Source organism: Planctomycetia bacterium, from assembly GCA_034440135.1.
GTDB lineage: Bacteria > Planctomycetota > Planctomycetia > Pirellulales > JALHLM01 > JALHLM01.
In genome coordinates, this window is the sequence record JAWXBP010000008.1 from 1 (window position 1) to 43658 (window position 43658).

General features: G+C 61.9%; 25 protein-coding genes. 16 read left to right on the forward strand and 9 right to left on the reverse strand.

From position 1 onward, the window contains the following. Nucleotides 1-89: 89 nt before the first annotated feature. Nucleotides 90-1175: a Gfo/Idh/MocA family oxidoreductase gene (locus tag SGJ19_00295; protein ID MDZ4778673.1), complete on the reverse strand. Its 1086-nt coding sequence runs from the start codon at nucleotides 1173-1175 to the stop codon at nucleotides 90-92. A gap of 225 nt (nucleotides 1176-1400) precedes the next feature. Between SGJ19_00295 and bshB1 the strand changes: the two genes are divergently transcribed. The 5 genes from bshB1 to SGJ19_00320 all read left to right on the forward strand — a co-directional run bounded on the left by bshB1 (nucleotide 1401) and on the right by SGJ19_00320 (nucleotide 8483). Next, nucleotides 1401-2090, forward strand: coding sequence for a bacillithiol biosynthesis deacetylase BshB1 (bshB1, locus tag SGJ19_00300; GenBank protein MDZ4778674.1), 690 nt, complete (start codon nucleotides 1401-1403; stop codon nucleotides 2088-2090). A gap of 120 nt (nucleotides 2091-2210) precedes the next feature. After that, entirely contained in the window at nucleotides 2211-5954 is a 3744-nt protein-coding gene (locus SGJ19_00305; GenBank protein MDZ4778675.1) for a c-type cytochrome, read from the forward strand. A gap of 82 nt (nucleotides 5955-6036) precedes the next feature. Then, the gene (gene ruvB / locus SGJ19_00310) at nucleotides 6037-7080 is read left to right on the forward strand and encodes a Holliday junction branch migration DNA helicase RuvB (protein ID MDZ4778676.1); all 1044 of its coding nucleotides are present in this window, start codon (nucleotides 6037-6039) and stop codon (nucleotides 7078-7080) included. Between the two features lie 271 nt (nucleotides 7081-7351). After that, nucleotides 7352-7732, forward strand: a complete 381-nt coding sequence (locus SGJ19_00315; GenBank protein ID MDZ4778677.1) for a DUF2752 domain-containing protein — start codon at nucleotides 7352-7354, stop codon at nucleotides 7730-7732. A gap of 88 nt (nucleotides 7733-7820) precedes the next feature. Beyond that, a complete protein-coding gene (locus SGJ19_00320) occupies nucleotides 7821-8483 on the forward strand; it encodes a hypothetical protein (GenBank protein MDZ4778678.1) in 663 nt (220 codons plus the stop codon). A 66-nt stretch (nucleotides 8484-8549) separates the two neighbouring features. Here SGJ19_00320 and pheT read toward each other — a convergent pair whose 3' ends face one another. The 6 genes from pheT to SGJ19_00350 all read right to left on the reverse strand — a co-directional run bounded on the left by pheT (nucleotide 8550) and on the right by SGJ19_00350 (nucleotide 15780). Next, entirely contained in the window at nucleotides 8550-10574 is a 2025-nt protein-coding gene (gene pheT / locus SGJ19_00325; GenBank protein MDZ4778679.1) for a phenylalanine--tRNA ligase subunit beta, read from the reverse strand. 110 nt (nucleotides 10575-10684) lie between these two features. Next, nucleotides 10685-11704, reverse strand: a complete 1020-nt coding sequence (gene pheS, locus SGJ19_00330) for a phenylalanine--tRNA ligase subunit alpha (protein ID MDZ4778680.1) — start codon at nucleotides 11702-11704, stop codon at nucleotides 10685-10687. Between the two features lie 204 nt (nucleotides 11705-11908). Continuing rightward, nucleotides 11909-12274 carry a 50S ribosomal protein L20 gene (gene rplT / locus SGJ19_00335; GenBank protein ID MDZ4778681.1) on the reverse strand — a complete coding sequence of 122 codons (366 nt, stop codon included), beginning with the start codon at nucleotides 12272-12274 and terminating at the stop codon, nucleotides 11909-11911. 137 nt (nucleotides 12275-12411) lie between these two features. Next, complete coding sequence (gene rpmI, locus SGJ19_00340) at nucleotides 12412-12615, reverse strand: 50S ribosomal protein L35 (protein ID MDZ4778682.1); 204 nt, start codon at nucleotides 12613-12615, stop codon at nucleotides 12412-12414. Between the two features lie 223 nt (nucleotides 12616-12838). Then, on the reverse strand, nucleotides 12839-14512 hold the full coding sequence (gene ilvD, locus SGJ19_00345; GenBank protein ID MDZ4778683.1) for a dihydroxy-acid dehydratase: 1674 nt from the start codon (nucleotides 14510-14512) through the stop codon (nucleotides 12839-12841). Between the two features lie 278 nt (nucleotides 14513-14790). Next, nucleotides 14791-15780 (reverse strand): TIGR01212 family radical SAM protein, encoded by a 990-nt coding sequence (locus tag SGJ19_00350; protein ID MDZ4778684.1) that lies wholly within the window; start codon nucleotides 15778-15780, stop codon nucleotides 14791-14793. Nucleotides 15781-15872: 92 nt separating this feature from the next. On the opposite strand from SGJ19_00350, the gene SGJ19_00355 reads away from it, so the two are divergent. The 6 genes from SGJ19_00355 to SGJ19_00380 all read left to right on the forward strand — a co-directional run bounded on the left by SGJ19_00355 (nucleotide 15873) and on the right by SGJ19_00380 (nucleotide 20857). Next, nucleotides 15873-16340, forward strand: a complete 468-nt coding sequence (locus tag SGJ19_00355; protein MDZ4778685.1) for an FHA domain-containing protein — start codon at nucleotides 15873-15875, stop codon at nucleotides 16338-16340. Nucleotides 16341-16427: 87 nt separating this feature from the next. Continuing rightward, complete coding sequence (locus SGJ19_00360) at nucleotides 16428-16706, forward strand: hypothetical protein (protein ID MDZ4778686.1); 279 nt, start codon at nucleotides 16428-16430, stop codon at nucleotides 16704-16706. Then, nucleotides 16703-17170 (forward strand): hypothetical protein, encoded by a 468-nt coding sequence (locus tag SGJ19_00365; protein ID MDZ4778687.1) that lies wholly within the window; start codon nucleotides 16703-16705, stop codon nucleotides 17168-17170. Before SGJ19_00360 ends, SGJ19_00365 begins: the two co-directional genes overlap by 4 nt. A 171-nt stretch (nucleotides 17171-17341) precedes the next feature. After that, nucleotides 17342-18472, forward strand: coding sequence for a ribosome small subunit-dependent GTPase A (gene rsgA, locus SGJ19_00370; GenBank protein MDZ4778688.1), 1131 nt, complete (start codon nucleotides 17342-17344; stop codon nucleotides 18470-18472). Nucleotides 18473-18602: 130 nt separating this feature from the next. Then, the gene (hflX, locus tag SGJ19_00375) at nucleotides 18603-19922 is read left to right on the forward strand and encodes a GTPase HflX (GenBank protein ID MDZ4778689.1); all 1320 of its coding nucleotides are present in this window, start codon (nucleotides 18603-18605) and stop codon (nucleotides 19920-19922) included. 146 nt (nucleotides 19923-20068) lie between these two features. After that, nucleotides 20069-20857: an SDR family NAD(P)-dependent oxidoreductase gene (locus tag SGJ19_00380; protein MDZ4778690.1), complete on the forward strand. Its 789-nt coding sequence runs from the start codon at nucleotides 20069-20071 to the stop codon at nucleotides 20855-20857. Nucleotides 20858-20979: 122 nt separating this feature from the next. Here SGJ19_00380 and SGJ19_00385 read toward each other — a convergent pair whose 3' ends face one another. Next, nucleotides 20980-22467, reverse strand: coding sequence for a hypothetical protein (locus SGJ19_00385; GenBank protein MDZ4778691.1), 1488 nt, complete (start codon nucleotides 22465-22467; stop codon nucleotides 20980-20982). A 116-nt stretch (nucleotides 22468-22583) separates the two neighbouring features. Next, nucleotides 22584-34868 (reverse strand): DUF1583 domain-containing protein, encoded by a 12285-nt coding sequence (locus tag SGJ19_00390; GenBank protein ID MDZ4778692.1) that lies wholly within the window; start codon nucleotides 34866-34868, stop codon nucleotides 22584-22586. Nucleotides 34869-35094: 226 nt separating this feature from the next. Between SGJ19_00390 and SGJ19_00395 the strand changes: the two genes are divergently transcribed. From SGJ19_00395 to SGJ19_00415, 5 genes are all read left to right on the forward strand, one after another. Then, a complete protein-coding gene (locus SGJ19_00395) occupies nucleotides 35095-36105 on the forward strand; it encodes a MoxR family ATPase (GenBank protein MDZ4778693.1) in 1011 nt (336 codons plus the stop codon). Nucleotides 36106-36200: 95 nt separating this feature from the next. After that, nucleotides 36201-37076: a DUF58 domain-containing protein gene (locus SGJ19_00400; GenBank protein ID MDZ4778694.1), complete on the forward strand. Its 876-nt coding sequence runs from the start codon at nucleotides 36201-36203 to the stop codon at nucleotides 37074-37076. 43 nt (nucleotides 37077-37119) lie between these two features. After that, nucleotides 37120-39111, forward strand: coding sequence for a BatA and WFA domain-containing protein (locus SGJ19_00405; protein ID MDZ4778695.1), 1992 nt, complete (start codon nucleotides 37120-37122; stop codon nucleotides 39109-39111). A gap of 18 nt (nucleotides 39112-39129) precedes the next feature. Beyond that, nucleotides 39130-41769 (forward strand): VWA domain-containing protein, encoded by a 2640-nt coding sequence (locus SGJ19_00410; GenBank protein ID MDZ4778696.1) that lies wholly within the window; start codon nucleotides 39130-39132, stop codon nucleotides 41767-41769. 143 nt (nucleotides 41770-41912) lie between these two features. Further along, on the forward strand, nucleotides 41913-43559 hold the full coding sequence (locus SGJ19_00415; protein ID MDZ4778697.1) for a sodium/solute symporter: 1647 nt from the start codon (nucleotides 41913-41915) through the stop codon (nucleotides 43557-43559). Nucleotides 43560-43658 lie beyond the last annotated feature (99 nt).

Genomic DNA, 43658 nt, shown 5'->3' on the forward strand with positions numbered 1-43658 from the left:
CTCCTACTCCTACTCCTACTCCTACTCCTACTCCTACTCCTACTCCTACTCCTACTCCTACTCCTACTCCTACTCCTACTCCTACTCCTTTATTTCTCTCCCTTCCTCCGCTTCAACACCGGGTCCCCCTGCAACGGCAGCTTCACTGCCTTGCCGGTTTCCGCCGATTTGTAGATCGCCAGGATAATCTCCACCGCTTTGCGTCCTTCGCGCCCGTCCACGGCCAAGGGACGATCTTTCTTAAGGGCGTCGACGAAATCCTGAAACTGCCGCGTATGGCCGTGATGGCCGATGGCCTTGGGATCGGCCGCGCCGCCACCGGTGCTTTTCGAGCGTTGCATGGCCGCCTGAATGGCTTCGTCACGCTTCTGCTTCTTGGCGAAGTCCCAGCGGACGATATCTTCCTCTTCCATCGCAGCGGAACCCGCGTTGCCGTGGATTTCCAGGCGTTTGAGATAGCCGGGATAGACCGATGTCGTGGCCTCGATCACGCCCAACGCGCCGTTGGTAAAGCGCAAGGCCGCCACGGCGGTGTCTTCGACGGCAATCCGATCGTGTGCCAAGAGCGCGGTCTGCGCCTGGACCTCGGCCACGGGACCCATCAGCCATTGCAGTAGATCGATGTTATGGATGGCCTGATTCATCAACGCGCCGCCGCCGTCGAGCTCCCAGGTGCCGCGCCAGGCGCCGCTGTCGTAGTAGGCCTGCGAGCGATACCACTTCACATAGGCATCGCCCAACGTCAGGCGACCAAAACGTTCGGCGTCGACCGCCGCTTTGAGCGTGCGGCTGCTGTCGTGAAAACGCGAGGGGAAGATGGTCGCCAGCCGTACGCCCTGTCGATCGCAGGCGTCGATGATGCGATCGCAGCGCCGCAGCGTGATCTCCAGCGGCTTTTCCACGATCACATGCTTGCCTGCTTTGGCGGCCTGAACGGCCGGCTCCAAGTGCGCGCCGCTGGGGGTGCAAATTGTGACAACGTCGAGTTGCGGATTCGCCAGCATCGCGTCGAGCGACGCGAATGCTTCGCAACCCTGCTCCGCGGCGAAGGCTTTGGCCGCCTCGGGGCGACGCCCATAGCAGCCCACTAGTTTCGCGCCACGCACGTCGGCAATCGCCCGGGCGTGAAACTTGGCGATCATCCCGACGCCGACGATTCCAAATCCAAAACTCATCCGACTGCTCCCCACGTGTTGACGAACGTCATGGCGAGCGAGGATTATAACGGGAGCTGACGTGGCGTTGCGCTCCGGACCCAGGGAAGGCCTCCTGAGATCGAGGGAGATGGAGAGGTTTTTGAGGGCCTTCCCTGGGCTTAGACGTAGCGCTCGATGTGACCCGACGACGACGGTTCGCTTCTAATTCATAGCTTCTCGTTTCCCGACTCCTGGTTGCTGCCCATGCTCGACATCCTCGTGATTGCCCCGCATCCGGACGACGCTGAGCTTGGTTGCGGCGGCGCGATTTTGCGCTGGAAGGCCGAAGGAAAACGGGTCGGCGTGCTGGATCTCACGAGCGGCGAGCCCACGCCGCATGGCAGTCTGGAGATCCGCGCTCGGGAAACTGCCGCGGCGACCGAAATCCTGGGATTGGACTGGCGCGGCAACCTCGGATTGCCCAACCGGAGTCTGGAACACACGCTGGAGGCCAGAGCCAAACTGGCCGGTCTGATCCGGCAACAGCGGCCGAAGTGGTTGCTGGCGCCCTATTGGGTCGACGCGCATCCGGATCACCTCGCGGCGACGGAGCTCATCGAGGCCGCACGGTTCTGGTCGAAGCTGACGAAGTCCGATTTGCCCGGCGAGCCATGCCACCCGGAGCGGGTCATTCACTACTCCTGCGTACATCTCAAAGTGCTGCTGAAGCCTGATTTCGTGTTGGATATCAGCCCTTTTTGGGACGCCAAACGCCGCGCCATCGAGTGTTTTCATAGCCAGTTCATCGAGGGGCGTCCGAGCGAACCGCCGACGTTTGTCGACCGCTTGCGAGATCAGGCGGCATACTGGGGCTGGTCGATTGGCAAGCAATACGGAGAGCCGTTCATGTGCCGCGAGCCGATCGGGCTGACGAGCATGCGGGACCTCGTCTAACGGCTAAGGCGCCTCGGCCGGGCTTGGGTCGCGGTTGTCCGGTTTTGCCTGGGAATGATATGTTGACCGGATTCCCGCGGTTGCGGAGTGCGGGATTCTCCTCCTGGGCGGCACAGCGATATGAATAATTGGCGTGGAACGCTTCGTTTGGCCGCGGCTTGGTGCGCGGTGCAATGGATGCTGGGTGCGGGCCAAAGTGCTGCCCAAACGGGCGAGGCCCAATGGATTTGGGGCTCGCCGAATCCTTCGCAGGTCAAGGTTTGCTATTTCCGTCAGGAGTTTACGCTGCCCAAGCCGGAAGCGGGCACGATCGAAATCACCGCCGACGGGAGTTACGAGCTGTATCTTAACGGCGTGCGTGTCGGTGACGGGAGCGGCTGGGAAACGCTGGAGCGCTTCGACCTGCTGTCGCGGCTGGTGAAGGGGCGCAACGTGCTGGCGATCAAGGCCAGCAACGACGACGGCGGTCCGGCGGGGCTGGTAGCGCGCGTGACCGTCCGCAACGAAGGGAACACGGACGTTTCCCATTCGACCGACCCCAGCTGGCGTGTGAGCACGAAAGAGACCGCCGGTTGGGAGCGTTCGCGCTTCGACGATCGGGCCTGGCAACCCGCAGTGAGTTTGGGCGAACTTGGCGGCGCGCAGCCGTGGGGTGACAAATTGCGCACCCAGGATGGCAAGGCGAGCGGGCGCTTCACTTTGTCGCCAGAGTTTCGCGTGGAGCGCGTCGCGCCGCCGGCGGAAACGGGCTCGCTGATCGCGATGACATTCAATGAATACGGAGAAATCCTGGCGTCGCGCGAGCGCGGGCCGATCTTGTTGATTCGCGACGCAAACAACGACGGCGCATTCGACATCGCCGAAGTATTCAGCGACCAGGTGAACGATTGCCAGGGCCTGTTGGCGCTGAATGGGAAGCTGTATGCCGTCGGTGATGGACCGAATGGGATTGGCTTCTATTTGTTGCAAGACACGAACGGCGATCGCAAAGCAGATCAACTCAAACTGCTGTTTCGCTTTCAGAAGCCGCGCAGCGAGCATGGTCCGCACGCACCCGTGCTGGGGCCGGACGGCCGCATCTACTTGATGGTTGGTAACCTGAATGCGGCCGAGGTGCGTTACAAGGCGACGAGTCCCTACCGATACTTCTACGAAGGAGACCTCGCGCCGAAGCGTTTCGACGTCGCGACGGGCAATTCCGCCGGCATCACGGCGCCAGGCGGCGTGATCTTGCGAACCGACACGGAAGGTCAGAACGTCGAGGTTTATTGCGGCGGGTTTCGCAACGCCTACGACATGGCGTTCAATCAATCGGGCGACCTGTTCACGGTCGATTCCGACACGGAGCTGGACATCGGCCTGCCCTGGTATCGGCCCACGCGAATGTGTCTCTGCGTGTCCGCGGCGGAGTTCGGTTGGCGGGCAGGTTGGGGCAACTGGCCGGCTTACTTTTTTGATTCACTGCCGTCCGTGATCGACCTTGGGCGCGGCTCGCCGTCGGGCGTGGAGGTTTACGATCACGTCCGTTTTCCACTTCGTTACCATGGCGCGGTGTTTGCTTGTGATTGGTCGCGTGGAAGGATTCTGGCTCTGCATGTGGAACGCGATGGGGCGCATTATCGAGCCGAGGAAGAGACGTTTCTCGAGGGCCGCCCGTTGAATGTCACCGACATCGCCGTCGGTCCGGACGGCTGGCTGTATTTTTCGACCGGCGGGCGCGGCACCGAAGGAGGCGTCTATCGCGTCGTCGCATTGCGGCCGTCGCTCGTACCGTTGGTGGAGCCGGGCATCATGCAAGCGATCCGGCAGCCGCAACTGCAGAGCGCCTGGGCCAGAAACGCCATTGCCGGGCTCAAGGAGCGGATGGGCGCGCAGTGGGATTCTCAACTCGCGGCGGTCGTCGCCAGCGCGACGCATTCTCCCGTGGATCGCGCGCGCGCGCTGGATTTGATGCACCTGGTCGGTCCTGCGCACACAACGGCCGGACTGTTGAAGTTGTCCGCGGATGGAGTTCCTGAAGTGCGGGAAAAGTCCGCGATGTTCCTCGGCATCTACGGCGATGCGGCGGGAGATGCGCGCTTGACTGAAATGCTGCGCGACTCCGAGGCCATGGTGCGCCGCAAGGCCTGCGAAGCGTTGATGGAACGCAATGTGGCGGTCGATGCGGCGAAGGTGATTCCGCTCTTGGCGGACGCGGATCGTTACGTACGGTGGGCGGCTGGAAGACTCATGGAACGGCAACCGCCGCAAACGTGGCAAGCAGCGGCGCTCGAAGCGAAGCAGCCACGGGCCTTTCTGGAAGGCGCGCTCGCCGTCCTTCGCACCAGTCGCAGCGCGTCTTCGATGACGCTCGTCTTGCTGGGCGCCGCTGATTGGATGAAAAAAGACCTGAGCGAGGTGGATCGCCTCGATCTCCTGCGGCTCGTGGAGGTGGCGCTGCATCGCAGCGGATTGCGCCGGGATCAAGCGCCGGAGATCGCGGCGCTGTTGAACGGAGGGTATCCGGCCAAAGATCCGATCGCCAATCGCGAGTTGATCCGGCTGTTGGGCTACTTGCAGGAGCCGACGTTGGCGCCGCGGGCGTTGCAACAGATTCAATCTTCAGCGCCGCTGGAAGACCGGCTGCAAACGGCGCTGTTTGCCGTGTTCGTGGCGGATAAGTGGCAACCGGCCGAGCGGCAGGCGCTGCTGGAGTTCTTGGAGTTCGCGCGCTTTCAGTCCGGCGGGCAGGATTTGGAGAGTTATATCGACACCGTCACGCGCGAGTTCGTAACGCGACTGGCGCCGGCGGCGCGGTTGGAGATTCTTGAATATGCGGACAAGGCCCCTAGTGCCGCGACGGATGCATTGCGGACACTGGGCGTGCCGGACAGGTCGATGGTCGAGAAGCTGATGCAATTGGACGGCAAGCTCGCGCCGCGCACCCGCGAAATCGCCGTAATGCGCTTCCGCACCGGCATCGCGGCGCTGTTGTCGGCCAGCAAGCAGCCGGAAGCTTTGAAGTATCTGCGCGAATTGTTCGAACGCGAACCGGATCGAAGGCAAATTCTGGCGATGGGCCTCGCGGTGGAGCCGGAGGGGGAGAACTGGCCGCTGCTGGTCCGCGGGATGGCGGTTGCGGAAGGCGAACCGGCGCGCTTCATTCTGGGGCAGCTCGCGCAAGTGCCCCGCAAGCCCGAGGCGCCGGAACCGATTCGGCAGGCGATCCTTTGCGGGCTGCGGCTGGGCGATCAAGGCGGCAAGTTGGCCGTGGCGCTCCTGGCGCATTGGACCGGCGCGAATGCGAGCGCAGCCGACGAACCGTGGAACACGGCGCTTGCCAAGTGGCAGGATTGGTTTCGCCAGAAGTATCCGAACGAATTGGATCCTGCACCTCCGGTCGTCGGCGACGGCTCGAGTTGGACCCACGAAGATCTCATCGGGCTGCTAATTGGCGCGGATGTGAAACCCGGCGACGCCGAGCGCGGGGCCGTGGTATTCGAGAAGGCGACGTGCATCAAATGCCACCGTTACGGCGCCCGCGGCGAAAGCCTTGGGCCGGACCTCACGACGATCAGCCAACGGTTCCACAAGAAGGAAATTGTTGAATCGGTGCTGTTCCCCTCGCAGGTGATCTCCGACCAGTACGCGGCGAAAACCGTGCAGACCAAGGACGGCCTGACTTACACCGGCATCGTCGCCGAGCAAGGCGGCACGACCATCGTGGTGCTGGACAACCAAGCCAAGAAAAACGTGATCGCCAAGGAAGACATCGCCGAAATGGCTCCGGCCAAGCAATCCGCGATGCCGGACGGGTTGTTCAACACGCTGACCCGGGAGGAGATTGTCGACCTGTTCGCGTACATGGCGAGCCCGCCGCAGTAGCGAGCGCTGATGTGGGTCGTCGAAATGGCCGATGCTGGGTATATTGACGCGGTTGACGCTTGTTCACATCGGATGATCGGCCATGGCGCGGGAGACAATCCTTGGAGGGAGTGCGGCCGCCAGCAGCACGGCCGTTGTCGCCGTGGACGAATTCGATCGTTCGCTGCGCCCCACGCGGATGCGCGACATGGTCGGGCAGCGCGAGGTTTACGCGCGGCTGGAGATCGCGCTGGATGCCGCGCAGAAGCGGAGTGAGCCGCTCGGCCATATTCTCTTCGACGGGCCGCCCGGGCTGGGCAAAACGACCTTTGCCTCGGTGTTGCCGACGGAGATGGGGGTGCCGCTGCAAATGGCGAGCGGCGCCGCCTTGGCCGCTCCCAAAGACTTGCTGCCTTATCTGACGAACCTGGAGGAAGGCTCCGTCCTATTCATCGACGAGATTCACCGGCTGCCGAAGGCGGTCGAGGAATTCATGTATCCGGCGATGGAAGATTTTCGGATCGATATCGTGCTGGGCGAGGGGATGAACGCCCGGACGATCAATATGCCGCTCAAGCGGTTCACTTTGATCGGCGCCACGACGCGGAGTGGCATGCTCTCCGCGCCATTGCGGGACCGGTTTGTGATTCGGGAACATCTCGACTTTTACACCGTCGACGAATTGGCCGAAATCATTCGCCGCAACGCCGTGCGACTGCAATCGGAAATCGCGCCGGAAGCGACGCGCGAGATCGCCGAACGGAGCCGGGGTACGCCCCGAGTCGCCAACAATCGTCTCCGCTGGGTCCGCGACTATGCCACGAGCAAGGCCGACGGCAAGGTGAATCTCCACCTCGCTCAGGCGGCCCTCGATATGGGCGGCGTTGATCCGCGGGGCCTCGATCGGCAGGACCGTCGCTATTTGGAGACGATCATCCGCGTCTTTCATGGCGGTCCGGCCGGCATGGAAGCGATCGCTCACACGATGAACGTGGCGCCGGATACGCTGGTCGACGAAGTGGAGCCGTACTTGCTGCGTTCGGAGTTGGTGATCCGCACTCCGCGCGGACGGCGCGTCACGCCGGCGGCGTACGAGCATTTGGGGCTAACGGTTCCTGACGCGGACGGCCAGAGTCGGCTATTCTGATCACTGTATGAGGTCATCGTTTTCGGGTGCCACTGGCGGCTTGTCCGCCAGTGAATCATCGCAGCTAGCACTGGCGGACCAGCCGCCAGTGGCACCCCATAGTTCGATTTCAAACGGCTCCGGGTTGTTTGCTTGGCAGCATGCACCGTCCCCAAACCGGCCTTGCCGCGTTTTCCACCCCTTTGTATTCTCCGCCCGCGATGTGTAGGTGGCCGTGGAACCCTTGGCGCGTGAACCCGCTCGATTACCGGCGCGTTGGCGCGTGACGTTGATGCTACTGGCCCTGGCGATGCTGATTCCCTTAGTGGTGGCGAGCCGGTTGACGCCGAACGCCGCCGGGTTGGGGACGCATCAACAGTTGGGACTGCCGCCTTGCACCATCGTGTGGTACTTCGGCATGCGCTGTCCGTCGTGCGGCATGACGACGTCGTGGAGCCTGGCCACGCAAGGCAGGTTCATCGCGGCGTGTCAGGCAAACGCGGGCGGATTGCTGCTGGCGATCACGGCGGCGGTGGCCGGTCCCTGGGCCTTGGTCTCGGGACTACGCGGCCGCTGGCTGTGGGGAGCGCCGGGTGATCGGCTGCTGGCCACAGTATCGGTGATCATCGTGGGCGTCACGCTGATCGACTGGTATGCGAGAGTTTGGCGGTAACGAAGGCGGAAGTATGCATGACGCAGTTTGAACAGGGATGTTCATTGCGCGTCATGCTTCGCTGATACTTTTTTCGTGGGGCCGATCGATGGAACGACGGACTACTTCGCGCGCGGCATGGAGCTGGGCGCTGCTCGTGGCGATGCTGTTGCCGACCTTTGCCGCCGCTGGCTGCGCGAACTGGATCGCGGGCGCCATGTGGCTGATGAAAGGGACCAACCGCATGGCCGAGTGTACCGCGCTCAAAGGGCAACGCGTGGTCGTGGTCTGCCGCCCGCCGGCCGAGATGGAATTCAGCGACGGCGCCGTCGGCAGCAAGGAATTGGCAATCGCGATCGGCGAATTGCTCGACACCAACGTCAAGAAAATTGAAGTCGTGGACTACCGCGACGTCGATGAATGGACCGACGAGCACACTTGGCAGGAATACACCGAGGTCGGCGAGGCCCTCGAGGCCGACATGATCGTCGGCGTCGATCTGGAGACCTTCCACATCTACGCTGGCCAGACGCTTTATCAGGGCACGGCCGCCATCTCGATCACGGTCTACGACATGAACGAACGCGGCAAGGCGATTTACGAGAAGATGCTGCAGGTGAAGTATCCGCCGAACGCCCCCATCGCCCGCGACAGCAAGCCGCCGCAACAATTCCGCCGCGAATTCGTCGGCGTCCTGGCGCGCCAAGTCGGCAAGCTGTTCTACGATTACGATAACTTCGAAGACTACGCGATTGACAGCAAGGCGCTGTAGCCGAGACGCTACGGGCCGGTGACTCTGGCGAGCACCGTCGACCGGACAATTCCGCTTCGCGCGGTGCTATTTTTCCACGCCGCGGAGCTCCGCGCCAAGCTGCTTGGCACAGGCGGCGACGATTTGCTCACAGACTTGATCGGCCGCCTGGCTGGTGAGCGTGGCGTCGGGGTCTCGCAGAGTGATGGTGAGCAGCAAGCTCTTCTTGTCGGCGCCGAGGCGTTCGGCGTGTCGGTACGTATCGCGGTAGGCGATTGTTTCCAACAACGGTCCCGCCGCAGCACTGGCCGTGGCCGCCACGTCCGACCATTGGGTCGATTCGTCGACGACGAGATTCAAGTCGCGCTCGATCGCCGGATGTTGCGGCTGCTTGACATAAGTGGGGATCAAGTTCGCCAGCTTCGTCAGCAGCGAGAGTTGCAATTCCGCAGCCGTCGCGCCGCCCCGCAGGTCGAACTTCTTCTGCCCCGCGGAGCTGACTTCGCCGACGTAACCAAGCGTTTCGCCCGCGATCGAGAGCCGCGCGTAGCGCCCCTTGGCGAACAACTCGTGCTCGGCCGGCGCAACTTCGACCGTTAACGTGGGATGCAACTCGCGAACGAGCGCCTCGATGACGCCTTTTAGCTCGTGATAGCCGCCGCCGGAGGTAATGCCGATCAGTCGTTCCTCGCTCGGCAGTTGACCGGGGCGCGGCAAATAGACTTTGGCGATCTCGAACAACTCAATCACCGGATTCGAGAGGCTCTCGTTGGTGCGCCGCGCGACGAGCAAGCTAGGAATCAGGCTGCGCCGCAATTGATTCGCGCCGCGCAGGATCGGCATTTGCGAAATGAGCGGCGCGGCGTCGGTCCAAGGGCTATACGCGGCGGAGATGCCGGGTTCGACGGCGCTCAGCGTGTAAGCCTCATCAAAGCCGGCCGCAGTGAGCACGTGGCGCACGCGCGACAGCACGCGGTCCTCGTCGCTCCGCGCCGACCGGGCCATCGGCACGCTGACGTCTTCGGGAATCTTGTCGTAGCCATGAATCCGCGCGACTTCTTCGACGAGATCGATCTCGCGCGTCAGATCGCGCCGCCACGACGGTGGGACGACGGCAATCTTGGAGGCGTCCGCACTTTGCGCAGCGCAACCGAGCGAGCTCAAGATGGCTCGTACCTGTTCAGCCGGAACGTCGATTCCCAAAATGCGCGGCAATTGGTTGAGTCGCAACACGACCGGCTCGCGCGGTGGCCGTGCAGGTCCGACATCGATGACGCCCGCGGCTAGTTCTCCACCGGCCAGGTCGAGGATCAACTCGCACGCCCGGCGGCTAGCCCAGTCGATGCCCTCCGGATCGACGCCGCGCTCGAATCGGTATGACGAATCGCTGCGCAGATTGAGCGCTCGGGCGGTATTGCGAATGGAACCGGGCAAGAACTCGGCGGCCTCGATCAGCAGGTCGGTGGTCGATGCGGAGACTTCGGAATCCGCGCCGCCCATCACGCCGCCCAATGCCACGGCAGTCTCGGCGTCGGCGATGACGCACATTTCGCCGGTGAGATCGTACGCCTGGTGATTGATCGCTTGAAACTTCTCACCGGCTTTCGCGCGGCGGACGATAATCTGCCGGCCTCTGAGCCGCGACAGATCGAAGGCATGCAGCGGCTGCCCGCATTCGAACAGGACGTAATTCGTGATATCGACGACGTTGTTGATCGCCGCCACGCCGAGCGTCGCCAGGCGTTTGACGAGCCAGGCGGGACTCGGACCAATCTTGACGCCGCGTACGACCCGCGCGGTGTAGCGCGGGCAGAGATCGGGGCAATCGATCCGGACTTGCGCTAATTCCGCGACGGGCGTGCGTCCCTCGCGCGGTTTGGACTCCTTGATTCTCCAAGGCAGCCCGAAGATCACGCCGACTTCCCGGGCGATCCCGACATGCCCCAAACAATCGGGCCGATTGCTCGTCACTTCCAAGTCGATCGCCACGTCGTCGCCGACCTTAGTCGTCGACTCGTGATTCAAGCCCGCCATCATCAACCGGCGCGCCAATTCCTCGGCCGGCATCTCCAGCGCAACGTAATCAGCGAGCCAGTTCCAGGAGATCAGCATGGGGCGGGGTTAGTTTGAAGTTTTCAGTTTTCAGTTTTCAGTTTTCAGTATTGGAAAGCAAACCATCCTCACCTACTCCACCTACTAACTACTCCACCTACTTCGTTCCGTCAGAACTGCCGCAGGAAGCGGACGTCGTTTTTGTAGAACTCGCGGATGTCGGTGACTTGATGGCGTCGGGCGCAGACGCGTTCTACGCCGAGCCCGAAGGCGAAGCCGGTGTATTCTTCGGGATCGTAGCCAACCGCCTGCAGTACGTGCGGGTCGACCATGCCGGCGCCACCCATTTCGATCCAACGATCGTGCCAGCTCATGTCGACTTCCACGCTCGGCTCGGTGAACGGGAAGAATGACGGGCGGAAACGGATATGCACGTCGCCGCCGAAGTAAGCCGCTGCGAACAATCGGAGCGTGCTCTTGAGATCGGCCATCGTCACTTTGCGATCGACCAGCAGCCCTTCGATCTGATGGAACATCGGGTAGTGCGTGTCATCGGCCGTGTCGGGCCGATAGACGCGCCCCAGCGAGATGATCCGTACCGGCGGCTGCGTGGCCTCCATGACACGAATCTGCACCGTGCTCGTCTGGCTGCGCAACAACAACGGCCCGCCGGCGCCGCGCTCGGCCGTGGCGAGATAGAAGTTCTCCAGCGGATCGCGCGCGGGGTGCGAGGCCGGAATGTTCAACGCTTCGAAGTTATGCCGCTCGTCCTCGATCTCCGGCCCGTCGGCGACGTTGAACCCGAGCCGGCCAAGGATTTCTTTCAATTCCTCGATCGTCTGCGTGAGCGGATGCAGGCGACCGAGACGCAACGGACGGCCCGGCAGCGTCAGGTCGATTGGCGCCAGGCCCGGCTCTGTGCTCCCCTGCGCAGAGTTGCGCTCTTGAGCGCTCGTGAAGGCCGCTTCGATGGCCTGCTTAGCGTCGTTGAAATGTTTGCCGGCCGCTGGCTTGTCGGCTTTATCGACCGCGCCGAGTCCCTTTTGGGCGTCCTTGATGCGACCGCTCTTTGCGCCGAGGAACTCGATTCGCGCGGCTTCGAGCGTCACAGCGCCGTCGGCCTCGGAAAAAGCACGCGAGGCGTCCGCGACAAGCGTTTCAAGTTCGGCGAGGAAGTTGGCCAGGGCCACGGCGAACACCAGTGCCAGATGGGGTAGTCCATCAACACTAGCCCGTTGCGCAAGCGAGGGAGAGTTGACGACGCTTACCGGAAGTGATCGAACTCTCGGTTGCTCCGACGCGGCGCAACGGAGAGTTTCATCTCCAGCGGCAAGCAACGTCCGCTCTCCCTCGCTTGCGCAACGGGCTAGTGTTGGGATGTTCCAACGACGGACTTAGGCCGCGTTTTGCAGCAGCGCGCCTTTGACCATTTCGACGACCTTGTCGAACGCCGGGGCGTCGTGGATGGCCATTTCGGACAAGGACTTACGATCCAGACCGATGTTGGCGCGGTGCAGTCCGGCGATGAACTCGCTGTAGCGGAGACCGCGCATCTTCACGGCCGCGTTGATGCGGACGATCCAGAGCCGGCGGAACTCGCGCTTGCGGTTGCGGCGATCGCGATAGGCGTACGCGCCAGCCCGGAGCAAGGTTTCCTTCGCGGTACGCAGCAGCTTCCGACGGCCGCCGACGAATCCCTTCACCTTCTTGAACAGCCGCTTCTTGGCTTGGTTGCGAGCGGCGCCCTTTTTGGTACGCATGGTCTTTCCTTAACGTCTTCCTGCGCCCCCTTAGGGGCGAATGTCGAATTTCTAAATCGGAATGACGAATCAAATCTGAAATCTGAATTTCGAAGGCCGGAGCGTTCGTCATTCGGATTTCGAACTTCGTCATTCCCTTAGTAGCTGTTTCCCTTGAGCATTTCCAGCACGCGGTCGGCGTCCATTTTGTCGAGGACGGAGGTGCCGCGGAGGTTGCGCTTGCGCTTGGCGCTCATCGCCGTCGCCAAGTGGCTCGTGCCGCATTGACGATGCTTGATCTTGCCGGTGCCGGTTGCCCGGAACCGCTTCTTGGCGCCCTTATGTGTTTTCTGTTTTGGCATTGTCGCTGCGTCCGTGGCAAGCCAGTTGGGTTTTGAAGAATCCATGATTATAGGGCCGCTCGCCGCCAGCGGAAGGGGGAAAGGCGGTTCTCGAACCAAGGAAAAATGGTCGATCGCGCCAAGCCCAGGGAAGGCCCTCGAAGTCCTATCTATCTGCGATAGACTGGGGTGGCCTTCCCTGGGCTTAACGAGCGAAATCGCGTAATTGTGCTAGTGCGGCCTCCTACTCGTCGGTCACGCACCCTTCGCTCGCGCTCTTTACGAACCGGATGTACTTGGCCAGTACGCCCCGGGTTGCTTTGAGGGGCGGGGCCTTCCAGGCCTTGCGCCGGTCGTTCATTTCTTGCTCGCTGATCGCGACTTCAATCGCGTTTCGCGAGGCGTCCAGCGTGATCTTATCGCCGTTCCGAACCAGGGCGATTGGTCCCCCTTCCTGGGCTTCCGGCGTGACGTGGCCGACGATAAAGCCGTGCGAACCGCCGGAAAAGCGGCCGTCCGTCATTAGCGCCACGTCTTTACCGAGGCCGGCCCCCATGATTGCCGAAGTGGGGGTCAACATTTCCGGCATGCCGGGGCCCCCCTTCGGCCCTTCGTAGCGGATGATCACCACGTCCCCTTTGACGATTTCCTTACGTTCCAGGGCGTGAAGCATGTCTTCTTCGGAGTCGTAAACCTTCGCCGTCCCGGAGAACGCCAGCCCTTCCTTGCCGGTGATTTTGGCCACGGCGCCTTCCGGGGCCAGGTTGCCGCGGAGAATCTGGATGTGTCCGGTCGACTTGATCGGTTTTTCCAGCGTGTGAATTACCTCTTGCCCAGATTTCAGGCCCGGCAGTTCTGCCAGGTTTTCCGCCACGGTGCGGCCGGTCACCGTCAGGCAACTGCCGTCGAGCAGGCCTTTTTCGAGCAGGTACTTCATCACCGCCGGGGTGCCACCGACGTTGTGCAGGTCTTCCTGGACAAAGCGTCCACTGGGCTTCAAATCGGCAATAAACGGCACCTTGTCGCTGACTTTCTGGAAATCGTCGATGGAAAGCGGTACGTTGACCGCCTTGGCCATGGCGATCAGGTGCAGCACGGCGTTGGTCGAACCGCCGAGCGCCATCACGATCACCATGGAGTTTTTGAACGCCGCCCGGGTCATGATGTCGCGCGGCTTGATATCGCGCTCCAGGAGCAGCCGCATCGCCTTGCCGGCGCGGACGCATTCGTCCGCCTTGGCCGGGTCCACGGCCGGAATCGACGAGCTGTACGGCAGCGTCATGCCCATCGCTTCGATCGCGGAGGCCATCGTGTTGGCCGTATACATGCCGCCGCAGGCGCCGGCGCCGGGGCAGCTCTTGGCGACGATTTCTTTCCTAACCTTGTCGTCGATCTGATTCGAGAGGAACTGCCCGTAACACTGAAACGCCGAGACGATATCGAGGGCCTCGGCACCCAGGTGACCCGGCTTGATCGTGCCGCCGTAGACCATCAGGCCGGGGCGATTCAGCCGCCCCAAGGCCATCAAGCAGCCGGGCATGTTCTTGTCGCAGCCGGGCAGCACGACGCAGCCGTCGTACCACTGAGCCGAGCAGACCGTTTCGATGGAATCGGCGATCAAGTCGCGCGAGGGGAGCGAATAGCTCATCCCATCGGTGCCCATCGAGATGCCGTCCGAGACGCCGATGGTGTTGAACCGCATCCCGACGAGATCGGCCGCCACGACCCCCTCTTTGACCTTCATCGCCAGGTCGTTGAGGTGCATGTTGCAGGTGTTGCCCTCGTACCAGACGCTGGCGATGCCGATCTGGGCCTTCTGCATGTCGGCTTCGGTCAGGCCGGTGCCGTACAGCATGGCCTGGGAGGCGCCCTGGCTCTTCGGCTGGGTGATGCGGGCGCTGTACTTATTGAGGGACATGACAACTCCGAGTGCGGCGGGTGGCGGGCGAGGAAGCGACTATCTTAGCGCGAGGCGGGACAGCATTCCAGCGGTAGGCATGGCAGCGCGATTTCGTCGCAGCAGCCGCCCCGTAGGTCAGTCGCCGCCGCCAAAGGAAACTGCTTCGATCAAGCGAGCGCACAATCGAAGTCCGGAGCGACTGCGTAAGGCGTGCCTGACGGAATACGCAGCGCTTTCCTGTCAGGCACAATTCCGGAATACTCTTGGATGTTGACAATGCCTTGGTGTTGGCCGTGTCATTCGCCTTCGACTGCGGTGGCTGACCTACGGGAGAGCCTTCCTTGCCAGGTATCCCGGCGCGCGAATTCCGCGTCGAGCGCCGTTCTCAACCCCGGCTTATCCAGGCACCACGCTGGCCCGATGAGGTAATCGGGCGGGGCGTCGCCGCTGACGCGTTCGACGATGCATTCCGGCGGGATCCGTTCCAGAAAGTCGACCACCGTGCGGACGTAGTCGTCGCGCTCCATGAGTTGGACCTCGCCGCGGGCGACCTGGTCGGCGAGCGGCGTGTTGCGGACGGCGTAGAGGTTGTGGATTTTCACCGAGTCGAGTCGTAACCGAGCAATTTCCCGGGCTGTGGCCAGCATATCGGCGTGAGATTCGCCCGGCAGGCCGAGCATGACGTGGGCGCAGATCTCAAAGCTGCGGCCGCGGCTGCGTTCGATGGCATCGACGCTGGCCGCGTGGTCATGGGCGCGGTTCATCCAGACCAGCGACCGGTCATGCATCGTTTGCAGGCCGTACTCGACCGACAGATACGTCCGCCCGGCGACTTCCGCGAGCAGGTTCAGCACGTCCTCCGGGACACAGTCCGGCCGGGTGCCGACGGCGATGCCCACGACCTGCGGATGCGCCAGGGCCTGGTCGAACATCGTGCGAAGCTTTTCCAGCGGCCCGTACGTGTTAGTGGCCGGCTGGAAATAGGCCAGGAAGCGGTCCACCTTATAGCGAGTTTTGAGCCGGCGGATGCCGTCGTCGATCTGGCCGCCGATGTTCAGCCGCGGCACCCGGCGGCTGGGGCTGAAGCTGCGGTTGTCGCAGAACGTGCAGCCGCCCGTGGCCTTGGAGCCGTCCACATTTGGGCAGGTGAACCCGGCGTCGACGCTGACCTTTTGGATTCGCTCGCCAAAACGCTTCCGGAGGTAGAAGTTGTAGGCGAAATACCGGAGCCCGGCGGACCGCCATTCCGGGATCGCGGCGGGCAGGGTCGGCTGATTGATTGACACTAATCCATGCCCTGCCTAGACTTTAGTTGAATTCATCGCGCATTGTAGCCCGTCGTTATCCCTCCCCTCAAGAGTCCTCATAGGTTGCCGGAATGTACGGAGAGCTGGTCCCCATCGGCGGCGGCGACACCATTCCCTTGCTGAAATCAAAGCTATTGGTCGGACGGAGGGAGAGTTGCGACATCGTGTTGCGTTTTCCGAACGTGTCGGCCCATCACTGCGAGCTGTCGGTGAACGGCGGCTACTGGTACGTGAAGGATCTGCAGAGCCGGAACGGCGTGAAGATCAACGGCGTCCCGGTCACCGAGGAAAAGCGGATCGATCCGGGCGACAGCGTGGCCATCGCTAAGCACAAGTACGAACTGCACTACGTTCCCGCCGACATCGGCGCCGTCGGCCCCCCGCCGCTCGACGACGACGCGGCCCGGATCTTCGGCCAATCGCTCCTGGAACGCGCGGGGCTGAACAAGCCCGCTAATCCGGAGCGCGACCGCGTCCAGCGCTACGACGTCACGAACAACGAAGCCGGACAAATCAAAGACCCGAACCGACCAGTTTAGGAAAAGTCGAAATTAGATACGAGGAACGCAGCGCCTGGGCGCGAACAACTTCAATCGACGTGCCTAACACTGGAAAGGAGCCCTGTCATGGCAAGGATTCGATGCAACAAGATTGAAGCAGGACTGAGGTCGTCGGAGGTCGTCGCCCGGTTCAAGGACTACCGTGGCCGCGAGCATTTCATCCGCGTGGAGGAAGACTTCCTCACCAAGGAAGACGAAACGTATTTTTTGCCAATCGGCGTGGTGCAGGTTGATATTCCACATCAAGCTGCGCTCATTGAACTGCCGCATGAGGCGGAAACCGGTGCAAATCGCATTTGGGTCAAACAAGAGCAACTTGATGAACCCATCGAGGCGCTTGCATGATTCTTTCTGACCGGGAAATCCTGGCCGCGATTGCACGAAACGCACTCAGCATCACGCCAAAGCCTTCCGCAGAAGCTTGGTCGTCAACTGCGGTTGACTTGCGTCTCGCAAAGCAACTTGTGATCTGGAAGCGACCCGGCGGTCATGGAGTCGAGGCAGTCGTTTGTCCTTCGAGCCCAGACTATGATTTCGAAGTTGTGCGCAACACATACAGTGAGCGAATTGAAATCACAGCGGACGGATTCACCTTCAAGTCACAGAGTTTTTTGCTAGGTTGGACGCTCGAAAAGATTAGACTTCCACACCAATCACGATTGGCCGCACGCGTTGAAGGTAAGAGCAGCCTGGCTCGGCTTGGAGTTGGCGTGCATATCACGGCCCCACGATACATTCCGGTTTTGGATTCAAGCAGGGCGATCCTGAATATCCAGGCAGCCCATTGCAACTTGAAATGTGGAATGTAGGCCCGTTGGATGTAAAGCTCACGGTGGAAATGCCCATCTGTCAGCTGATATTCGAATTGGTAGATGGTACGCCAGACAAGGGATACGCCGGGAGATTCACTGTGCAAGGGCCGACGTAAGCGTCGAACTTCCGATTGAGCTGCGAGGCCCCAACAGTCGCTCATTGATTGCATGGCCAAAAAACAAAAGCTGCGGGCTAATTTTCGCAAGAATCGCGTGCCTCGGGCTCGCTCCGGGGACTGGACACGCGATTTCGCCGCGGGCAGCGGTCAGCAAGACGACGCGATTCAAACGGAGCGCGTCAGCGGCAAAGGGGAGCTGACCCGTAAGCGGACGGTGATCGGCGTCGAGACGGAGCGCTGCGACGGCTCCAGTTTCGACGTGCATCTGAACGTCGACGAAAGCGCTTGCCTCGCGGGCCGCGTGCTCAAGGTCTTCGGCCTCACCTGCAAGGTGCTGGCCGACGACGGCGCGTTCTATCAGTGTGCGGTGCGCCGCATCCTCAAAACGCTTAGCACCGATCAACGTCACGTCGTGGCAGCCGGCGACCGTGTCTGGTTTCGCCCCTCGCCGGGCAACGAAGGGATCATCGAGCGCGTGGATCCCCGACACGGCACGTTGAGTCGCGATAGCCGTGGCCGGCGGCACATCATCGTTACCAACGTCGATCAACTTCTGATCCTGGCCAGCGCCGACCAGCCGCCGCTCAAGCCGAATCTGATCGACCGGTTTCTGATTACCGCCGAAAAGTGCGGGATTCGGCCCCTGATTTGCATCAATAAGATCGACCTCGTCGACCCTGCCAAATTGATGCCGCTCGTGGGGCTGTACTCGCAGCTAGGCTACGAAGTACTGCTGACGAGCGCCGTCACGGGACAGGGCGTCGAGCGATTGCGACAAAACCTGGTGGGCCGCGAAAGCGCGTTGGCCGGGCAAAGCGGCGTCGGCAAATCTTCGCTCCTGAACACGGTGGATCCGACGCTCAACCTTCGCGTGAGAGAGGTGAGCGTCGAGACCACGAAGGGAAAGCACACCACCACGACGGCCACGCTAATTCCTCTCGCCGACGGCGGCTTTGTGGTCGATACGCCCGGCATTCGGCAGATGCAACTTTGGGACGTGATTCCGGCTGAGGTAGCGGGCTATTTCCGGGACTTGCGGCCGTTCGTCAGCGGCTGCCGGTACCCGGATTGCACGCACCTCCACGAGGAGGACTGCGCCGTGAAGGACGCGGTGGCCGACGGTTGGCTCGATGAGCGCCGATATGAGAGCTATTGCCGGCTGTTTGAAGGCGAAGAATGAGAATGTCGAAGGTCGTATGATTTCACTGAACCCGAACCCGTTTTGTAGCGTCATCAAGTAAGCGCGACCCACAACCTGTTCTTACTGGGACATTTCTCTGCACGTGAAAGATAACAATCGCAGCGACGGGATTGCTCGGGAAGCGGCCGTTTTGGTTTCGGTGCTGCCGCCGGGCGTGGCCTACCACGAGGATCCGTTGGACGAATTGGCCGGATTGGCCGAAACGGCTGGCGCGCGCGTTGTCGGCCGACTTACGCAACGTCGGGAAACGCCCGATAAGACGACGTACCTCGGCGCCGGCAAGGTCGAGGAATTGCGCGTGTTGGCCGAAGCGAACGACGCCGACGTGATCTGCTTCGACAACGATCTGTCGCCCGCCCAGACCCGCAATCTGGAGAAGGCCACGAATGTCAAAGTGCTGGACCGCAGCGAGTTGATCCTCGACATCTTCGCCAGCCGCGCGCAGACCTATCAGGCCAGGCTGGCCGTGGAGCTCGCGCAAATGGAATACTCGCTGCCACGTTTGAAGCGGATGTGGACCCACTTGTCGCGCATGAAGATGGGCATCGGCATGCGCGGCCCGGGTGAGAAACAGATCGAGTCCGATCGCCGGTTGGTCGAAAAGCGAATTCACGATTTCCGCACGGAGTTGAAAGACATCGCGAAACGCAAAGTTCGCGAAGTCGCCGCACGCAATGAGCGCATGACGGTTTCGCTCGTCGGCTATACGAACGCCGGCAAAAGCACGCTGCTGAACGCGCTGACCGGCGCCGACGTGTTGACGGAGAACCGGCTGTTCGCCACGCTCGATACGCGCACCCGGCGCTGGCAGTTGCCAGGCTGGGGACCGGTGTTGCTGAGCGACACGGTCGGTTTCATCCGTGATTTGCCTCACCATTTGATCGAAAGCTTCAAGGCCACGTTGGAAGAAGCCCGGCAAGCGGACCTGCTGTTGCATGTGGCGGACGCCTCGAATCCGAGCGTGCGCGAGCAGGTCTCGTCCGTGTTCAAGGTGCTGGAAGAGCTCAAGATCGAGGCCAAGGACACGTTGTTAGTCCTTAACAAGGCCGATGCGGCGCCGAACCGCGCCGTGCTGGATTCCTTGACGCAGATGTACCCGAACGCGATCCCGATCAGCGCGCGTTCGGGCCACGGACTCGATCGCCTGGCTTCCGCGGTGAGCGATGCGCTGAGCCGCGGGTTTTGCGATATCGACGTCGAAACCGAAGTCGGCAACGGCCGCGTGTTGGCGTTCCTCGCCGCGCAAGGAGAAATCCTGTCGCAGCACTACAACGACACGGCAGTGCTGGTCCACTGCCGGCTGCCCCGCGCCGCCGCCGGCCGCCTGATGCGCGACCCCGCGGTCCGCGTGCGCTTCCATGGCAACGCCTTCGCCGGGCAAGACAACGGCAGCGGTGCTGCACTTGGCCCCGTGGAAGACGTGGCGTAGTGAATCACGGCTGGCATTGGTCGCGGCGCTGCGCAAGAATAAGCCCAGGGAAGGCCACCTGAGATTATCGACGATAGAAGAGACTTCGAGGGCCTTCCCTGGGCTTGGCGCGGCGCAACTTCATCTATCTTCGCTGACTGCTTTCCATGTCACGACGCCAGATTTCCGGCCTGCGTGGCATCATCACCGGGGCATCGAGCGGCATCGGCGGCGCGTTGGCAGTGCAATTGGCGTCCGCCGGCGCGAAGCTGGTACTCATCGCCCGACGTGAGCAGCGGCTTCAAGAGGTTGTTGAGAAAGTGCCGTCCGCGTTTCGCGGCAACGTGTGCCTGGTCGTCGGCGATATCACGCAAGCCGAGACGCGCGAACGGGCGATCGCCACGGCGCTCGACCGCTTCGGCGGGCTCGACTTGCTCGTCAACAACGCTGGCATCGGGGCGCAAGGCAAGTTCGTCGACGCCGATCCGGAACGCGCGCGTCGGATCTTCGAAGTGAATCTTTTTGCGCTCGTGGAAATGACCCGCGCGGCACTGCCGCATTTACGCACCGGCCACGACGCCCTGATCGTTAACATCGGTTCCATCCTGGGGCATCGCGGCATTCCGTACATGACGGAATACTGTGCCAGCAAGTTCGCCGTGCGCGGGTTCAGCGAAGCACTTCGCGCGGAAGTGGCAAAGCTCGGTGTCGAAGTGCTCCTCGTCAGCCCCGGCACGACGGAAAGCGAGTTCTTCGACAAGCTCGTTGAAGCGGGTGAAAAGCCGCCTTGGCCCGAGCAACCGCCCGTGCCGGCCGCGGTGGTCGCCCGGCGCATCGTTCGCGCGATGCAGCGTCGCGAGCATGAGATCATCCCGAACGCCCGCGGCAAGCTGATGGTCTGGTTCAACCGGTTTTCGCCACGACTGGTAGATGCCTGGATGGCGCGCTATGGATAAGGCGCTGCTTGTTGTAAATCCCAGGGAAGGCCCTCGAAGTCGATCCAAGAAGTACGACTGCGGGGGCCTTCCCTGGGCTTGGCAAAGTGGCGCCGAATCACGTATCAGCAACTAGCGATTTGTTATTTCGCTTCGCCCGTGGCCTCGTTGACCGAATCCGTTTCGCCGGCCTGGGGACGAATCATTTCGAAATATCGTCGAATCGTTTGTCGATGGCCGAGCGGGATCGGCTCGGAGTCGAGCACCGACTCGCTAAGTTGTTCGTACTGCTTGGCCTTCTCACGGTACTCGCGAATCGCTTCCTGCTGCTGCTCGGGCGAAGTCATCGTTTCGACGTCCACGTCGCCTTCACCGGATTCCTGGCCCGTGAGGTTCATCTGCGGGCTGGTCTTAAGTTGAGCCGTCTTGTCACCGAGTTCGTTTCCGCTGGCGCCGAGGCCCCAGTTCTTGCCGCCCTTCTTGTTGCTCATCGCGGCGTTCTTGCATTCGGATTCACATTCGCCTTTGCATTCCGAGAGGCATTGGCACTGCTTCTGAAGCAGGTCGGAGAGTTTCTTCCGCCGACCTTGCTTCTTGCATTCGCCGGCGAGTCCCTGCGCGCCGTCTTTGAACTTGGACTTATCCCCTTGGCTCAGGCCCTGGCTCATCTGACCAATCGCTTCCTTGAGCCGCTTCTGCTGGCCCTCGCTGGAATTCTGTTGGGCTTGCTCAAGTTTTTCGGTAACGGCACGCTCCGTTTGACGATCGAGCTTGGGCAATTCGAGCTTCGCGAGCTCTTCCGCGGCTTTGTCCATTTCCCCTTGAGACATGGCTTCGCCCGCGGATTGGAACGGCTCCGCCAGCGAGAGGGCCTCGCCCAGCGATTGCAGTTCGGCGGCGACGTTCGGATCGTTCAGTTGCGTCTGCTGTTGTTGGAGCGCCGCTTCCATTTCGGAAAGTTTCGCCAGCGCTTCTTTCGGATCGAGTCCCGGCTGTTTCAGTTCCTCGATCTTGGCCGCCAACTCCTTCAAGAGCTTTTCAATTTCCGGATCGGCCTGCTCTTTGTTGAATTCTTTGAGATCCTCCAGGCTGTTCTCAACGCGGGCCGCCTGCAACGCTACGGTTTTATTGGCGATTGGCGCGGCGACGACTTGAACGTCCGGTACGACAAAAAACGCGATCACGAGGGCAGCCACCGAGAAGCTGAGGCCCCAATACCACGGGCGGGGCGCCAGGATCGGCGCGACGGCGGCCGGATCGATTTTGGCGACATGATCTTCGGCGTCGGCCAACTGCAACGCGTGAACCGGCGACGTCGCGCCGGACTTTGACATCAAATTCAGCGCCGTGGCGACACGGTCCTTCAAACTACAGGAGCGATCAATCGCGACGGCTGCTGCGCGCAACGGACGCGGCCGGGCAACCGCGAACAGCGCGCCGGCCGCTGGGCCAGCAGCGAGGAGCGTGCCAACCATGCTCCATTGGAGCGGGAAAGTCGAAATCGCCGCGGCCAGTCCATAAACGACGCCCGCGGCGCCGCCGGCGAGAAGTCCCCACGAGAGGCAGAGCCAGAGCCACTGCCGCTGTTGACGGGCACGGACCGCAGCCACACGTTCACGAATGCCTGGCATCGCTAACGCTCCTGTTTTCGCGGTTTCGAAATGCTGCGCGCTTTCCAGCTATTTCGGCGATTGTAACGGCGTCCGATCGACGTCCATAGATGCGTTTCCGGGATTCTTGTCGTTTTCTACGGTTTCGGCGTCTCGATAGCCGTTGCTGCACGCGTAGCTGGGCGAACCAGGGTCACTTTGCCGGCCACGACGTCGACCGCCCCCACCGCGTCGGACGAGACGTTCTCCAGCTTAAACTCCGCGACCGGGGCGGCGCCGACGACAAACGTTTCCAAGATGCGGAAGTCCTCAGAATCCTGCATCGCGAACAGACAGTGCAACAGGGTTCCCTGTCGGACTAAGCGCAGCCGACCGGACTCGTAGTGTCCGTTCGAGTTGCGGCTGTCTTGCGTCATGGCGCCGTTGACTTGTTTGTGCGCGAAAGTGGTGCGCAATTGCTCCTGGCCGGCGCCATCCAAGTAGACCCCGACTTCCGCCCACTGGTCCGGGACGTCGAAGACGACCTTGAATGACATCCCGTTTCCCCAGCCCTCGCCGACCTTGCCCAGCACGAGTTGGGAAAAATCGAACGTGATGTCGAAGTCACCGGACGTCGGTTGTTTGAAGATCAGGCCCGGCCAACCCTCGTAGTTCGCGGCGCCATGCAGCTCGAGCCGGGCGCCCTCGGGCGTGGTCGTGATGCGCTCGGCCGGCCCCATCGGAAAGACACCCACCGCGGCCAACTCGCCCAGCGGCTTCGTGAGATTCAGTTCGAGCGTTTCGCCTTTCAACTCGGCGAGGGGCAACGCGCCGGACGGCCCGTAAGCGAGTTCCTGGTCCGCCAACGCCGGCGATTGTTTCGGCCAGTCGCCGCGATAGATCAGCTTGCGGACGCGAGACTTATCCTGATCCGCATAACGGAACAGGCCGAAGAACCGCTCGTTCGGCGTTTCCTTTAATTCGTACTTCGCCACCTCCGCGCCGTTCACGCTGAGCGTGGCGAGGTCCCCTTCGACCTGCAGGCGGAACTGGTTCCAGTCGTTTTCTTTGAGGGCCACCGAAGCGGCGGACGCTTCCAGCGGCGACTCGTTCACCGGCGAGAGCCCGGTCGTTTCCCACTCCGCGTCCGTCAGGTGGTGCAGCTTCACGCCGTCCGGACGGACCAGGAAGGCCACGCGCCCGATGGCCGGGTGGACGATGCATTCGCCGGGAGTGAAATAGGACTCGAACTCAATCACGCCGTCCTCCAGCAGCGGCCGCTGGTACATCAACAGACTTTCGCGCGGTAGGACGCCGCGCGCTTCGTTCAGGACGCCGACGATTTCATCGCCGCTCTTGCGCCACGCTGCCTCATCGGTTTCCGCGCTGAGGGAAAACGCCTCGTGGAACATGTCCGCTCGCCACCCTTGCCAGCGTTCGATCGCGATCAAATCAATGGCCTCGGGGATTTCCGGCTCGCCGACAATGCGCAAGTTATGCACGGTAGTTCGCAGGCCGGGCGAGAACGCTCGCAACACGACCCACGGATCGGCCGGCGCGGCCAGCGTTTCTTCGTGGATAAGCACGTCGTTGATGTACGTGCTGATCTTGTGTTTGTCGACGGCAATGCGGCACTGCGCCAGCCAACCGGATTGCGGAATATTCAGTTCCTTGTCCACGTCGTTGAAGCCGTGCAGCACGCTGATCACGCGTTTAGCCTTGAGGTCGTACCGTGCATCGGCGGCGAGCATGCCGTAGGCCAAGATCGCCTCGCGCCAGCTATGGAGCGGGCGTTCCACCTGGATTTCGAACTTCCCGCGCAGCGGCGACTGGAAATAGAGTTGCGAGTAGTTCTCGCCGGCCACATGTTGCGCCGCGCCGCGCATCAGCCGCCAGCTCGAGGCGCGGAATCCCTTGCCGCGCAAGTCCGGCTTCCAGTACGGCACTTCGCGCCATTGCCGCGCGGCAGTACCGGTAGCGTCTTGCTCCGGTTCCGTGCCGGCAAGCATTCGTTCCGTGTCGCCGGCGAGGCCGTCGAGCTGGCGGTGCCAGTCTTCACTACCCGAGGAGGCGCCGCCTTCCCGTTCTCGCGATTGCAGCTTGATGGCGAGATCGTAGGCCGCGAGTCGGAACGCCGGCGCTTGCATCGCCCGCCAAATGACGACGTAGTCGGCCATCCGCTCGCCGAGCGAGCTCTCCTTGGGAATCGCCTCGATCATTGCGTCGAGCTGTGCCAGCTTCGCGGGTAACCCCTGGAGATCGCCGGACTCGAGCGCCACCAGGGCCGCCATGGCGAGCTTTTCATGCTCGGCCTTTCGGCCCCGCGCCGTGACGTCGTCGACCGATTGCCGCAGTTCCGGAAGTTTGCCTAGGCGCTCGGCGAGACGGGTCAACTCGATCGCCGGGCAAATGATCGCATCGTCGATCGACGGGCGCGCCGCGATGGGTCGGCGCTCAAAGTACAGGCGGAAATTGTCGCGAGCCGGCGTGGGTAGCACCCAATCCCGCAGTCGCACATATGCTTCCGCATCCGCAAGCGACTTCGTCTCCGCCAGCAATTCGGCCGGGCGATGCAATTGTGCGAACTCTCCGATGATGTCCTGCAGCAAGCGTTCGTCGGCCACGTTTTCCGTCGGCCGCGCCGCGAGCAAGTTCTCCGCGATTTCCGGCGTTAGCGTTTCGGGCCAGGGACCGGTCAGCGTGACGTCGCGCACTTGCGACGATTGATTGCGGCGGCGGAAGAGGCCGAACGTGCGGACAATTGAAGGCTCCAACGGACGTTCGTAGACGACCGTGCCGTTGAGCGAGACGATCACCGTATCCCCTCGGATCGTGGTTTCGACCTGGTTCCAGTCGTTTGCTTTGAGCGGCAACTTCGTAGGTCCGCGGCGATACTCCGGTTCGACCGCCTCCTGCGCTTGTTGCAAGTCGAAAAGTGCCGCGTCCCAAGTGGGATCAGAGACCCAATGCGCGTCGACGCCGTCGGGGTGAAGCATCATTGCCAAGTGCCCGATCGTCGGAAACGCGGACGACTGCCCCGGGACGTAATGAAACTCGTAGCGAATGGTTTCGCCGTCCTGCAACGGACGGTGGTAGTAAATCCAACTCTGCGCATCGTCCGGCAAGTCTTGGGCCTCGCCGTGCAGAACACCATCCTTGGCCAGCCAATCGAATTCCGTGGGAATCTCATCCTGGTAATAAACGTCTGGGTCGCGATCGATTAGCGCCGCTTGTGCGATCTGGCGCTTGGGCGGCTGCTGTTCGTAATAGTTCGAGGCGTTCCAGCCATCCATCCGGTCTCCGGAGATCAGTTTCACTTCGCGCGGAATGACCGGGCTGCCTGTGATCTTGAGATTCTTGAACGCGGTCACGCGCGGACGATCGGTGTACAGCAGCAGCCAGGGACTGGTCGTCCCGGCAGCCTCTTCGTAGTTGACGTGATTGTTCACCACGTACTGCATCACGCCGTCCTGCACGCGGATCTCGACATGGTTGAAACCGTCCAGATTGCGTGCGAGCGGTCCCTCGAAGTGGATCGTGTCGTGATTGCCGACGGACCAGACGGACGAATTCGAACCCGCCTGCAGCGCTTCGACGATGATGCCGCCGTAACCGGCATCCGATTCCTTCCAGCCGGATTTGTAACAATCCACCGAGAACGTAAAGTCGCCGGCGAGCGGATAGCGGAACGCCAGGATGTCTTTGCCGGAACCGCACAAATGCGTGAGCTGCCCTTCGTGCGCGACCCACCAGGGTTGAATCAGCGTCTGCGGATGGTTCAGGGTGGAAGCCGGACGCCAATGTTCGAGCGTCTGATCGCCTGGTTGGATCGTCGTGCCGGTATCCTGCGCGGTCCGCTCGGCGAAGTCGTATTCGATATGCTCCAACAGGTGATGCAGATAGCGCTCACGGATGGCCTTGGTGAGCTCCATGCGACGCGGGCCGTAGACGGGAGCAAACTGGGGGGACTGCATACACGCCCGGTACAGCAGATAATCCGCCCAGAGTTGCTCCGCCGGTTTGTCGTCCTGCTTCGCGACTTCGCGAATCGTCTCCTGGATCGCCGGCTCGGCGACCGCAATCTCGCCAAGTCGGATCAGCGTCATCAGCCAGAGCGTGTTCGCGTTGGCCAGTTTTTGTTCGCGGGCCTGCGCGGCCTGATCACGCACCTCGGTCAGCTTCCCTACTTCGTGTGCCGCGTTAAGCAACTCGTCGAAATTGGAGATCAGTTCCCCGCCATGGTATTTCGCCTGTTGCGCAGCGGGCGAAAGAAACACCTTCGGCACATCGACCGGGCGTACCCATTCCGCGGTGAGGCGAACGGTCTGGCGCCCTGCCTGGGGCAGCGTCCACTTGCGCCACGCCTCGTAGCGTTCCTCCGGCGCGAGCTTGTTCAGATCGCGGCACACCACGGCCAGCGGCAAGGTCACGTTGGGGCGGGAGTGTTCTGGATGGTTGTAGTCCATCACCCGCCCGATGTAATCGAGCGCGATCTCGGTCAACCCGCTCTCGGCGGCCGCCTGCGCGATGCTGGCGTAGTCGTTCCACTGGATGTATTGGCCGTAGTCGCCGTCGTATTGCGAGTATTGCGTCTGCCTGCCGAGCAGGTATTGCTCGTAGAAGGCTTTCACTTCCTCAGGCTTGCTGGCGAAATGCTTGTTCACACGGACTGCCAAGTCACCCAGTGGGGACAAACCGTCGCCATTCCCGGCGTCTTGGGTTTGGCCCTGCACGGCTCGCTTCAAGATCGCGAAGGCCGCGTCCTTTAAGGCCTCGCGCTCCGAGGCGGGAATCGCCGCATGGCAGGCTAATTGCAGTTGTTGCGGCAGCGGGCCCTGGCTGAGCGCTTGGTCCAATTCCAGCAGCTGCAGATGCGCGTCGTCCAGTTTGTCACGGGCCAAAGCAATTTGAATCTGCAAGACGAGCGCCGGCACGAGCATTGCGGCGTTCGCCTTCCGCGCCTCGACGCGGCCGTGCAGATCGTCGAGTCGATCCGCCCGTTTAGCCCATTGCACCAGCGTTGCGGCAAGGCTCTTCGACTCGGCGTCCTGCAGTTTGGACGAATCGGCGAACAACAGGATCTCGGTCGCGCGCGCCGCTGGCAGCACGATCGGGTGCAGCAATTCGTAGACTTCCAGCGGCGGATAGGCGTCGCCGGTCCATTTGTCGAGCACGCGCTTCAGCATCTCCGCGACTTCCACTGCGTCGCCGCTCGCTTCCTCCGCCGCCATGCCATAGGGGGAACTCCGGATGATGCGACGGCGGGCGCCAACTTGAGCGACGGGGTCTGCTGCGGGATCCGGCACCGGCAGACCGCCGAGCATCGCAGCGCGGACCGCCTTGCGGGAAAGCTCCGGCAGGCCGTTTTCCGCGGAAACCATGGCAATCTCCATCGCCACTTGGAATTGCGAATTGGTCAGCGGTGGAACGGCATCCGCGGCGACTGCTTCCTCGACTCCCGTGGGCGGCGCGTCCTGATAGAGCAACGACACGAGCGCCACGGCGCCCATGCCGGCCGAGTTCCAGCGAGACATCGGGCGTTTCGGCGCGCGCGCCGCCGGCCGGACGCGCTGTGGCAGCGCATGGGGGGCCGACTCTTCTGTCTGCGCTTTGCGCTGGGGGCGTACCGTGACCAGTTCTAATAACTCGGACCATTTCTGCTCGGCCTGTGCGCGGTTCCCTTGGGCGAGCGAACGCTGCCCCCAGTCGTAGAGAATCGCCACCAGGTATTTTCTATCCACCTGGCGCCGCGCGGCATCCAGCGAGCGCGCGGCGAGGCGCTCGCCGATTTCCGCATACTCTGGCGTGGTCAGGCACTCCCGGGCGACTAGCCACAATGGCACGGACAACAGCGCTTCGCGCCGCTGCCGGGAATTCGGCCGGCGTCCTTCGGGCACTTCCACGAGCGGCTGCCCGGCCACCAGCACATCCAGTTCCCGCAGTGCTTCGCCTGCCGCGCCGCTCTTCGTTCCTTGCTCGAACGCCGCGAGCGTGATGCCGATTGAAACGTCCGTGGGATGCTGGGCACGCAGTTCGCGCAGGCGATCGCCAATGCTCGTCTTCAGTTTTTCCTGCTGCGCGATCGATTGCAGCAACGTCGTGAGCGGGCTGGCCATGGATTGATCGCGCAATCCTGCCACATCTGGGACCGACACCATGAGATCGAGCGCCCCACGGTCGGAGGCCATTTTCTCGTTGACGGTTAGCAATTGCGCCATCGCCTCGCTGGCGTTCGATTCATCGAGCGATGCGAAGGCCTTGCTGAGGCCGTTCTTGACTTGCGACTGAAAGTAGTTTTCGCCTCGACCGTTCCACTGCGCGGCGGCAGTCAAAGCGGCAGGATCGTCGCTCACGCCCTGGTAAATCTTCACCGCCTCGACCGGGAAGCCCAATTCCAGCATCTTGTCGCCGGCCCACACGGAGTTCTCCACGCGCTGATAAGAAGAATACTGCGCGTCGTAGCGACTGAAGTTCTGCCCCGCCAACTGCTTGACCATCAGGGCGCGGGCGTCGTCCTGGCGGCCCAAATCGACGTAGAGCTTCAACAGCCGCGCCACGGGAGAATACTGAATTTGCTGCATGGACTGTTGTTCCGTCGCCGCTCGCTCCAGCAATCGCAGGGCCAACGGGCGCGTGTCCTGAAAGGCGTCCAACTCCTGCCCGAGCAACCAGCAGGCGGCGGGTGGCATGTCCTTCACGAGTTCCTCGTCGCTCAGGAGTTTCTCCAACTTCGCTTTGGCCGTTTCCGCCTGGCCCTCCTTGATATCCATCAAGGCCAGCAGAGCCTGGCCGCCGTACCAGTTAGGAGACTCGCCGAGCGCAGCCTCAATCGACTTGCGCATGTCCTGGACATGATCGGTGCCTTGGATGCCTTCCAGCAACTGCTGGAACGCGCCATTCGCCTGGCCGTTGCCGCTGTAGGAAGTGATCTCGCCAATGCCGAACCAGGGGGCCGAGGCCACTTCTTCTTTCGTCGGCAAGATGCCGCGTTTGCCCAGCTGGTAGATGCGCGGATGCTTCCACAACTGCGGATTGTGGATCTGCGTGATCAGCTGGCCGCGATAGCTTGGCAGATCCTGATAGACGCGCTCCAGCAGATTGGCCGCGAGATCCGCGTTCTTTTCGTCCTGCATCAATTCCGAGGCGAGGTTGATGATGTAGTACGGTTGCCGGAACGACTTGAGGTTCATCGTTTCGAACGCCTTGACCAACTCCAGCGTGCGTTGGCAACGATCGAACGTGCGGCGAATGTTGTAGAGTTCGTCCGCGATCCATTCAGGGCGTTCCTTGAGGATTTCCAGGTATTGGTCGCAGGCCTCGGTCGCCTTGCCGGCGCGATCCAATTGTTGCGCCAGTTGATAGCGCAGCGCGACCGCCTTGGGACGGGCCGCGACGGCCTTTTCCAGCAGCTCCTGCATCTTGTCGCGGTTGTTCGACGCCTGATAAAGCTCGATCAACTGATCGTAGAGCCGCGGCGACTCGGGCGACTTGGCCAGCTGCGTTTCCAGCCGATCAATCAACGCCGGCAACGCGCCTGTTTGCGACAGCACAGAGAGCGCCTGAGTCCGCGTTCCGCTATCGGAAGTGCGGTAGCGCATGGGGTTCATCCCCGTCGTTTGCGAAGACAAGGGCGGCGACGTGCGGCGCAGGATCGTATGGGCGATCTGCTGCGCGAGCTCGGTTTTGCCCTGCCCCTGATAGAGCGACATCAGCGAGGCCAGGGATGAAGTCTGATTGCCGGCGCGGCGATGCACGCGGCCGAGAATCGCCTCGGCCATATCATGCAGCCCCAGGCGCCGCATTTGTTCCACGAGCGCCAGTTGCGCGTCGTTATCGAGCCGCAATCCGAAGAGCCGTTCGGCGGATTTCCGCGCTCGTTCCACGTCGCCCACGCGTTCAGCGAGTTGCAACGCCATTTGCTCGCGCCGCTGCACCAGTTGTTGATCGCGCGGCGTGATCGAATCGACGATCGTCAGCGCGTCGTCGAAGTCGCCGCGCAGCGAGTACAGGGACGCCAACTCCAGGCGCATCAGCGGATCGTTGGAAAGCTGATCGCTGGCCGCGCGGAGTTGCTCGAGGGCGTCGTCCTGCTCCTCCATCCACCACAGCATGTAGCCGAGCATCAGTTGCTCGTACAGCTTGGCTTGCGGATCCGCCTGGGCGACACGCTGCCGCAATCGATCCGACAAATCGCTGAGCACATCGTTGCGTTGGAAGACCTCATACGCCTCGCGGAGGATCATCAGCGCGGATTGTTCGACGTAAAGGTTGGTGGGCGGATACGGAACCTCCGCGTAAAAGCTTTCTTTGCCGTACTTGAGTTGCCATTGATTGGAGGAATTCTGCGAGACGGTCGGCGTGCGCGAATTGGACTTCCGTTGCGCGATCCGCTGTTGCCCTTCCGCCACGGCCAGATCGAGCGCGCCGTCCAGGATGCCCAAGATTTTCGCGTGTTCTTCCTCGGGCCCCAGTTGCCCCATCCATTGCACGATCAGATTCGTCGCGCGACCGAGAACCTGCGGACCGGCACTAGCGCCACCCCGTCCGCCGCGCGCCGGGGCGACCGTGGAGCCCTGAGCGATCTCCGCTCGCGCCGCTGCGATCCATTTTTGATACACGTCCGGCAGCCGCTCGTATTGCTCCTGGGACTGGAGCAATTGCATGGTCCCGGCCAACGCGCCGCCGTTCGCGCTCTTGGCAACGCGTTCTTCCATCATCGCATTGGCTTGATCCTCGCGGCCAGCCAACTTCAGTTCCTCCATGACGATGCCGAGGTAACCGCTCGCCATGGAGTTGCCCGAAACCATCACGTAAGACCCGCCGATGTTGACGTACATCTGTCCGTTCGAGCCATACGCAATCTGGCCTCCCATCAGCGCGTTCGAAATCTCGTCCGATTCGTCATTTTTGACCAGGTGCTGATAGCAAGTCAGCATCAGCGTCAGATCTTCTTCGCTGAGCGGCGGCTTCTTTGGCGCCTCTTGTCCCGACTGGCGAACCTGCCGTGAATTGGGATCAACGGCGCGCAATCGCAGCGAGCTCAGGAAGAATCGCTCCGCTTCATCGCCGCCGGCCTTGGCGAGGCGCACGGAGGTCTTGTACACGGAGTCGTAGTTGTTGCGCAATTGCTCGACGTACAACCAATCGTAAATCGTTTCTTGGCTCGCATCCGCCGCGGCGGCGCGGGTCGTTAGCTCATCAATCACCGATGGTTTGGCGTCCGTCGAGGCGCTCGACTCCTCGGTCGTGGCGGCCGCCAGCGCGTCCTCCTGGTACTTCAGCAGCCAGCCGTAGGCCGCCATCCGCGCCACGCCGTATGCCTCTGGCGTCCAAGTGCGCGGCTGCGACGCACCCGAGTAGTAGCCGCGATCCGGGTCCAATCCCACCGCCGACCGGACTTGCGATGAATTGCCCAACATCTCCAACGGCGATTGCCGCTTGGGCGCCGTCGTGCGAATGCCGCGGATATTCTCCGAGCGGGCTTTGGCCTGCGCTTGTTTCAATCGTTCTTCCGCGGCGGCCCCGAGCGCGTCATGCGCGACTTTGAGCGACAACAGTCGCTCGAACCGCGCCAGCGCCTCGTCACTCTTTTCCAGCGAGTGCCAGGCCAGGCCTTCGCGGTAGAGCAATTCCCAGTCGTCGCGTTGTTCGCTCAACAGCGGCTCGGTGATCGCCAGCACGCTTTCGTAGGCGCCTTGCGCCAACAAGGAGTCGAGGCTCTTCAGCAGTCGCTCCTTGTTTTCCTCACGGCGCGTGAGCTTGACGAAGATTTCGGTGGCCTCGTCCCGATCCCCGCGCGCCTGCAGTAGGTTCGCCAGGCGAAATTCCGTCTCATGGCCGGGCGCGATCGCCACCAGTTGCCGTTGATATTCGACCGCCGCGTCCGGATCGGCGCTCTCCTCGCAGAGCTTGGACAGTTGCTGCAAGAGATTCGTATCGCGCGTGTCTTCGCTGAGCAGACTCTCCAGTTCCTGCCGCGCCGTGCCGTAATCGCCCGAGGTGTGATGCGCCTGGGCCAGGCAAATCGTGATTTCGCGCCGCTGCTCGTCCTCGCGGCGGTCGCGTTCGAAGCGCTCGATTAGTTTTTCGAACTGATTGCTGAGCAAGTACAACTCGGTCAGCTTCGTGGTCAGTGAGACCTTGTCCTCAATTTCCTCGGACTTTTCGAAGGCTCGCCAGTACACTTCGATCGCTTCGTCCGCGCGGAATTGTTCCGAGAGCGCCGCGCCGAGCGCCATAATCAGGTGCGGCTCCGTGGGATTGATCCGGACCGCCTTGCGGAGCGTGTCCAGCCCTTCCTCCGCGTTGCCCAGTTGAAAGCAAAGCTGTGCGTAGAACTCGTAGTTCTCCGTATTGCCAGGGGCGGAGACAATCAAATCCTTGCCCGCTTGGAGCGCCTCGTCCTTGCGGCCAAGCTGCGCCTCGAGGCGCGCCACGTTCATCAGGTAGTCGCCCCGCGAACGCCGGTCGACGTCCGCGAGTTGCCGATTCTTTTCCGCCGCTCGGGCGAAATCGCCGGATTGTTCGGCGATCCGTGCCGCGGCGCCGAGCGCCGGAATCGACTTCGCGTCCTTGGCCAGCGCTTGTTCGACCGCTTCCGCGGCGTCTGTCCAGCGTCGATCGGCTTCGTAATAGCGCGTCAGCAGATGCCAGGCGGCGGCCGTCGCTGCCGAATCCGCGGTCACTTGGGCCGCGAGCTTCGCGGTCTCGTCATCCAGCCGATCGCCCGCTTGATAGACTTCAATCCGCTGTTGAATCACGGCGTCCTGTTCATCCGTGTTCGCGGCGAGTGATTCCGCAGCGCCGATATACGTGAGCGCCTCATCAAATCTCCCGGCGCGGGCATGCAACTCGGCGCCTTTGAGCTGCAAGCTGAAATCCTTGGCGTCCAACTGGCAGGCGTCGGCAATCTGCTCGACCGCCTGGTCGAGGTAACCGAAGCTGTTGTAAATCTCCGCCAGTCGCGCCACGTTGACGGCGGTCCGCCGAGATCCGGCGACGATCTCCTGCCACGTCGCCAGGGCCTCGTCGGAGCGCTTGAGAATGTGGTAGTACTCGCCCAAATATTCGCGATATTGCGGGTCCTCTGGCGCGAGTTCCACCGCCTGTTGGTAGAGGGCGATCGCCTCGTCGTTGATGTTCGCCTGGCGGAACAGGTCGGCGACTTGGGCGACTGTCGGCGCGTCCTTGGGATGGGCCTCGAGGATCATCCGCCAGATGCGCGTCGCTTCCGTCGTGCGGGCGTCCGGCGGCTGCTCCTTGTCGCGAACGACTAACTTGCCCCATTCGCGCAGGAAGTCGACGTTGCCGGGAGCCGATTCCACGAGCAGCGCGTACTGCTTCACGGCGTCGGCGTAGCGCTGATCGTCGACAAGTTGGTCGATAAACGTTTTGCGCAGTTCGGTCCGCGTGGGGGCGAGCTTGATCGCCTTTTCCATCCAAGTGGACGCCTCCGGCACGCGCGCGGAGGAGGCCAGGAAGTTGGCCAGTCGGGCCATGCTATCCACGTCTTCCACATGCGCTGCGATCCAGCGCTCGTAGTACTTCACCAGGCCGTCCTGATCGCCGGCGCGGAGGAACACGTCTTCGATCCGTCGCCGCACGTCGCGGTGGAGCCAGCTTTCCGGATTCAAGTCCGCCAGGAGCGCTTCGAGACTCGCCACGCCCTCGTCTTTTTGGCCTTCACGGATTTTCAAGTCCGCCGCCTGAATGCGGAACATCGTGCGGCGATAATCGTCTTCTACCATGCCGGCGAGTTTTTCGAAGCGCGGCAGCGCTTGCTTATATTCCCCTTCCTCGACGAGCGTCACGGCGATCTGCTCCTGCACGCGGGGATCGTCTGGAAAGAGCGCTTCGAGCCGTTCCCAGACCTGCATCGCCTCGGCCGAACGCTGCGCGCGTTGGTGCACGCGGCCAAGTTGCTGAAAGATCTCCAAGAGGTCGTTGCGAGGGGGCTTGCGGGTGATCGCCCGTTCGAATGCCTGGACCGCGTTCTCCGGTTCACCGACCTGCAGCAACGATTGTCCCAAGTAATACGAGGCCAGGGCGTCCTCGGCGCGCAATGCTTCGGCGCTGCGGAACGCATCCGCGGCGTTGGCGTCTTCGCCGCGTTGGGATTCGAAGAGTCCGAGCAGCATCCAGCCCGCGGAGTCGTTCGGCGCGGCCTGGACCCGCTCGCGGAGCTTAGCAAGAAATGCATCCAGCGTGCCGAACTCGACATGATGACCATAGACGCGATCTAGCGCGGTACCGCGGCGCGGCGTTTTCTCGAGTACCGTCAGAAAACGCTGGGCCACGGCGATTTGCTGCGCCTCCTCCTCAGAGGGTTCGGCAGCAGCCGGTTCCTGGGAAATCGCCATGCGAACCGAAATGGACGGAGCCGCCAGGGCGAAAGCCAGGCCGAACAACGCCGCAAGAAAACCACGCCATTCGATATGCGCCATAACCAGGGTCCTCCACGGAGGGATAGACGTAATCCGGCCCCATTTGGTTTGCAGGAGCGGATCGGCAAATCGATTTTAGTTCCGGGCTCGTTCTGGAAATACTAACCAAATTACGATAGCAAAAGCTAGACACCGCGTATTCTTTGCCCCACAATCCGCCTTGAACGACCCACACGCGACTGAATCGCGTAGGAGTAGCGAACCAACGTACTCGAGCGAGGCGCCGATGAGTGTCAGCGAGGAACTGAAGCAGCAACTCGATCAGTTTCGCCACGATTTCGCCCGACTGCGCGCGGAGATTGGCAAAGTGATCGTCGGCCAGCGTGAAATCCTGGACGACACTTTGGTCGCGCTCATCGCCGGCGGACACGTACTCTTGGAAGGCGTGCCGGGGCTGGGGAAAACCCTGACCGTCCGCACGCTGGCCGATGCGCTCGATTTGCAGTTTCATCGCATCCAGTTCACGCCCGACCTGATGCCGGCGGACTTGATCGGCACCAATATCGTGCTGGAAACGCCCGAAGGGCGCAAGGTGTTTGAGTTCCAGCAGGGTCCGCTATTCACGAATGTGCTCTTGGCGGATGAAATTAATCGGGCGACGCCGAAAACGCAGTCCGCCTTGCTGGAATCGATGCAAGAGCACTCGGTCACCGTCGCGGGGATCACGCACAAGCTGAGTGAACCGTTCTTTGTGATGGCCACGCAAAATCCATTGGAGATGGAAGGAACCTATCCGCTTCCAGAAGCGCAGTTAGACCGGTTTTTCTGCAAACTGCTCGTGAAGTACCCCAGCGCCGCGGACCTGGAATCGATTCTCGATCGCACCACGGAGTCGGAAAACCCCCGCGCCGAGGCGGTCCTCGCCGGCGCACGCATTTTGGAGATGGCCAAGCTCTCTAGGCAAATCCCGATTGCCGACGAAGTGCGCCGCTACGGCATCGCGCTGGTGCTGGCCACGCATCCCGAACACGCCCTCGCCACCGGCGCCACGCGGCAATACGTCCGGTATGGCGCCAGCCCGCGTGGCTTGCAGTCGATGATCCTGGGCGCCAAGATCCGCGCCATTTTGGACAACCGCTATCACGTCGCCCGCGAAGACCTCCGCACGATGGCCTACCCCGTGCTGCGTCATCGGTTGATCCTCAACTTCGAAGGCCAGGCCGAAGGAGTAGGCACGGACGATGTCATCCGTCAGATCATCGAAAAACTGTCCGAAGACGCGCTCGCGGCGGCGTGACGTTCGCAAAGCACTCCTTACCATTGTTACTCCGCGCCTCCGCGGTTTGAAGAACAACACACTATCGAGTTGATTTAACGCCGATCCGCATCGATATGTTATTTCCGAACGATTTTCTCACGCGACTCGAATACCTTTCGATTATTTCGAAGCGGGTGTTTCGTGGTTCGTTGTTGGCGCAGCGGCGCACGATGCAGATGGGATCGGGGATCGAGTTTTCGGACCATCGGGAGTACGCCGCGGGGGACGACTTTCGCTACCTGGATTGGAACGTCTACGCACGGCACGGCGACTTGCTCCTCAAGCGATTTCAGGAAGAGCAGGATCTCCACGTATACATCCTGCTCGATTGCTCCCGCAGCATGGGTTATGGCGATCCGCCGAAGTTCACCCTCGCGCGACATTTGACGGCGGCGCTCGCGTACATCGCCTTAGCGGATCTGGATCGCGTGGCGGTGCTGGCGTTCGCGGACGGCATTCTCAAGGAGTTTCCGCTGACCCGGGGCAAAGCGCGAATACTGCCACTGATGAAATTCCTGGAAGGGCTCGAAGTCGCCGGCGAAGATACGAACCTCGTCCGAGCCGCGCAGGGCCTGCTGCAGCGAGGGCGTCGTACTGGGCTGGTCGTCGTGATCAGCGATCTCTTTGATGAGCATGGCTTTCAGAACGGGCTGGACCAGATGCGGTTCCGTCGCTTCGACGGTCACGTGCTGCAGCTTTACGACCCTCGCGAGGCCGATCCCATGATCCTGGGGGACGTGGAGCTGGTGGACGTGGAGACCAACTCGCTGCGAAAAGTGACCGTCACTGAGAAAAACGTCCGCGTCTACAAGCAGCTCTTTGCGGAACATCAGTCTGCGGTGCGAGACTATTGTCGCGGGTACGGACTCGGTTGCACGCAGACGCTGTCGACAGTGCGTTTCGATGACTTGATCTTGAAGATGATGCGCGAGGCAGGGCAGTTGGGTTGAACGGATTGGAACACTGAAACACTGAGGCCGTGCGTCGTTCGCCATGTCATTCGCCAATCCTATCGCCTGGTTTCTCGCGCTGGCCGCCGGGCCGATCATCGTCTTTTACATTCTGAAACTGCGTCTGCGCCGGCTGCCGGTCTCGACGAACCTATTTTGGAAGCAGATTTACGACGAGAAGCCGCCACGCTCGATCTGGCAATACTTGCGTCATCTGCTTTCGCTACTCGCGCAACTGTTGCTCGTGGCGTTCCTGGCGGCTGCCGTCGCGGATCCCTTCTTCGCCTGGCAGCTGCTGGAAGCGCGCCGGATCGTCGTCGTGGTGGATAACTCCGCCAGCATGCGCGCAAGTGACATCGCACCCACCCGACTCCAAGCGGCCATCGACTCCGCCAAGGCGCTCGTGGAAGGTCTGCGCTTCCAGGACGAGATGGCGATCGTGTTGGCTGGACCGCGCCCCGAAGTGGTTGTTGGCATGAGCGGTCACGTGCCAACGCTCAAACGAGCGCTCGAGGAAATCGCACCTTCGGATAACCCGACCGACGTAGAGTCGGCGATTGAACTGGGCCGGCAGCTGATCGGCGAGCATCCCCACGGCGAAGTCGTGGTCGTCACGGATGGCTGTTGGGACGCGATGGTCAAACCGGAGGGCGGCCAGGAAGTGAAGCTGGAAACCAAACTCGCTCCGGTGACTTACCGCGTGTTCGCTACCGAGGCCGCCAACGTCGGCATCACGCAGTTTCAGGTGCGACGGAGCCTGATCGATCCGCTCGGCTACGAAGTGCTCATCGCCATGCGCAACGCGGGTCCGTCGGAAGTAAAGTGCCGCGTGGAAATGGAGTTGGCTGGCCTGCCAGTCGATATTCTCCCGTTGACGCTCAAGCCGGAAGAACACTGGAGCCGCTCGCTGGAAAAATCGTCGCTGGAAGGTGGACGGCTCGTAGCGAAGCTGACGCAGGTCGCGGCGACAGCCAGCACGAGCGGCGACAAGCCCACGGAGTCGAAGGCCGCGCTCAATTTGTTGCCGACGGACGACACCGCCTGGGCGGTGCTCCCGGAACGCGAAATTCAAAAGGTGCTGTTGATCACGGAGGGGAATCTGTTCCTGCAGAAGGTGTTCGAGGCAAACCCACTGGTGCGCGTCGAAACGCGGAAAGATTTTCCAGATCAATGGCCCGCGGATACGCTCGTGGTGCTGCATCGCCAGGTGCTGCCGCTGCTGCCCGCTGGAAATCTGCTCGTCGTCGACCCAGCCGGGAGTTGCGACGCCTGGGACCTGGGCGAGACGATCGAGAATCCCATCGTCACGGAGCTCGATTCCGCTTCTCGGCTCATGACCTACGTGCGCCTCGATAACGTGCTGATGCCGGAGTCGAAGCAGCTCAAGTACAAGTCGCCGCCGAAGGTGCTCGCCGGCGCGATTTCCAAGGACGCGATCTACGCGGAAGTGACGCGCGCCAACGGCAAATGCCTGGTGCTGACCGTCAATCTCGATCGTGGCGATCTCGCCTTCCGCACGGCGTTTCCAATCTTGGTGGCCAATGCATTAGGGTGGTACGCCGGCGAAACCGGCGAGCTGCGCGAATCCCTCGCCACGGGATCGACCGCGGAGGTCCAGCTTGACATCGCATCCCAAGGCGAGCGCTCCGCGCCGTTACTTCGCTCCCCGAGCGGCCGCGAACAGACGCTGTTTCCGCCCGCTGACGACGAGACAAAAAAGAACACCGAGGAATCGAGAAATGAAGCGCCGCAGGCCGCGTCCAGCATCAGCGTGGGGCCATTAGACGAATGCGGCGTGTGGAATGTAGTAAAGTCGGCTTCCGAAGCGGAAACGCCGCTCATGTCGCTGGCAGTCAATCTGGCGAGCGCGCGCGAAAGTGATCTTCGTCCGCCGCGGGAAATGGCCGAACAGACCACAGCGGAGTCCGTTGTCTCGAATTGGCTCGCGCGGCCGCTTTGGTTTTACTTGTTGTTCGCCGCCTGTGCGCTGTTTCTGGCCGAGTGGTTCTTGTATCAACGTCGTGTGATCACGTAACTTGGATCTGTCGGCTTAATGATGCCTTTCGAATTCACCCGCCCTTGGCTGTTGACACTGCTCCTCGTGGCGGCGCCGGTGCTGATCGCGTTTTTTGTCCGCAGCCTGAGCGATTTCCCGCGCCGGCAGCGCATCGTGTCGCTGGTGACACGCTCGCTGATTGTGTTGCTCGTCATCTTGGCCCTGGCCGGGTTCACCTTGCTCCGCCCCACGGACGAGCAATTCGTGATGATCCTCGCGGACCAAAGCCTGAGCGTCGGCGATGACGGCGCGAAAAGGGTCAACGAATACCTCGATGCTGCGTTGCGGAACACCGGGGCGAATCGCGTGGCCTATTTGCCATTCGGCGTCGCTCCTGGAATCGTGCAGAACGAACGCATCATTTACGGCGAATCGCCGTCGTTGATGGGCGAGCAAGACAAATCCCCCGGCGCGGCCAAGGCGCCCTCCACCGAAAAGAGTCCGCTACGCGACGGCACGAATCTGGCCGCCGCGATGGAGGCCGCCGCCGGATATCTGCCGCCGGGTTACGTCCCGCGAATCGTGGTCTTCACTGACGGCAATGAAACGCACGGCGACGCGCTCGCCACGGCCTCGCGGAGCCGCATGCCGATTTCCACGGTGCCCTTGCCGACGCGTTCCGAGCCGGAAGTGCAGGTGTCCGAAGTGAAGGTGCCGGCGGAAGTGCGCGAGGGCGAGCCGTTCTATGTCGAAGTGACGGTCCACTCCAATCACGACGACGAGGGGCTCATCGAGGTCTTTCGCGGCGACCACAAAGCGATTAGCGAGCAAAAAAAACTCACCGCCGGCGAGAATGTCTTTCGCTTTCAGCAATCGATCGAACGCGACCGCCTGGCCGCGTTCAGCGCGCGAGTCTCGGGCCTCAAAACAGATACGCTGCTCGATAACAACATGGATTCCGGCCTCGTCTTCGCCGCGGGCAAACCTCGCGTGCTGATTATCGAGAGCGACCCGACCCTGATCCGCGATCTGGCCTACGCGCTCGAGGACGAAGGCATTCAAGCGGACATTCGTCCGCCGCAGGGGATGCCGGAGACGCTCTCGGATCTGCAGAACTACGAATTACTGATGCTCTCCAACGTGCCTGCCACGGCGCTCACGCAGCAACAGATGGAGATCACGCGGACCTACGTGCAGGAACTCGGCGGCGGCTTCATCATGCTCGGCGGCGAGCAATCGTTTGGCCTCGGCGGCTACTACAAGAGCACGCTCGAAGAGATTCTGCCGGTGCGAAGCGACTTCGAAAAAGAAAAGGAAAAGCCCTCGCTTGGCATGGTGCTGGTGATCGACAAATCTGGTTCCATGGACGGGGACAAGATCGAAATGGCCAAGTCCGCCGCGCGCAGCGCCGCCGAGCTGCTCGGCAATCGGGACCAGGTGGCGGTGCTCGCCTTCGACGGCGATACCTACGTCATCAGCGAGATGCAATCGGCCAGCAACAAGGGGAAAATCAGCGACGAAATCGGCCGCATCGAGTCCGGCGGCGGCACCACGATGTATCCGGCGATGGAGATGGCGAACGAGATCCTGATGTCCACGCCCGCCAAGCTCAAGCACGTGATCATTTTGACCGACGGCGTTTCCTCGCCCGGCGATTTCGAGGGACTCGCTCAGCAGATGACCTCAGCGAAGATCACGGTCTCGACGGTCGCCGTCGGTGAGGACTCGGATACCACGCTGTTGGACAGCATCGCGCGCATCGGAAAGGGGCGTCACTACGCCACGACCGATCCGGCGCAGGTGCCGCAGATTTTCGCCAAAGAGACGGTCACGGCCAGCAAATCCGCCATCGACGAGCAGCCGTTCGTGCCGCAAGTGATTCGCGCCACGCACGCCCTGCGCGAAGTGGACATGGAATCCGCCCCGTTTCTGTTGGGCTACGTGATGACCCGGCCCAAGCCGACGTGCGAAGTGATTCTCGCGACGGAAAAAGGCGATCCGCTCTTAGCCTGGTGGCGCTATGGCCTCGGCATGACGGCGGCCTTCACTTCCGACGCCAAGAGCCGTTGGGCCGCCGAGTGGATGACCTGGCCCGGCTTTGGAAAATTCTGGACGCAAGTGATTCGTCAGACGATGCGAAAGAGCGACGCTCGGGGCATCGTGGTCGATACCAAGCGCCAGGGCGGCGCAGCAGACCTGACCGTCGACGCCGTCAGCGACCTGGGACAGTTCCTCAACGGCGCTGAAGTCGAACTTACGGTCATCGACCCGCAACTCAAGCGGGAGAAATCAATCCTCCGTCAGGCCGCGCCGGGACGTTACGTGTCCAGCTTTCCCACGCCACGGCAGGGTGCGCATCATCTGGAGATTGCGCTTAAGCAAAATGGCCAAGTCGTCTACCGGCAGTCCCGCGGGTTGATGGTCGGCTATAGCGATGAGCTGCGCATCAAGCCGACCAACGAGCAACTACTCAAATCGGTCGCCCGCGTGTCGGGCGGCGCTTACGCCCCGCCGCCCGAGTCGCTCTTTGCTGCGACGGATCAAACGGTCACGCGTCCCACGCAACTTTGGCCCTTTCTGGCGTCCTCGGCGCTTGCGCTCTTCATCCTCGACGTAGCGCTGCGCCGGATTGACTTCAGCCTGCACTGGCCGTTCCGGTCGCTGGGGGGCGCCGCGCCGCATTTGCGCGGCGTTTGATCTATGAGTGGACGGGCAGGCGATTCAGTGCGCGCCGCGTTTGCGGACCAGGCAATGGCGGATCCAACGCGCGCGCTGACTTCCGCGGAGCCTCGCGGCACACTACACTCAGGCCGCGAACTCTCAAACGGCTGGAGCGCCCCATGCCTGGAAGCGTACCGATACTGCTCGCCCAATCGTCCAGCATCCCGTTGCAATGGCTGGACGTGCTGATCTTGGCGGCCAGCGTGATCGGCATTACGGCGTTCGGCATGTGGATCGGCCGCAAGGAGAAGAGCACCGGCGACTACTATCTGGCCGGCAAGACCGTCGCCTGGTGGGCCGTGGCGGGTTCGATCTTCGGGACGAACATCAGTTCGCACCATATGGTCGGCATGATGGGCGCCGGGTTGAAAGAGGGTTTCGCGCAAGCCAACTTCGAGTTCGGGGCGATCTTCGGCTTGCTGGCGTTATGTTATTTCTTTCTGCCGTTTTACCGGCGGATGGGGCTCTATACGCTCTCGGAATATCTTGGCCGCCGCTTCGACGATCGCAGCCGGCTCGTGTATTCGGTCACCAACATGGCGTTCCTGCTGATCCAAATGGTCGGCACCATGATCTTGGGCGCGCTGACCATTGCCACGCTGACCGCGGATTCGCCGTATGCGATCAGCTATGAACTTGCCGTTTGCCTGCTGGCCGCCGTGGCCGCCGCTTACACGTTCTTCGGCGGCTTGAAGGCCGATATCTTCAACGACGTCGTTCAAAGCGTGCTTCTGTTGATCGGCAGTGGGATGCTCGCCGTCTTGGCGATTTGGCATCCCAACGTCGGCGGGCTCTCCGGCTTGCTCGAAAAGCAACCTGAGAAGTTTCACGTCTTCTTCGAAGCCAGCCATCCCGAGTTGCCGTGGAGCGGCGTACTTAGCGGACTGATGGTGCTGCATCTTTATTACTGGGGCACTAACCAGTTCATCGTCCAACGTACGCTCGGCGCCCGCAGCGATTGGGACGCGCGGATGGGCACCGTCGCGGCCGGCTTTTTCAAACTGTTGATTCCATTTTTGTGCATCGTGCCCGGCATGGCGGCCGGCTACATTCTGACGATTGATCCGGCCACCGAAAGCGATATGGCGTTTGCCGGGCTGACGCGCGAGTTGTTGCCGTCCGGTTATGGTCTGGTGGGCCTGGTGATGGCGGCGCTCGTGGCCGGCATTCTTTCGACGATCGACTCCATGATGAACTCGACGGCCACGCTATTCACCTTTGACATCTACAAGAAATACGTGCGGCCCGAAGCTTCTGAAATGCGGCTGATTTGGGTCGGCCGCGCTTCGATGATGCTGATGGTGGCGCTCGCGATTGGTCTCTCGCTCTATTTCGGAAAGACGCGCGGCGGCATCTTCAACCGCATGGCCGATTTCAACGCCTACCTGGTGCCAGGCGTGATCGTCGCCTATGTCGCCGGGATCTTACAGCCCCGGGTGACGCGTACCGCTTCGTTCATCTGCATACTCGCGGGTCCGTTTCTGTCGATCCTGTTCGAACAGTCGGCGCGCATCGGCTTTAATCACTCGCTGCAGGCTTTTCATCGGGCCGGCCTGGCCACCTTGGCCTGCTACGGGTTGTTGTTGGTCGTAAGCTTCTCGACGCAACACGAGCGCGACGCCGACCGAGAGCAGTACACCTGGTGGCGTTTCCGGCGCGAGCGCCCAAGCGAACCAGTTCACGTTCGGCCCTGGTGGCAACGTGACAAACTATGGGCCTGCGCGCTGGTGGCCTGCACGCTGGCCATGGTTTGGTTCTTCGCGTAGAAAAAAAAAGGTTCTTCACCCAATTCCGGGGAAAGCCTGGCGGATTTTGAGAAAGAAGTAGTTGTCGTCTCGGTAGCCGTAGGCCATACGTTTGAGGAC

Bases quoted from the DNA above. Each gene is read 5' to 3' on its own strand.
- SGJ19_00305 (MDZ4778675.1), top strand. From the start codon at position 2,211: ATGAATAATTGGCGTGGAACGCTTCGTTTGGCCGCGGCTTGGTGCGCG.
- rpmI (MDZ4778682.1), bottom strand. From the start codon at position 12,615: ATGCCAAAACAGAAAACACATAAGGGCGCCAAGAAGCGGTTCCGGGCA.
- ruvB (MDZ4778676.1), top strand. From the start codon at position 6,037: ATGGCGCGGGAGACAATCCTTGGAGGGAGTGCGGCCGCCAGCAGCACG.
- SGJ19_00390 (MDZ4778692.1), bottom strand. From the start codon at position 34,868: ATGGCGCATATCGAATGGCGTGGTTTTCTTGCGGCGTTGTTCGGCCTG.
- SGJ19_00355 (MDZ4778685.1), top strand. From the start codon at position 15,873: ATGTACGGAGAGCTGGTCCCCATCGGCGGCGGCGACACCATTCCCTTG.
- SGJ19_00405 (MDZ4778695.1), top strand. From the start codon at position 37,120: ATGTCATTCGCCAATCCTATCGCCTGGTTTCTCGCGCTGGCCGCCGGG.
- pheT (MDZ4778679.1), bottom strand. From the start codon at position 10,574: ATGCTGATCTCCTGGAACTGGCTCGCTGATTACGTTGCGCTGGAGATG.
- SGJ19_00415 (MDZ4778697.1), top strand. From the start codon at position 41,913: ATGCCTGGAAGCGTACCGATACTGCTCGCCCAATCGTCCAGCATCCCG.
- SGJ19_00360 (MDZ4778686.1), top strand. From the start codon at position 16,428: ATGGCAAGGATTCGATGCAACAAGATTGAAGCAGGACTGAGGTCGTCG.
- SGJ19_00315 (MDZ4778677.1), top strand. From the start codon at position 7,352: ATGCTACTGGCCCTGGCGATGCTGATTCCCTTAGTGGTGGCGAGCCGG.
- SGJ19_00400 (MDZ4778694.1), top strand. From the start codon at position 36,201: ATGTTATTTCCGAACGATTTTCTCACGCGACTCGAATACCTTTCGATT.
- SGJ19_00410 (MDZ4778696.1), top strand. From the start codon at position 39,130: ATGATGCCTTTCGAATTCACCCGCCCTTGGCTGTTGACACTGCTCCTC.
- SGJ19_00395 (MDZ4778693.1), top strand. From the start codon at position 35,095: ATGAGTGTCAGCGAGGAACTGAAGCAGCAACTCGATCAGTTTCGCCAC.
- ilvD (MDZ4778683.1), bottom strand. From the start codon at position 14,512: ATGTCCCTCAATAAGTACAGCGCCCGCATCACCCAGCCGAAGAGCCAG.
- SGJ19_00380 (MDZ4778690.1), top strand. From the start codon at position 20,069: ATGTCACGACGCCAGATTTCCGGCCTGCGTGGCATCATCACCGGGGCA.
- rsgA (MDZ4778688.1), top strand. From the start codon at position 17,342: ATGGCCAAAAAACAAAAGCTGCGGGCTAATTTTCGCAAGAATCGCGTG.
- SGJ19_00365 (MDZ4778687.1), top strand. From the start codon at position 16,703: ATGATTCTTTCTGACCGGGAAATCCTGGCCGCGATTGCACGAAACGCA.
- rplT (MDZ4778681.1), bottom strand. From the start codon at position 12,274: ATGCGTACCAAAAAGGGCGCCGCTCGCAACCAAGCCAAGAAGCGGCTG.
- SGJ19_00320 (MDZ4778678.1), top strand. From the start codon at position 7,821: ATGGAACGACGGACTACTTCGCGCGCGGCATGGAGCTGGGCGCTGCTC.
- bshB1 (MDZ4778674.1), top strand. From the start codon at position 1,401: ATGCTCGACATCCTCGTGATTGCCCCGCATCCGGACGACGCTGAGCTT.
- SGJ19_00295 (MDZ4778673.1), bottom strand. From the start codon at position 1,175: ATGAGTTTTGGATTTGGAATCGTCGGCGTCGGGATGATCGCCAAGTTT.
- SGJ19_00385 (MDZ4778691.1), bottom strand. From the start codon at position 22,467: ATGCCAGGCATTCGTGAACGTGTGGCTGCGGTCCGTGCCCGTCAACAG.